Source organism: Streptococcus sp. 2154 (assembly GCF_013277255.1).
In the GTDB taxonomy this organism is placed as follows: domain Bacteria; phylum Bacillota; class Bacilli; order Lactobacillales; family Streptococcaceae; genus Streptococcus; species Streptococcus pseudopneumoniae.
The window spans coordinates 46,175-92,834 of record NZ_VMMK01000017.1; the positions used below are offsets into that span (position 1 = coordinate 46,175).

At 41.2% G+C, this 46,660-nt stretch carries 48 protein-coding genes; 3 read left to right on the forward strand and 45 right to left on the reverse strand.

From position 1 onward, the window contains the following. Nucleotides 1-47: 47 nt before the first annotated feature. The 13 genes from psr to HT693_RS01550 form a co-directional block, all read right to left on the reverse strand. On the reverse strand, nt 48-1,322 hold the full coding sequence (gene psr / locus HT693_RS01490) for a polyisoprenyl-teichoic acid--peptidoglycan teichoic acid transferase Psr (protein ID WP_000032344.1): 1,275 nt from the start codon (nt 1,320-1,322) through the stop codon (nt 48-50). Next, nucleotides 1,319-2,167, reverse strand: a complete 849-nt coding sequence (gene pheA, locus HT693_RS01495) for a prephenate dehydratase (RefSeq protein WP_172924689.1) — start codon at nt 2,165-2,167, stop codon at nt 1,319-1,321. Before pheA ends, psr begins: the two co-directional genes overlap by 4 nt. After that, nucleotides 2,164-2,640, reverse strand: coding sequence for a shikimate kinase (locus tag HT693_RS01500; protein ID WP_001151365.1), 477 nt, complete (start codon nt 2,638-2,640; stop codon nt 2,164-2,166). Before HT693_RS01500 ends, pheA begins: the two co-directional genes overlap by 4 nt. Next, nucleotides 2,633-3,916 carry a 3-phosphoshikimate 1-carboxyvinyltransferase gene (gene aroA, locus HT693_RS01505; protein WP_000769893.1) on the reverse strand — a complete coding sequence of 428 codons (1,284 nt, stop codon included), beginning with the start codon at nt 3,914-3,916 and terminating at the stop codon, nt 2,633-2,635. The genes HT693_RS01500 and aroA overlap by 8 nt, the downstream gene beginning before the upstream one ends. A 90-nt stretch (nt 3,917-4,006) precedes the next feature. After that, complete coding sequence (locus HT693_RS01510) at nt 4,007-4,345, reverse strand: YlbF/YmcA family competence regulator (protein ID WP_000065969.1); 339 nt, start codon at nt 4,343-4,345, stop codon at nt 4,007-4,009. A gap of 53 nt (nt 4,346-4,398) precedes the next feature. Then, on the reverse strand, nt 4,399-4,686 hold the full coding sequence (locus tag HT693_RS01515) for a hypothetical protein (RefSeq protein WP_000421417.1): 288 nt from the start codon (nt 4,684-4,686) through the stop codon (nt 4,399-4,401). A 156-nt stretch (nt 4,687-4,842) separates the two neighbouring features. Next, nucleotides 4,843-4,992 carry a hypothetical protein gene (locus HT693_RS01520; protein WP_001124152.1) on the reverse strand — a complete coding sequence of 50 codons (150 nt, stop codon included), beginning with the start codon at nt 4,990-4,992 and terminating at the stop codon, nt 4,843-4,845. Nucleotides 4,993-5,002: 10 nt separating this feature from the next. Then, nucleotides 5,003-6,106 (reverse strand): prephenate dehydrogenase, encoded by a 1,104-nt coding sequence (locus HT693_RS01525; protein ID WP_001140489.1) that lies wholly within the window; start codon nt 6,104-6,106, stop codon nt 5,003-5,005. A gap of 9 nt (nt 6,107-6,115) precedes the next feature. Further along, on the reverse strand, nt 6,116-7,282 hold the full coding sequence (aroC, locus tag HT693_RS01530) for a chorismate synthase (RefSeq protein ID WP_001269877.1): 1,167 nt from the start codon (nt 7,280-7,282) through the stop codon (nt 6,116-6,118). A gap of 9 nt (nt 7,283-7,291) precedes the next feature. Beyond that, on the reverse strand, nt 7,292-8,359 hold the full coding sequence (gene aroB, locus HT693_RS01535) for a 3-dehydroquinate synthase (RefSeq protein WP_172924691.1): 1,068 nt from the start codon (nt 8,357-8,359) through the stop codon (nt 7,292-7,294). 18 nt (nt 8,360-8,377) lie between these two features. Next, complete coding sequence (locus HT693_RS01540) at nt 8,378-9,232, reverse strand: shikimate dehydrogenase (RefSeq protein ID WP_023932792.1); 855 nt, start codon at nt 9,230-9,232, stop codon at nt 8,378-8,380. Beyond that, complete coding sequence (gene aroD, locus HT693_RS01545; protein ID WP_000767767.1) at nt 9,222-9,899, reverse strand: type I 3-dehydroquinate dehydratase; 678 nt, start codon at nt 9,897-9,899, stop codon at nt 9,222-9,224. The genes HT693_RS01540 and aroD overlap by 11 nt, the downstream gene beginning before the upstream one ends. Next, on the reverse strand, nt 9,896-11,059 hold the full coding sequence (locus tag HT693_RS01550) for a class I SAM-dependent rRNA methyltransferase (RefSeq protein WP_172924693.1): 1,164 nt from the start codon (nt 11,057-11,059) through the stop codon (nt 9,896-9,898). Before HT693_RS01550 ends, aroD begins: the two co-directional genes overlap by 4 nt. 149 nt (nt 11,060-11,208) lie before the next feature. Here HT693_RS01550 and HT693_RS01555 point away from each other — a divergent pair, with 149 nt between their 5' ends. Continuing rightward, on the forward strand, nt 11,209-13,326 hold the full coding sequence (locus HT693_RS01555; protein WP_172924714.1) for an LTA synthase family protein: 2,118 nt from the start codon (nt 11,209-11,211) through the stop codon (nt 13,324-13,326). Between the two features lie 369 nt (nt 13,327-13,695). Here HT693_RS01555 and HT693_RS12335 read toward each other — a convergent pair whose 3' ends face one another. The 3 genes from HT693_RS12335 to HT693_RS01570 form a co-directional block, all read right to left on the reverse strand. Further along, complete coding sequence (locus HT693_RS12335) at nt 13,696-13,956, reverse strand: hypothetical protein (RefSeq protein ID WP_172924695.1); 261 nt, start codon at nt 13,954-13,956, stop codon at nt 13,696-13,698. A gap of 71 nt (nt 13,957-14,027) precedes the next feature. Beyond that, the gene (locus HT693_RS01565) at nt 14,028-15,662 is read right to left on the reverse strand and encodes a hypothetical protein (protein WP_166731342.1); all 1,635 of its coding nucleotides are present in this window, start codon (nt 15,660-15,662) and stop codon (nt 14,028-14,030) included. Next, nucleotides 15,643-16,392 carry an ABC transporter ATP-binding protein gene (locus HT693_RS01570; RefSeq protein WP_172924697.1) on the reverse strand — a complete coding sequence of 250 codons (750 nt, stop codon included), beginning with the start codon at nt 16,390-16,392 and terminating at the stop codon, nt 15,643-15,645. The genes HT693_RS01565 and HT693_RS01570 overlap by 20 nt, the downstream gene beginning before the upstream one ends. 179 nt (nt 16,393-16,571) lie before the next feature. Here HT693_RS01570 and HT693_RS01575 point away from each other — a divergent pair, with 179 nt between their 5' ends. Continuing rightward, nucleotides 16,572-18,026, forward strand: coding sequence for an alpha-amylase (locus HT693_RS01575; protein WP_172924699.1), 1,455 nt, complete (start codon nt 16,572-16,574; stop codon nt 18,024-18,026). Nucleotides 18,027-18,188: 162 nt separating this feature from the next. Here HT693_RS01575 and HT693_RS11825 read toward each other — a convergent pair whose 3' ends face one another. The 13 genes from HT693_RS11825 to HT693_RS01640 all read right to left on the reverse strand — a co-directional run bounded on the left by HT693_RS11825 (nt 18,189) and on the right by HT693_RS01640 (nt 31,312). Next, a complete protein-coding gene (locus HT693_RS11825) occupies nt 18,189-19,460 on the reverse strand; it encodes an HNH endonuclease (RefSeq protein WP_055356678.1) in 1,272 nt (423 codons plus the stop codon). 70 nt (nt 19,461-19,530) lie between these two features. Then, on the reverse strand, nt 19,531-22,149 hold the full coding sequence (gene alaS / locus HT693_RS01585) for an alanine--tRNA ligase (RefSeq protein WP_023939052.1): 2,619 nt from the start codon (nt 22,147-22,149) through the stop codon (nt 19,531-19,533). Between the two features lie 21 nt (nt 22,150-22,170). Next, a complete protein-coding gene (locus HT693_RS01590) occupies nt 22,171-22,656 on the reverse strand; it encodes an LURP-one-related/scramblase family protein (RefSeq protein ID WP_023939051.1) in 486 nt (161 codons plus the stop codon). A gap of 511 nt (nt 22,657-23,167) precedes the next feature. Next, nucleotides 23,168-23,701, reverse strand: coding sequence for a DUF5626 family protein (locus tag HT693_RS01595; RefSeq protein WP_023939050.1), 534 nt, complete (start codon nt 23,699-23,701; stop codon nt 23,168-23,170). A 152-nt stretch (nt 23,702-23,853) separates the two neighbouring features. After that, on the reverse strand, nt 23,854-24,924 hold the full coding sequence (locus HT693_RS01600) for an ABC transporter substrate-binding protein (protein ID WP_023932772.1): 1,071 nt from the start codon (nt 24,922-24,924) through the stop codon (nt 23,854-23,856). After that, complete coding sequence (locus HT693_RS01605; RefSeq protein WP_172924701.1) at nt 24,921-25,694, reverse strand: ABC transporter permease; 774 nt, start codon at nt 25,692-25,694, stop codon at nt 24,921-24,923. The genes HT693_RS01600 and HT693_RS01605 overlap by 4 nt, the downstream gene beginning before the upstream one ends. Next, nucleotides 25,691-26,497, reverse strand: a complete 807-nt coding sequence (locus tag HT693_RS01610; RefSeq protein ID WP_000753801.1) for an ABC transporter permease — start codon at nt 26,495-26,497, stop codon at nt 25,691-25,693. The genes HT693_RS01605 and HT693_RS01610 overlap by 4 nt, the downstream gene beginning before the upstream one ends. Continuing rightward, nucleotides 26,478-27,635: an ABC transporter ATP-binding protein gene (locus HT693_RS01615; RefSeq protein ID WP_172924703.1), complete on the reverse strand. Its 1,158-nt coding sequence runs from the start codon at nt 27,633-27,635 to the stop codon at nt 26,478-26,480. The genes HT693_RS01610 and HT693_RS01615 overlap by 20 nt, the downstream gene beginning before the upstream one ends. A gap of 159 nt (nt 27,636-27,794) precedes the next feature. Next, nucleotides 27,795-28,700, reverse strand: a complete 906-nt coding sequence (gene murB / locus HT693_RS01620; RefSeq protein WP_055356681.1) for a UDP-N-acetylmuramate dehydrogenase — start codon at nt 28,698-28,700, stop codon at nt 27,795-27,797. 112 nt (nt 28,701-28,812) lie between these two features. Next, nucleotides 28,813-29,565, reverse strand: coding sequence for a YhfC family glutamic-type intramembrane protease (locus tag HT693_RS01625; protein WP_000152237.1), 753 nt, complete (start codon nt 29,563-29,565; stop codon nt 28,813-28,815). A 9-nt stretch (nt 29,566-29,574) separates the two neighbouring features. Next, complete coding sequence (budA, locus tag HT693_RS01630; RefSeq protein ID WP_172924706.1) at nt 29,575-30,306, reverse strand: acetolactate decarboxylase; 732 nt, start codon at nt 30,304-30,306, stop codon at nt 29,575-29,577. A gap of 484 nt (nt 30,307-30,790) precedes the next feature. Then, nucleotides 30,791-31,135: a hypothetical protein gene (locus tag HT693_RS01635; protein WP_080673557.1), complete on the reverse strand. Its 345-nt coding sequence runs from the start codon at nt 31,133-31,135 to the stop codon at nt 30,791-30,793. A 30-nt stretch (nt 31,136-31,165) separates the two neighbouring features. Next, nucleotides 31,166-31,312 carry a hypothetical protein gene (locus HT693_RS01640; protein WP_000669513.1) on the reverse strand — a complete coding sequence of 49 codons (147 nt, stop codon included), beginning with the start codon at nt 31,310-31,312 and terminating at the stop codon, nt 31,166-31,168. Between the two features lie 416 nt (nt 31,313-31,728). Between HT693_RS01640 and HT693_RS01645 the strand changes: the two genes are divergently transcribed. Further along, a complete protein-coding gene (locus HT693_RS01645; RefSeq protein WP_000744852.1) occupies nt 31,729-33,000 on the forward strand; it encodes a PLP-dependent aminotransferase family protein in 1,272 nt (423 codons plus the stop codon). Nucleotides 33,001-33,019: 19 nt separating this feature from the next. Here HT693_RS01645 and HT693_RS01650 read toward each other — a convergent pair whose 3' ends face one another. The 16 genes from HT693_RS01650 to hemW form a co-directional block, all read right to left on the reverse strand. Then, nucleotides 33,020-33,835, reverse strand: a complete 816-nt coding sequence (locus HT693_RS01650; RefSeq protein ID WP_023932778.1) for an ABC transporter substrate-binding protein — start codon at nt 33,833-33,835, stop codon at nt 33,020-33,022. 119 nt (nt 33,836-33,954) lie between these two features. After that, on the reverse strand, nt 33,955-34,428 hold the full coding sequence (locus HT693_RS01655) for an NUDIX domain-containing protein (RefSeq protein WP_249337221.1): 474 nt from the start codon (nt 34,426-34,428) through the stop codon (nt 33,955-33,957). 84 nt (nt 34,429-34,512) lie between these two features. Then, nucleotides 34,513-35,166, reverse strand: coding sequence for a phosphate signaling complex protein PhoU (gene phoU, locus HT693_RS01660; RefSeq protein WP_000946465.1), 654 nt, complete (start codon nt 35,164-35,166; stop codon nt 34,513-34,515). 11 nt (nt 35,167-35,177) lie between these two features. Then, nucleotides 35,178-35,936: a phosphate ABC transporter ATP-binding protein PstB gene (gene pstB, locus HT693_RS01665; RefSeq protein WP_000128635.1), complete on the reverse strand. Its 759-nt coding sequence runs from the start codon at nt 35,934-35,936 to the stop codon at nt 35,178-35,180. A 12-nt stretch (nt 35,937-35,948) separates the two neighbouring features. Next, entirely contained in the window at nt 35,949-36,752 is an 804-nt protein-coding gene (gene pstB, locus HT693_RS01670) for a phosphate ABC transporter ATP-binding protein PstB (RefSeq protein ID WP_000109215.1), read from the reverse strand. A 10-nt stretch (nt 36,753-36,762) separates the two neighbouring features. Next, nucleotides 36,763-37,647, reverse strand: a complete 885-nt coding sequence (gene pstA / locus HT693_RS01675) for a phosphate ABC transporter permease PstA (RefSeq protein WP_001201787.1) — start codon at nt 37,645-37,647, stop codon at nt 36,763-36,765. Continuing rightward, a complete protein-coding gene (gene pstC, locus HT693_RS01680) occupies nt 37,637-38,554 on the reverse strand; it encodes a phosphate ABC transporter permease subunit PstC (protein WP_001070908.1) in 918 nt (305 codons plus the stop codon). The genes pstA and pstC overlap by 11 nt, the downstream gene beginning before the upstream one ends. Further along, nucleotides 38,554-39,432 carry a phosphate ABC transporter substrate-binding protein PstS gene (gene pstS / locus HT693_RS01685; protein ID WP_000746334.1) on the reverse strand — a complete coding sequence of 293 codons (879 nt, stop codon included), beginning with the start codon at nt 39,430-39,432 and terminating at the stop codon, nt 38,554-38,556. Before pstS ends, pstC begins: the two co-directional genes overlap by 1 nt. A 685-nt stretch (nt 39,433-40,117) precedes the next feature. Continuing rightward, the gene (locus HT693_RS01690) at nt 40,118-41,422 is read right to left on the reverse strand and encodes an RsmF rRNA methyltransferase first C-terminal domain-containing protein (RefSeq protein WP_001160256.1); all 1,305 of its coding nucleotides are present in this window, start codon (nt 41,420-41,422) and stop codon (nt 40,118-40,120) included. Then, entirely contained in the window at nt 41,423-42,196 is a 774-nt protein-coding gene (locus tag HT693_RS01695; protein ID WP_172924708.1) for an inositol monophosphatase family protein, read from the reverse strand. Beyond that, on the reverse strand, nt 42,186-42,464 hold the full coding sequence (locus HT693_RS01700; protein WP_172924710.1) for a UPF0223 family protein: 279 nt from the start codon (nt 42,462-42,464) through the stop codon (nt 42,186-42,188). Before HT693_RS01700 ends, HT693_RS01695 begins: the two co-directional genes overlap by 11 nt. Then, a complete protein-coding gene (locus HT693_RS01705; protein WP_000631259.1) occupies nt 42,464-42,865 on the reverse strand; it encodes a Spx/MgsR family RNA polymerase-binding regulatory protein in 402 nt (133 codons plus the stop codon). Before HT693_RS01705 ends, HT693_RS01700 begins: the two co-directional genes overlap by 1 nt. 209 nt (nt 42,866-43,074) lie before the next feature. Then, complete coding sequence (locus HT693_RS01710) at nt 43,075-43,692, reverse strand: TIGR01906 family membrane protein (RefSeq protein ID WP_023932785.1); 618 nt, start codon at nt 43,690-43,692, stop codon at nt 43,075-43,077. Beyond that, nucleotides 43,682-44,455: a TIGR01457 family HAD-type hydrolase gene (locus HT693_RS01715; protein WP_138704971.1), complete on the reverse strand. Its 774-nt coding sequence runs from the start codon at nt 44,453-44,455 to the stop codon at nt 43,682-43,684. The genes HT693_RS01710 and HT693_RS01715 overlap by 11 nt, the downstream gene beginning before the upstream one ends. Before the next feature lie 10 nt (nt 44,456-44,465). Continuing rightward, complete coding sequence (locus HT693_RS01720; RefSeq protein WP_138704972.1) at nt 44,466-45,203, reverse strand: acyl-[acyl-carrier-protein] thioesterase; 738 nt, start codon at nt 45,201-45,203, stop codon at nt 44,466-44,468. Nucleotides 45,204-45,207: 4 nt separating this feature from the next. Next, nucleotides 45,208-46,338 carry a radical SAM family heme chaperone HemW gene (gene hemW / locus HT693_RS01725; RefSeq protein ID WP_138704973.1) on the reverse strand — a complete coding sequence of 377 codons (1,131 nt, stop codon included), beginning with the start codon at nt 46,336-46,338 and terminating at the stop codon, nt 45,208-45,210. Between the last annotated feature and the right edge of the window lie 322 nt (nt 46,339-46,660).

Here is a 46,660-nt window from a genome sequence, read left to right on the forward strand (position 1 = left end):
TGCGGCTAGCTTCCTAGTTTGCACTTTAATTTTCATTGAGTATTATCTTATCTCAAGCCCATTTGAGCGAGCTTGGTTTGATATTTGTTTTGATCAACCAGCAAGCCCAAGCCTCCATAAACATCATAGGCATCTACCCAGTCACCCAGTTCTGGAATCGTCAATTTTTCAATACCATTTTTTGCTCCATCCAAAACAGATAAACCGTTTGTTAGGAGGAAAGTATAGGGTACGTTGGTTGAGGTCATAGCAAAAACCTTTCCAAGAGCTTCAGAACCAGTGAAAAGTTTAGTGGGATCTTTAATTTGCTCTAAAATTGCTGTTAAAACTTGTTGCTGTCTTTTTGTACGGCCGTAATCCGCCTCATCATCATCACGGAAACGAGCATAATTGAGCAGGGTCGAGCCATTCATCTGCTGTTTTCCGACTTTAATGGTTTGGGTTGGAGACTCAGTCTCGGTAGCATATAAATCATCTCCGACTGTAGCTTCTGTTAGGGGACGCCCATTCAATGTTGAAAATTGAGCATCAATCGTCACCCCATCAGGGAAAAGCGTGTCAATCGCTGTGGCAAAGGCCTGGAAATCAACCAAGGCGTAGTACTTAATGTCCAAGTCAAAATTATCTTTCAAGACTTGGCGAACCATTTCTGCCCCTTTTTGCCCCTCTTGTTCTCCTAACTCGTAGGCTACGTTTAACTTGTTATCTGTCTGTTTTCTACCATTAATCACTTGACTATAACCATCTATATAGACCAAATTATCACGCATGAAACTGACTAGCTTCATTTTCTTATCTGAGCCCCCGACATTTAATACCATAATAGAGTCAGTTCGTGTCTCAACACTATTTTGACCGATTCGACCGTCTGTCCCCATGATCAAAATATTAACTCCATCTCTAGTGTCCTGACCATTAAAGACTTGAACCTGTGCTGCCTTAGCATCAGCAGTTTTCTTTGCGCTAGCATCTTGGTAACCACGCAAAAACATGAATACCATGGCCAAAGCCACACAGACCAAAAGTGAAAAAATCACCATAAAAATTCGTTTAAGACGGAGCTTCCGTCTTTTCTTTTTTGGAGGGAAAGAGAGTGCTTGTGATTTGGATTGTGAGCGACTCCGGTTCGCATAGCTTGGTAAGTCAACCTGCTCTTCTCTTTCTTGTTCCAAGCTAGAGCTACTATTTCCCCTAGCAAGAGTTAGCTTTTCTTGCAAATAGGCAAACTCATTTTTTTCTCTCTCATTGAGATAATGAATATTTTTTAGCAAATAATCATAACGCAACTGCTCATGATGACTTAAGGGATTTTCTTTACTCATCTTCTCTCCTTTCCATGGTCTGATATTGGATAAATAGGATAGGCACCCAGAATTTTATACTGGATTCCAATCGCTTCTAATTCTTTTTGGGCAAAGTGGACCAAGTCCTTATCGGTATAATCCACATCGATAATGAAAAAGTATTCACCCAGTGCTGTCTTGAGTGGACGACTTTCAATTTTTGTCAAGTCAATTCCTCGCCAAGCAAAGGTCGACAGGGCCTTATAAAGTGCACCTGGAAGGTTGTCAGGTAATGTCAAGGCCAAACTCATCTTTTCAGTTTGTGCTTGCAAGGGAATAGAAGGCTTTTCAGCTCCTAGAACCCAGAAACGTGTGAAATTGGCTTCCATTTCCTGAATATCCTCGGCAATCAGTTCCAATCCATATTCTTCAGCAGAACTTCTAGGTGCAACTGCTGCAAAGGGCTGGTCTGGATGTTCGGAAATAAAACGGGCCGCATAAGCTGTACTAGCTGTTACCTCGATTTGAGCCTCTGGATATTGTTCATCGATGAATTTCTTTCCTTGAGCCAAGGCCTGTGGATGTGAAAAAATCTTTTCAATCTTAGTATGGCCTGGAACCACCATCAACTGCTGATGAATAGGCTGAACGATTTCTGCTACTGCTTGGATGTGAGCCAGATGAAAAAGATAGTCCAAGGTTTCATGAACACTACCCTCAATAGAGTTTTCAACTGGCACCACAGAATAGTCCACTAATCCTTGCTCATAAGCCTTGATGACATCTGTAATGTTGGCAAAAGCCTGCAATTCCTCATTAGGAAAAGCTGTCTGCACAACATGGTGTGAAAATGATCCCTTGGGACCTAGATAAGCAATTTTCATCTTAGTTCCTCTATAATTTCCTCCGGACTTAGCTTGGTCACATCCAAAATCCGACTAGCCACTTCCTCATACCAAACCTGTCTTTCTTGGAAAATAGCTGCAAGTTCTTCCTTGCTATTATTTAGAAAAAGCGGGCGCTGATTATCCTTATCAGCTGCGATACGTTGGTAGAGGGTTTCAAAATCTGCTTTCAGGTAGATGTTATCTGTATTAGTCTTGAGTAAGTCACGATTTCTCTGAGAAATAACCACTCCTCCTCCAGTTGACACGACTTGGTCTGTTTGTAGTAAATTAGCTAGGACTTCTGACTCTACCTGACGAAAGGCCGCTTCGCCCTTTTCCGCGAAAAATTCCGCAATGGACATACCTAAACGCTTCTCTATCAGAGCATCCATATCAAGGTAGTCTGGGTCTAAACCTCTTGCAATAGTCGATTTGCCAGCACCCATAAAGCCTAGTAACACCTTAGCCATGAGTCAAGTTCTCCAAATCATCAAAGAAGCTAGGATAGCTGGTATTGATGGCTTCTGCCCGATCAAGTTCCACTTCTCCATCTGCAACCAAGAGAGCTGCGATGGCTGTCATCATGCCAATTCGGTGGTCTCCAAACGTATTGACTCTAGCACCGTAAAGAGCGGATTTTCCTTTGATAATCATTCCATCTGCTGTAGGTGTGATATCTGCTCCCATACTATTCAGGGCGTCTGCCACCACCTGAATGCGGTCTGTTTCCTTGACCTTAAGTTCCTCAGCATCCTTGATAACTGTTACACCTTGGGCTTGGGTCGCAAGTAGAGCGATAATGGGCAATTCATCAATCAAACGTGGAATCAAGGCACCGCCAATCTCTGTTCCTTTCAAGTCTGAAGACTCAACAGTCAAGGTAGCAGATTTAGCGACTGGGTCAATTTCAGTCATTTCCAATTTTCCACCCATGGCGCGAATGACATCAATAATACCGGTGCGCGTTTCGTTGATACCCACATTCTGCAGCACTAGACGAGAGTTTGGAACAATCAAACCTGCGACTAACCAAAAGGCTGCACTGGAAATATCTCCTGGTACGACCACCTTCTGTCCTGTCAATTTTTGTGGCCCTTGGACTGTGATTTTCTTGCCCTCCACACTTAAATGGCCACCAAATTGTTGCAACATATCTTCAGTATGATTACGGGTGCACTCTTTTTCGATAATCACTGACTCCCCCTGAGCCTGCAAGGCCGCAAAAATCAAGGCTGACTTGACTTGGGCAGAGGCAATTGGCAACTCATACTGAATAGGTCTTAGGGTTTTCGTCCCTTTTAAGTGAAGAGGAGGCAGGTCTCGCTCAGTTTGTCCCGAAATGCTAACGCCCATTTTTTTCAGAGGAATCGTCACACGATCCATAGGACGTTTGGAAAGACTGTCGTCTCCAAACATTTCTACTTCAAAATCTGCACCTGCAAGGACACCTGAAATCAGGCGAATCGAGGTACCAGAATTTCCCATATCAAGGGCATTTTGCGGAGCTTTTAAGCCTTCCATACCCACACCTTGAATGGTAATAACCCCATCTTTGTCCTCAATTTCAACACCAAGGTCACGAAAAACCTGCATGGTCGAAAGAACGTCTTCACCTCGCAGAATATCATAAACCTTGGTCTCACCCTCAGCCAAACTTCCAAAGATAATGGAACGGTGGCTGATAGACTTGTCACCTGGAACGCGGATACTGCCATGTAAGTGGCGAATGTTTGTTTTTAGTTTCATACTGGACCTCATACTTGCAATACTTTTACCTATTTTATCATAAAAAGCCAGAAATTCCTTAAAAATTCTGACTTTAGGATAGTTCTTTTCTTATTTTAGCAATTCTGAAACTGGTTCGAAAACAATTTTTTCAATGTCAGAAAGGTAAATGGCCAATTGTTGTTGCTTGGTAAAGAATTCTGACAAGAGGCTGTTCCCTTGAATCTGTTTACCAAAGCCTTCCATTTTCGCTTGGAAGGATGCGTCTGGCATTTGCCCTGTCTGGGCTAGTCTTTGAATTTCTTCTTGGAAGGCAACATATTCTGTAAAGATTTTACTTGCCTCAGCATCTGCTGCAATCGCATCTTTAGCTGCTTTAACAGCCTTGTATTCTGGTAATTCGCGTAGACCGCGACTGAGTTCGTTTGCACTATCGTAAATATTTGACATGATTTTCTCCTTATTCATTTCTTTTTAAATTACTAGTCACTCTGTGGTCTTTATTATTGTGCAATCACTTTTATATGACCTCTTGAATGTCCATTGCTTAATTCCTTATCTGGTATATACTCTATCTTCAAAGTTCCTAAATTAGAACCTGTTTTTATTTCATTTGACATAAGATTATCAAAATAGTTCTCTATCTCATCATCAGATAAGGATGATTCAATCGATTTAACAATATCATGAAATACTTCTTTCATTCCTGCAACACCAGATTCACTATTTTCATTTGTCTGATTTATTGTTACATTGATTTTATCAGTATCATTTGCATGTAAAAGCTCCAAGTAGTATCCGTAGCTTGATGCGAAATATTTACTTTTATATTTTATTTTTATATTTCCTTTTTTGATATTTTCTAATGGGCTATTAGAATTTTGATTATAGCTATTGATAAACTCATTAATAATTCTATCGTCTACATACTTTGAATTGGTTTTCTCTTAACTTATTTCCTTGTTGGATGGTTCATTTTTTGTCTCAACACTGGCTTCTGAAGTAGTTTTCACATCTTTTTTAACAGCGTAAGCTCTAAGTAAGATAAAAGAAATAAAGATAACACCAAATATGAATTTAAGCTCTATTTTAGGCATATTTTTCTCCTTATTTGATGACGACTGTGTGGTCGGTATTTTCTGTTATGAGATGCTCGGCTCTTTCCAAGTCTTGAGCATTTTTAAATGAAATTTGTAGGATTCCGTGAATATCTTCACGATTTTCCTCGTTGATGTGGATGTTAACCAAGGAAGTTCCACGTAGCAGTTCCAAAATCCGCAGGATGACATCTTCTTCATCAGGAACGTCAACATAGAGGTCGTAAGAGCTATCCACACCACCACGCTTATGGATTTCCATGGTCTGGCGTTGTTCACGCGCTTGGTTAAAAAAATTCCAAATTTGCTCTTCATCCCCCTTACTAATGGCCTGACCAATCGCTTCCAAACGTTCCTTAAAATCCTCAATTCGGTCTAGAATAGTCTCACGATTGGACAAGAGAATAGAGGTCCACATACCCGGCTCGCTTTCCGCAATTCGGGTCATATCTCGAAAACCACCGGCCGCAAAGCGCCTTACCATCTCATGTTCTTGAGCATAGACCGCAGTCTGCTCCATGAGACTAGAAGCCAGAATATGAGGGAAATGGCTAATCTGAGAAGTCACACAATCATGCTCCTGGGCATCAATCTCGATAAAACGAGCATGAAGACCTGAAAGCAGATCCTTCATTTCCTTAAGCGTGTCCTGACTTGTCAGCCTCGAAGGTGTGAAGATATAATAGGCGTTTTCAAAAAGATTGACATCCGCAGAAGCTGCCCCTGTCTTGTGACTACCAGCCATGGGATGGGCCCCGACAAAGCGAACAGACTTGCCAGCCAAATACTGCTCCGCCGCATCCACAATGGCTGACTTGGTCGAACCAGCATCTGAAATAATGACCCCTTCTTTCAAGTTCAAACCTGCCAACTCCTGTATAAAAGCAATGGTCTGCTTGATTGGCAAGGTCAAAATGATGACATCAGCCAGAGGAGCAAAACTGGCAAAATCATCCGTTGCTCGGTCAATCATGCCTTCTTTCAAGGCAATATCTCTCGAAGCTTGACTGCGATTATACCCTAAAATTTCATAATCTGGATGATCGCGTTTGATACCAAGTGCCATAGAGGCTCCAATCAAACCAAGACCTGCGATATAGATTGTTTTTGCCATAGGAACTCCTTAATAGTTCTTTGTATAATCTCGGTGTTGGGCTACCGCTTCTTTTAATTCCTCTAGATTGTCTGATGAGAATTTTTCAAGGATTTCTTGTGCCAGAACCGTTGCCACAACGGCTTCCATAACCACTCCTGCTGCTGGAAGAGCGGTCGGATCACTTCTTTCGACTGTTGCCTTGTAGGGTTCATGGGTTTCGATATCCACACTCATAAGTGGTTTGTAGAGAGTAGGGATGGGCTTCATCACGCCGCGAACAACGATGGGTTGCCCATTAGTCATACCACCTTCAAAGCCACCTAGATTATTGGTACGGCGGGTATAACCGTCTTCTTTAGACCAGAGAATTTCATCCATGACTTGGCTGCCTTTACGATAACCAGCTTCAAATCCAAGACCAAATTCCACCCCTTTAAAAGCATTGATAGAAACAATTGCTTGGGCCAATCTTGCATCCAATTTTCTGTCCCATTGGACATAGGAACCAAGACCAACTGGAACACCTCCAACGACTGTCTCCACAACCCCACCGATGGTATCACCGTCACGTTTGATTTGGTCAATGTAATCCTTGATTTCCTGTTCCCGTTCTTGGTTGACAATAGAAACGTCAGACTGGGCAGCTCGTTTCTTAATCTCAGCAACTGTGAGATTCTCAGGAACATCGATTTCCTTGCCACCAAAAACCACGACATGATTAGCAATCTCCATACCCAGCTCAGCCAAGAGGCGTTTGGCCACTGCCCCCACTGCTACCCGCATGGTGGTTTCACGAGCTGATGAACGCTCCAAAGAATTTCTTAAATCATCAAAACGGTACTTGATGCCCCCAACCAAGTCGGCGTGACCTGGACGAGGATGGGTGATTTTTCGTTTGCTTTTAAGGCGGTCTTCAATGTCCTCTGCAGACATGATGTCCAGCCATTTCTGGTGGTCCTTATTGACGACATCCATGGTAATAGGCGCCCCTGTCGTCTTCCCGTGGCGAACGCCCGAAGTAAAGATAACTTGGTCGCTCTCAATTTTCATACGACCACCGCGGCCGTAGCCACCCTGACGGCGTTTAAGGTCGCCATTGATATCCTCAGCTGTCAAAGGAAGCCCAGCTGGAATTCCCTCAATGATAGCTGTCAGACGGGGGCCGTGTGATTCTCCTGCAGTTAAATATCTCATACACTCTCCTTATTTTACCAAGTAGTCTTTCATCTCTTCCAGAGAAACTGGGTGAATGGTCGCTGAACCAAGCTCTGGCACCAAGACCAATTTCAAGATGTTGCCACGCGCTTTCTTGTCATGAGTCAAAGCCTGATAAAGCTTGTCAACATCCCAGTTTTCATAGTCAACAGGCAAGCCAAATTTCTGACACATAGCTGTAATGGACTGAGTTATTCCTTCTGGCATAAGGCCTTTTTCCTCAGCCACCTTGGAAATCTGCACCATTCCCATGGCAACAGCTTCACCATGCATGACTTTCCCATACCCAGCCGTCGCTTCAATGGCATGACCAATGGTGTGGCCAAAATTGAGGTAAAGGCGAACACCATTGTCCAACTCATCCTCAACTACCATCTTGCGCTTGACCTGACAAGAATGTTCAATCAAGGTCTCTGCATGTTCCAGAATGCTCTCAACAGAACCATCCAGCTCCGTCAAAAGAGCCCACAGTTCTGGATCCTCAATCAAGCCATACTTGATGACCTCCCCCATCCCTTCAATCAACTCTCTTTTTCCAAGCGTTTCAAGGACAAGCGGGTCAATCAGAACCCCATCTGGTTGGGCAAAGGTACCCACCATATTCTTAGCAAATGGAGTGTTAACGCCTGTCTTTCCACCGATAGACGAATCCACCTGGGCAGTTAAACTGGTCGGAATCTGAACAAAGTGAATACCCCGCATATAGGTAGAGGCTACAAAACCAGCCAGGTCCCCAACGACACCACCTCCGAGAGCCACGACTCCATCGCTACGAGTCAACCCCTGCTTAACTAGAAATTCATATACTTTCTGAACAGTAGTTAAATTCTTTCTTTCTTCCCCTTCTAAAAAGTCAAAAACAGCTACCTGAAAACCAGCATCTTCTAGGCTGAGTTTGACCTTCTCAGCATAAAGAGAAGCTACATGGTTGTCTGTTACGATGAGCACTTTTTGTGGTTGCCATAGTTCTCGCAACCATTGACCAGCCTGAGCCAGACAACCTTTTTCAATCTGAATATCATAAGGATGATGAGGAATATCGATTCTGATTTTCATAGGAGAGTCTCCCTTTCTTTATTGGTATTTTTCTGTTAAAGACTGCCAAATCTCTTCTGTCGGCATTTCCTTGCCTGTCCACAGTTGAAAAGCTTCTGCAGCTTGATAGAGCAACATTCCCAGACCATTGACTGCTGGATTGCCCTGACTTCTAGCCCATTTCAAAAATGGCGTTTCAAAGGGTTGGTAAATGATATCTGCGACCAAGAGAGTCTCTGTCAGATTGATGTTTTCTGGAACTGGGGATGATTGACCATCCATGCCCACACTAGTCGCATTGACCAGTAAGCCCGAATCGGCAATCCTTGCTTGCAGTTCCGAAACATCTTCTAAAGCATACAAGTCCACTTTAAAGCCTGTCTGCTCCTGTAACTTGTCTAGGTGAGGTCTTGTTTTTTCCATAGAAACGGAACGAACAAAGACCGAAATCTGACTGACACCATCCAAAATGGCTTGCGCTATAATGGACTTGGCCGCACCACCTGCACCCAGCAGGGTCATCTTCTTACCTGTAATTGTAAAAGAAGGCAAACTCTTAAAGAATCCCTTGCCATCTGTATTATATCCAATCAAATTCCCATTCTCATTGACAACCGTATTGACCGCACCAATCAAGCGCACCTCATCGCTCAGCCCGTCCAAATAAGGAATCACCTGCTCCTTATAGGGCATGGACAGATTGATGCCAAACATCTGGTAGCGACAAATATTGGCTACTGTTTCTGCCAAATCACCCGCTTCAATCTCCCAAGCAACATAAACACCATTGGTAGCTGTCGCCTCAAAGGCCCTATTGTGGATGAAGGGAGAAATAGAATGTTTAATAGGATTGGCAACAACTGCAGCTAAACGTGTATAGCCATCAAGCTTCATCCAAAATCTCCCTGATTTTTTTCATGCTAGCTAGAGAAATCTGACCAGGGGCACTAGCCTCATCCAGACTGGCAAAAGACCAACTCGAACCAGTCACATCCGCAGTGATACGAGAAACCTTGCCCACCTTACCCATAGAAATAGTTACATATTCCTGCTCAGGATTGAGAGTTTTAAAGCCCCGTGTATAGTTCATCAAGTCTAGCACATCCTGCTCCGTATGAGCCATCACCGCAACCTTGACAAGTTTTGGATTTAGGCTCGTCAACTCTGACAAGATTTCCATCATATTTTCAGGTGTTTCTTGGAAATTGTGGTAACTCAAAACGAGATTTGGGAAGTCCAGCATTTCCTCAAAAACATCCTTGTAGCTATAGTACTCAAAATCAATATAGTCTGGTTGATAGAGTTGCACCACTTCCTTGATTAAATGGATATATTCTTCTGAAGAAAGGTCAATTTCTCCCCCTTCAGAGCGAGTTCGTAGCGTGAAAACCAACTCACGACCTGCGAATTTTTCAAAAATAGCTGGAGCCACCTGCAAAATCGCTTCTTTAGGCAGATAGTCGGCACGCCATTCAATGATGTCGGCATCCAGGTACCTCGTGGCATCCAGAGCCTGGGCCTCCTCTAAACTTCTTGGCATTACTGAAACGATTAATTTCATTTACTAACCTTCATACTAATCACCTTGAGGTAATTACTACTTTCATCTTTTTTATTATAGGCGAAGTCTGCTGGAAGACCGTATTTATTTAAAATCTGGTAACTTCTTCCTGCAAAGCCTTTATCAATTTGTTCTGTAAATTTCTGACGGGAAACATTGGCAGCATTGGTACTGGCAATGATAATCCCTCCAGGATTTAAAATCTCAAGACTCTGGGAAATCAACTTGTGATAATCCTTGGCCACAGAGAAGGTTTGTTTTTTGTTCCGAGCAAAGCTAGGCGGATCTAGGACAATCACATCGTAGGTCAAGCCTTTTCGTTTGGCATACTTGAAATATTCAAAGACATCCATGACCACAAAACGATGGTCGTCTGTGCTGATTCCATTTGCCTGAAAATGCGCTTGAGACAATTCTCGTGAACGTTTGGCTAAATCAACCGAAGTTGTCTGGTTTGCTCCTCCCATGGCCGCAGCTACTGAAAAAGCTGCTGTATAAGAAAACATATTGAGCAAGGATTTACCCATAGCCAATCCATCCACCAAGCTACCACGAACCTCGTGCTGGTCTAGGAAAATCCCTGTCATCAAGCCATCATTCATAAAGACTTGATACAAGACACCATTTTCCAAAACAGTGAAAAAGTCAGGTGCTTCTTGACCATAAACATGGGTAGATTCATAGTCCAAACCCTTAAAGCGGATCTTCTCATAGGCCCCTAAAACCTCAGGAAAAACCTGTCTAAAGGCTTCTGAGATGGTCTGACGAATCTGATAAACATAAGAGTTATACCAAGAAAAGACAGCATAGTCGCCATAAAGGTCCACTGTCAGACCCCCAAAGCCATCTCCCTCTTGGTTGAAGAGACGAAAGGCAGTTGTCAAATCATCTTGATAGTAGGCGCTTCTCTTTTCTTTAGCTTGTCTAAACAGCATTTCAAAGAAAGCTTGATTGAAGGTGATCTTGTCCTTACTAACAAACCAGCCCAAGCCCTTGTTTTGCTGAGAAAGGTAGGCAGTCCCAAGAAAGGTTCCTTCTTGACCCTGCACTTCTACTTCCTGATCCTTAAGATTGACATTCTCAAGATCACTGGCTTCTAGTAAAACTAGCCCCTTAGCAAGCTTCTTTTCAACCCTTTTGCTAACTCTTATTCTATTCATAACTACCATTATATCAAACTTTTAGCCAATTCTCAAAAAAGAAACTACCCTTGCTTTTTTACTCTTCTTTTAAAAAATGGTATACTAATACTAATAAAAATTTAGGAAGTAAATGTGTGAGAATTAATTTTAACAAAATCCAAAAAGCCATGGGTACCAGACTGGGTTTTGTCCTAACCCTTTTAATCCTCTATTGGCTCAAAACCTTATTAGCCTATGCCGTTGACTTTAATTTAGATATTCAAGTGGGCAAGTTGCAGGGAAATTACCTTGCCTTTATCGCCTTTTTCAATCCCCTTCCCTTGGGATTACTCCTGCTAGCTCTAGCCCTCTATGCTCGGTCAACCAAAATCTTTTATGGTCTGAGTATAGCTATTTATAGCCTGTTATTCATTTGGCTTTATTCCAACGTCTTTTACTATCGAGAATTTAGTGACTTTATCACGGCTAATACCATGAAGGTGGTCAGCAAGGTGTCTGTTGGTACTGCAGAATTAGAGTTACTGCGCTTTTGGGATTTCATCTATTTTATGGATTTCCCACTGCTGGCTTTCCTTTTCTATAAAAAATTCATCCAGCTGGATAGGAGACCTTTCAAATTCCGCTCCAGTGTTGCCATCACTGCTCTCTCTGCCCTGCTCTTTTCAGCTAACCTTTTCTTGGCTGAAATTGAGCGTCCCGATCTCCTATCGCGAGGATTTTCGAATTATTATGTTGTCCGCGCCCTCAGTTTACCAGCTTTTTTAGGCTATAGTGCCAACCAATCCTATAGCGCTAATAAAGAACGGGCTAAGGCCTCTGAGACTGACCTTCAACCTATTACAGATTATATTCAAGAGCATTCGGCTAAGCCCAATCCAGACTATTTTGGCTTGGCCAAAGGAAAAAATGTGATTTATCTCCACTTGGAGAGCTTCCAGCAGTTCCTACTTGACTATAAACTCAACCTAGATGGAACTGAGCATGAAGTCACTCCCTTTCTTAATTCCCTCTACCATTCGCAAGCAACCCTATCCTTTTCGAATATCTTTAACCAAGTCAAGGCTGGTAAAACCTCAGATGCGGAAACCATGCTAGAGACCGGTTTGTTTGGACTTGACCAAGGTTCCTTTATGGTCAACTATGGAAGTACCAATACCCAGCAGGCAGCGCCTTTTATCCTAACAAAAAATGGCTATCAATCAAGTGCTGTCTTTCACGGTAATATTGGGACCTTCTGGAACCGAAATACGACCTACAAACAATGGGGCTATCAATACTTCTTTGATGCATCCTACTTCACCAAGCAAGACAGTAGCAATTCTTTCCAATATGGTTTAAATGATAAAATCATGATGAAAGATTCTATCCAATATCTGGAGCACTTGCAGCAGCCTTTTTATGCCAAGTATATCACGGTGTCCAATCACTATCCCTATGCTAGCAATCTGACAGGCGATGAGCTTGGTTTCCCACTGGCTAAAACCAAAGATGAAACAATCAACGGCTACTTCCAAACAGCTAACTATCTGGATAGTGCCATCAAGGCCTTCTTTGACTATCTCAAAGAAAGTGGCCTCTATGAAAAATCCATCATCGTCATTTACGGAGACCATTATGGTATTTCCAACTCCCGCAATCCTGAGCTGGCACCCTTGATTGGAAAGACTTCTGAGAACTGGTCGAATTACGACAATGCCATGTTGCAACGGGTGCCTTTTATGGTGGTCATGCCTGGCTATGAAAAAGGACAAATCATCAATACCTACGGTGGACAAATCGATATCTTACCGACTCTCGAACACCTCCTTGGTATTGAGTCCAATTCCTTCCTTCAAGTCGGCCAAGACCTTCTGTCTCCAGATCATCAAGAAATCGTTGCCTTTCGAACTGCCAATTCCTTCGTCACACCAAAATACACCAGCTACGACGGACGAACCTACTATACTGAGAGCGGTCTTGAAATCAGCAATCTTGATGAACAAGCTCAAACTGAACTAGAAAGCGTTCGGCAGGCAGCCAGCCAACAGCTAAAAATCAGCGACCAGATTCAAACTGGTGATTTGATACGTTTCTACCAAGCAGATTATCTTGGAAAAGTTGATACTGAAAGTATTTCTTACCTCAATTCCTTGCCAATTCTGCAAAAGATTGAACAGGAAAAAGGTAGTCAGTCAACCAGCCTCTTTAGCCAACGACAAGGCAAAACTAGTACTGACCTTTTCAAGGCACCAAGTTACCAAGAACTCCATCCCGAGTCTGCAGAAACTGAATCAAAATCACAATAAAAATGCTCTTCCATCGTGGAGGAGCATTTCTTTTTATCAACAAAAATCAAAGAGCAAACTAGGAAGCGATCTGCAGGCTGCTCAAAGCACTGCTTTGAGGTTGTAGATAAGACTGACTAAGTCAGCTCAAAACACTGTTTTGAGGTTGTGGATAGAACTGACGAAGTCAGTAACCATATCTACGGCAAGGCAAAGCTGACGTGGTTTGAAGAGATTTTCGAAGAGTATTAACTTTGAGATTATAGGTAGAGAGGGTTGTATCAGCAATATATGTCTGTCAAGTTTAGTGACAAAGGTAGAAGAAAGATGAAGAAATAAATCAGCTTCAGCAGGTATCTGGAAAATTTGATTTTATAGAAAAGCCTTTTGTTACAAACTAAATATACTATCAATAAATAATATTATAGAAGCAACAATAATTAAAATTTCACCTATCTGCATCATTCTATTTCTAACTTTAAATATATGTTCTATCAAAAATACTTGGATCACACACATTATAGGAATGAAAGTTTTTGAAATTGAAAAATATCCAAATAAATAAACTATAAACAACAATAATAGAACTATATTATATTTCTTATTCAAAACATTCCTCCCTATATTTTTTTGATTGCCAATCGTAATCATTTACAACTATATTCTAACAAACTATAAAAGCGTTTGTCGAATTGAATTTATCAAGCAAGCGACCAACTAGCTCATCTTTTTTCTATTTCTGCCAATATGCGTGACAGGTAGTAATGATAGCCAAAAATAGCAAGAGCAAGCAAGAGGATAAGAACTCCTACTCCCAAGCTGATGGCAAGGACAGGGGCGAGAGACCGAACCAAGAACAAACTTGCTATGACTAAAATCATTAAGATAACACTATAAATTAAGAGTAAAACTATTGCTACTATACGATTTGAACGGTTCACCAAGTCCGTAATGCTACTCCAATTGGTTGACAGATTTTTCACGTCCTTAAGGTAATGGTGGCAAGAAAGGATGACACTGGCAAGGATCCATGCCACAAGAAGGTAAATCATCGAAAGGATGGGCAAGCCTAGATATAGAGAAAGGCCAAGTAAAGTCAGAACTGGTAAAAAGGACTGGACAGCAAATATAATCCAAAATTTCACTTTCACATAACGAGCAAAGTCAAAGGGTAAACTCTTAAGAAAATCAACATTTTCTCTCTCCAAGGACAAGGCAATTGAATGCAGGCTGGTGATATTGTTATTGACAACTGCTATAAACACTCCTACAAAAAACAAGGGTAACCAGTATGGAGGATGAATGTCTGGAACTATCTGAGAATCTCGGATTTTGGAAATCAGACCGATCATCATGAGATAAGGAAGGAAAGCACTTGTAAAAAGCACTGTAATCACGCCAGTCCCCTGTCCCAAGAGGGTGAGGTGGTAGCGTAAAACCATACGGAAAAATCCCTTTTTAGTAGTTGAAATTCTCTCCTTACTGCGACGTTCTTTCTTGACCTTCTCCTCACTGTTAAGCAGAATCACGTCATAAAAACGAGGAAAAACCTTCTTTTTGCTCAAGTAAAGCAAGAAGAGAGTTAGTCCTATCCAAGCGAGCAGACCCAGGATGGCTTCTGTCGAAAAAGGCTCCACTGCTATTTTGTAAAAGAGATGAATAGGATAAAGGAGAAATGGAATGTCTCTAACTTTGTCAACAATACGTCCAGAAGTCGACTGTAGAAAGAAGACATATATTAAAGGTATGAGAACTCCTATCCCAATCATCACATTCGAAAAAATAGACTGATACTTTCTGAAGACCCTAGTCTGAGCCAAGAAATGTACTGCCACTACCATCACTAAAGTAACAGAGACAAATAATAAGGCCAAGGACAGTAGCATCAAAGGCAAGCCCAGCCAAAGAGAAGGTGCTAGCCTAATATAGAGGACTAGAAAATAAGCTAGGATTGGTACAATTCCAGTTAGAGCTGGCAAGAGAACAGACAGTCCTTTAGCAATTATAATCTCTGATTCTTTAAAGGCATAGGGTCTATACGATACCAAATCCTTACTCTCATAAAAGACATTATAAAAGGCCGTTAAAGAAGTTGAAAAGGCAACCACTAGTAAAATAGTAACCATGAAACTAAAATAAACAGGCATTTCTTCAAAAGGAAAATGAATGGCTATATTACTTAAAAAAAAGAGCATCAAGAGGCTAGAAAAAATGTAAGAACTTAGAACTCTAGCGGAAACATTTACTTTTTTCCCAGGATTCTTAGCCTGCTTCTTTCGTAGGTTAGCCAGATTAGCTTCTTGAGATGAATAAAGGATATTGATATCAACTAATTTTTTAATGACCTTGAAACGCATCTGAAACCTCCTCTTTTCTACCAGCAAGGCTAAGATAGATACTTTCTAAAGACTGGTCTGGATGGTCTTTTCTCAAGTCCTCTACGCTACCACAATAAATCAAATGTCCCTTTTTCAAAATGGCAATCCGATCACAAACTTGCTCAGCTACCTCTAGGACATGGGTTGAAAACAAGACTGTCTTGCCTTTTTGTGCATGTTCCTTCATCATTTGCTTCAAATCAAAGGCAGCCTGGGGATCCAAACCTGTCAAGGGTTCGTCCAAGACCCAAATATCGGGATCAGACAAGAGTGCCCCAATGACAAAGACTTTTTGACGCATTCCGTGAGAAAGGGTTTCAATAACCTGATAACGATTTTCAGCAAAATCAAAAACGTTCAATAGCCTAGCTAGATTAGCCTCCAAGTCAGAGCTAGTCAGATCATAGGATGAAGCAATCAATTCCCAAAATTCATTGGCCGTTAAACGTAAAAATAAGTCAGGCGAGTCTGCTACGTAGCCAATCTTTCGTTTAATAGCCAAGCGATTTTCCGATAACTCCTGACCATCTACCAAAATACGACCACTGCTGGGCGAAATGATACTGACTAGGGATTTTATGGTGGTCGATTTCCCAGCACCATTATGGCCAATCAAGCCCATAATCTCTCCATTTTCAATCTGCAGATTGAGATTGCTCAAGGCCTCTTTATCACCATACAACTTACTAACATTTTGAAATTCAATCATGGGACAACTCCTATCTTTATCTATATTACATACTATTATATTAGCACTTTAATACAAAAAAATCAACACTTTATTTTGAGTAGATACAATAGTTTCCTTCTATTCTTACGCAAACGTTTGCGCCGAGAGATACTTTATGATAGAATAAAGAACAAGATTGACAAGTAAGAGGAAACATCATGCAAAATCAAACACTCATGCAATACTTTGAATGGTATCTGCCCCACGACGGTCAGCACTGGACACGTCTGGCTGAAGATGCTCCACACCTAGCTGATCTCGGTATCAGTCATGTCTGGATGCCACCAGCTTTCAAGGCTACCAATGAAAAAGATGTAGGTTATGGTGTCTATGACTTATTCGACCTAGGAGAGTTTAACCAAAAAGGGACTGTCCGCACCAAGTATGGTTTCAAAGAAGACTATCTTCAAGCCATTCAAACTCTAAAAGCACAGGGAATTCAACCTATGGCTGATGTGGTTCTCAACCACAAGGCTGCTGCCGATCACAGGGAAGCCTTTCAGGTTATCGAAGTTGATCCTGTAGACCGTACAGTTGAACTTGGAGAACCCTTCACCATCAATGGCTGGACTAGTTTTACCTTCGATGGTCGCCAAAATACCTACAATGACTTCCACTGGCACTGGTACCACTTCACAGGTACAGACTATGATGCCAAACGTCGTAAGTCTGGGATTTATCTCATCCAAGGGGATAATAAGGGCTGGGCCAACGAGGAATTGGTCGATAATGAAAACGGTAACTACGACTACCTCATGTATGCTGATCTAGACTTTAAGCATCCTGAAGTCATCCAAAATATCTATGACTGGGCTGATTGGTTCATGGAAACGACTGGTGTAGCTGGTTTCCGCTTGGATGCCGTTAAACACATTGACTCTTTCTTTATGAGCAATTTCATCCGTGATATGAAGGAAAAATACGGTGAGGATTTCTATGTTTTTGGTGAATTTTGGAACCCAGACAAGGAAGCCAACCTAGACTATCTTGAAAAAACGGAAGAACGATTCGATCTTGTCGATGTTCGTCTCCACCAGAATCTCTTTGATGCTAGTCGAGCAGGTTCCAACTACGATCTTCGTAGCATTTTCACAGATAGCTTGGTTGAACTCAAACCTGACAAGGCTGTGACTTTTGTCGACAACCACGATACACAACGAGGTCAGGCTCTTGAGTCTACCGTTGAAGAATGGTTCAAACCAGCAGCCTATGCCCTCATTCTGTTACGCCAAAATGGCCTTCCATGTGTCTTTTACGGCGACTACTATGGGATTTCAGGGCAATATGCTCAACAAGATTTCAAAGAAGTCCTTGACCGTCTCCTAGCCATCCGAAAAGATTTGGCCTATGGAGAGCAAACAGACTACTTTGATGACGCAAACTGTATCGGTTGGGTACGTTCAGGTGCTGAACATCAATCCCCAATCGCAGTCCTTATCTCAAATAACCAAGAAAGCAGCAAGTCAATGTTTGTCGGCCAAGAATGGGCTAACCAAACTTTCATAGACTTACTTGGAAACCACCAAAGTCATGTTACAATCGATGAGGAAGGTTATGGACAATTCCCAGTCTCAGCTAGATCCGTAAGTGTCTGGGCAGCCAATACAATCTAATAACTCATAATAATCCAGCCAGGTCCAATCGGATTTGGCTTTTTTGCATTCACAAAAAGACCTACCCAAATGGATAGATCTTTAAACAACCTATATTTTTGTTAAAAATTATATCACTAATTGACACGTTCTGTTCTCAAACATTATAATTTTCATCTAAATCTATAAAATTTTATCTGATTTTGTTCTATTACATTTCCAACATAATGTTTGTAAATTACTTTCCGTAGACATTCCACCCTTTGAAACTGGAATAATATGATCCACTTCTAGCAATAATAAATCTTGTTGAGCAGTAGATGCTCCGCAATATTGGCAAGTATAACAGTCCCTTTCTTTGACATACTCACGTAATTTTTTAGTCATTAATGCACGTTGAGCTTTAGCACTTTTCTTATACTTAACTTGCTCATCCATATAAGTAATTAATAATTCAATTATTTCCTCATTTAGTGTAATTGAAGTAACTTGACTAGAATTACCACCTGCACTAACATATTGAAAAGTATAGGTAGGAAAATTAAAATTAATTTGGGGAACTTCAATGTTGATATAATATAAAAATTCTTCTTTATAATACTTTAAAATAAACTGTGGAGGATTTAAACTATTTAAAATTCTTGCCAATCTATTATCAAGATTCTCTTTAGCATTAAGAAATCGTGATACTTGTTCACCAATTTCTTGAATACGCTGTAGATTTTCTTCGTTAGGCTTAAAATCAAAATACTTACATAAATACTTAAAAGGTTCTAACTCTGCATTTCTAACAACTTGTAGTGAAGCATTATAAACATATTTAGATTGATAATCAATAACGTTCCTATCACGTTGAATATTATACAAACTTGTATTTTGTCCTTTAGCTACATGAGCATACTTATATTTATCAAAACTTGTAGATTGTAAGCTTACCTCATCAAACTTCTCAACATATTTAGCTATTTCATTATATTCTGTAACAAAAGAATCGATTTGTATTTTATTCCGAATAAATTCATCACTTAAAAAGTAATGTTTTTTCATATTATATCGAACAAGCCTATAAATTAAATAAATCCAACCAATCCAAGGAATAAAGAACGCAACAATAAACTTGAGAATTTCATTATTTTTTCTTTTGAATTTATTTAATTTAATTTTATTTCGCTCTTCTTCTATTACACTTATTGGTATTTCAATCGATGAGGTCGATGAGTATATTTCATCTATCGGTTTATTTATTGTATCTCTGTTACTATTAACAGCTATAGCTTTTTTACTATCTTTAATATACAACCAATAGAAAAGGAAAGTAAATACGGAACTAAAAATAATTTGAGATATAAATTGTTGGAAGCCTAGCTGGTCAATAATTTTTTTGGAATCAAATACAAATCCAATTGTTCCCATACCAAAAAATATACTTAAAGCAACATAAATTTTTCTTTTCATAAGAATACTCTCTTAACAATATCTTTTCAACTCTTAATTTTTAAAATTATCAAAGAATTAATAATCGAGTTTACAATTTACCTGCTACTGCATCCAACAATTCTTGGATCTTAGCTTGATTGCTTCCTCCTGCCATGGCCATGTCTGGTTTACCACCACCACGTCCATCGACGATTGGTGCTAATTCTTTGACAAGGTTTCCTGCATGAAGGTCTTTTGTCTTGCTTGCTACAAGGACATTGACTTTATCACCGATAGCGGCAACTAGGACAAGCAAGTCAGAGTAGTCTTTTTGTTTCCAGTTATCCGCAAAAGTACGAAGGGCACCAGCATCTGATACAGACACTTGGCTAGCAATGTAACGGTGACCATTGACTTCCTTAACATCCTTGAAGATATCGCCTGCGGCTGCAGCTGCGGCTTTTTCTTTCAACTCAGCATTTTCTTTTTGCAATTGACGAAGTTGTTCTTGAAGTCCTTCTACCTTGTGAGGGACTTCTTTAAGTTGAGGTGCTTTAAGAGTTGCTGCGACAGCTTTAAGAGCATCTTCTTGTTCACGGTAGGCTTCAAAGGCTTCCTTACCAGTCACTGCCAAGATACGGCGAGTTCCTGAACCAATCCCTTCTTCTTTGACAACCTTGAAGAGACCAATCTCAGAAGTGTTGCCAACGTGGGTACCCCCACAAAGCTCGATAGAGTAGTCCCCGATAGTAACAACACGGACTTCCTTACCGTATTTCTCACCAAAGAGAGCCATAGCTCCCATTTCTTTAGCAGTGTCAATATCCGTTTCAACTGTCTTCACTTCAAGAGCTTCCCAGATTTTCTCGTTAACTTGCTGTTCAATGGCACGCAATTCTTCAGCAGTTACAGCTTGGAAATGGGTAAAGTCAAAGCGAAGGAATTCCACTTCATTAAGTGACCCTGCTTGTGTCGCATGGTTTCCAAGGATATTGTGAAGGGCAGCGTGAAGCAAGTGAGTCGCAGTGTGGTTTTTCATAACACGGTGACGACGATTGGTATCAATTGCCAAGGTATATTCTTGGTTCAAGGCAAGCGGTGCAAGAACGTCAACAGTATGAAGAGCTTGTCCGTTTGGAGCTTTCTGAACATTGGTCACAGTAGCCACGACCTTACCTGACGCATTCAAGATTTGTCCATGGTCAGCTACCTGTCCGCCCATTTCAGCATAGAATGGCGTTTCCGCAAAGATAAGTGAGGCAGTTCCTTCTGATACAGCTTCTACTTCTGCATTGTCCGCCACGATAGCTACCAATTTAGAAGACAATTGGCTAGCATTGTAGTTGAAGACACTTTCTACAGTGATGTTTTGAAGAGTTTCATTTTGCATACCCATTGAGCTACCCTTGACAGCTGACGCACGCGCGCGTTCTTGCTGTTCTTTCATGGCTGCTTCAAAACCTTCACGGTCCACAGTCATACCAGCTTCTTCAGCGATTTCTTCAGTCAATTCAACTGGGAACCCATAAGTATCATAGAGTTTGAAGACATCTGAACCAGCGATAACAGATTGACCTTTTTCTTTCAAGTCTGCTACAATGCCTTGGGCAAAGTGTTGACCTGAGTGAAGGGTACGGGCAAATGATTCTTCTTCGCTCTTAACGATTTTCTCAATAAAGTCACGTTTCTCAAGCACTTCTGGGTAGTAGCTTTCCATGATTTTTCCAACAGTTGGGACCAGTTTGTAAAGGAAAGGCTCGTTGATACCCAATTTTTGACCATGCATAGAGGCACGACGGAGAAGACGACGAAGGACATAACCACGACCTTCATTTCCTGGAAGGGCGCCATCACCGATGGCAAATGACAAAGAACGAATGTGGTCAGCGATAACCTTAAAGCTCATGTTGTCGCCATCTTGGTCATAGACCTTACCAGACAATTTCTCCACTTCACGAATGATTGGCATGAAGAGATCCGTTTCAAAGTTGGTCTTAGCCCCTTGGATAACCGCCACCAAACGCTCCAAACCAGCGCCCGTATCAATGTTCTTGTGTGGCAATTCCTTGTATTCGCTACGAGGAACAGCAGGGTCTGCGTTAAATTGTGATAACACGATGTTCCAGATTTCGATATAACGGTCGTTTTCGATATCTTCTGCAAGTAAACGAAGACCGATATTTTCTGGGTCAAAGGCTTCTCCACGGTCAAAGAAAATCTCTGTATCAGGTCCAGAAGGTCCAGCACCGATTTCCCAGAAGTTATCCTCGATTGGAATCAAGTGACTTGGATCCACTCCCACTTCAATCCAGCGGTTATAAGAATCTTTATCGTCTGGGTAGTAAGTCATGTAAAGTTTTTCAGCTGGGAAGTCAAACCACTCAGGGCTTGTCAAAAGCTCATAAGCCCAAGTGATAGCCTCATCACGGAAGTAATCACCGATAGAGAAGTTCCCCAACATTTCAAACATGGTATGGTGACGTGCTGTCTTCCCTACGTTTTCAATATCGTTGGTACGGATAGCCTTTTGGGCATTGGTAATACGTGGATTTTCAGGGATGATGGTCCCGTCAAAGTATTTCTTAAGGGTTGCTACTCCAGAGTTGATCCACAAAAGAGTTGGGTCATTTACAGGAACCAAACTTACTGATGGTTCTACAGAATGACCTTTGGTCGCCCAGAAATCAAGCCACATTTGGCGTACTTGTGCACTAGATAGTTGTTTCATATTGTCTCCTTATTTACTTCTTTAATGTGATTGGCTTTCCAGCATTTCCACATAGTCAATGGCGACACAGAGGGAAATGACTAGATCTGAATAAGCGTCCTCCAGAACCGTTACGGTATAGGTAGAGGTCAAATGGAAGAGTTCCTTCTTAATTCCCGCAATCAACTGATCGCGATCATCCAGCAATTTGAAATTCAAATCCCAGATATTGCCCTCGATACGAAGACCTAGATTATCAAACTCATACTTATCTCGCCAGAAGGTCAACTTCTTGCGAATGACAAAACTCGAGCCATCCCGAAGCTGAATCTCAAAACGAGGAAGCAAGGTCAAGATTTCTTTACTAATCTGACTGACCTGTTCTCCATTAGCGTCATAAATAGTAAAAGTTTTAGGAACCTTAAAAAATGATCCCTCCACCTGATAGGCGATTTCTCCCCTGTCATCCTTGATAGCGAAGCGTTCGCCTCCAAGACGAAATTTTTGTTTGACAAGAAATGTTTTCATCAACACCTCCAAAAATCAAAAGACAAGCTCATATCACGAAGGGCGAAAAACCGCGGTACCACCTTCATTCAATGAACTTGTCATTCTCTTATTCTTATGCAATTGTATGATTGAGTAGCATGACTTCCTAACTTAGATGGCTCGCAGCACCGCCATTTCTCTGGACTAAGACTACTGAAAATCAATTCTCAACTTTCTTATTATAACGTTTTTTTAAACTTGCGTCAACTGGAAATGATTCCTATTTAAATAACCCTTTCCCTACATCTCAGATTACTTTTTCAGAATATATTTTTTCTTACTGCCATTTTTCTTTTTATCCCAACTTTTATCCCAAGTTTTCGAATGTTTCATAATAAAAGACACCAAATTATTTAGTTTTGGTGTCTTTTATCTGCTCTCTAAATATTTTAAAGTTATTTATTTCTTAATATTTTTTACTATTAAAAAAATGATGATTAGAAAGAGAGTTATAGTAAGAGCGACTGTCATCAAACCAAACATTCCCATTTTACTTCACCAGTGTAACTAGATAGTCTGCGTCGAGCTCTGCTCGAAGAGCTCCGTCCCAACTTGGGCCGTTAATCCAAGGAACACTGAGTTGAAATGTGAAATATGCTGTTGCTCTCCTATTACTTTCATGCACTAAATTTGCGGAGTTTGTGCCTACTAGATGGAAATACCATAAATCATATGCGCTGGTAATGTTACGAGTATCTATTGTGATATAGAAGCCACAGTTAAATATCCCGCGTCTGTAACTTATATGATAAGTTCCGTTACTAGCTTTTTCACTACCAACTTGTGCCCATCTAAAACTGGTTCGAGGTCTGTCAGCAACCTTTGTAACGGTAATTACATTTTCTTCCCCAGAATTATCTGTAAATACTTGTGTAGCAGAATCCCCAACTTTCATTACTAAAGATGTTCTTGTTTCATAACTACCGTTATTGTCAATATTTTCATCTGCCTTTGTAGTTGAAAATGTTGTTAAAAACAATAAACTAGCAACTGCTGTTAAGAAAATCATAAAATTCTTTTTCATGATTTATTCCTCCTATCTTTTTTAAAAGCATAGAATATTTAGAGAGTTTCTTGTGTTTGTGTTTACGCTTACATTATACCATAAAATATTGTTATTGCAAAGAAAAAGAGTTAAAAAAACGAACCAGCGTGACTGATCCGTTTTCATACATCCTACTTCCGATACATTTTAAACTGCAGGAAGAGGTCGCTATATTTTCCTGTCCATTTATGGTCAAATTTCTCATAAACTTCTAGGTGTTTCATAGTTTCAGCGTCTGGATAGAAGGCTTTATCTTCTTTTTTCTCCTCTGGGAGTAATTCCTTAGCTGGTAGGTTTGGTGTTGAATAGCCGACATACTCCGCATTTTTGAGAGCATTTTCGGGTTTCAACATAAAATTGATAAAGGCATAGGCTGCATCTTGGTTTTTGACGGTTTTGGGAATGACCATATTATCAAACCAAAGGTTGCTGGCCTCAGTCGGTACTACATAGCGTAGATTTTCATTTTTTTCTAGCATTTGGCTGGCTTCACCAGAGAAGGTCACGCCGATTGCAGCGTTGTTCTGAATCATGTAGCCCTTCATCTCGTCGGCCACAATAGCCTTGATATTTGGAGTCAGTTTATAGAGCTTATCCACCGTCTCTTCCAACTGCTGGGGATCCTTGGAGTTGAGGCTGTAGCCGAGGGAATTGAGCCCTAGACCCAGCACTTCACGCGCCCCATCAAAGAGCATGATAGAGTTCTTATACTCTGGCATCCAGAGGTCGTCCCAATGCTCAGGCGCTTCATCTACCATAGTTTCATTGTAGACAATTCCCAGTGTTCCCCAGAAGTAAGGGATGGAGAATTTATTGCCTGGGTCAAAGGACTGGTTGAGGAACTCTGGTCCGATATTTTCAAGCCCTTCAAGTTTTGAATAGTCAAGCGGTACCAAGAGGTCTTCGTCCTTCATCTTGTTGATCATGTATTCACTTGGGATGGCAATATCGTAGGTTGTTCCACCCTGCTTGATCTTGGTATACATGGCTTCGTTGGAGTCAAAGGTCTCATACTGGACTTGGATTCCGGTTTCTTCTGTAAATTGCTCCAAGAGTTCTGGATCGATATAGTCTCCCCAGTTATAGATAACCAGTTTTTGACTATCTCGGCTATTGATTTTACTGTCTAGATGCGTCGCAATTCCCCACAAGACCAGGATAATCGCTACAATTCCTGCTAAAAATGAATAGAGTTTTTTCATGTTTGCTCCTCCTTCTCACGTGAGATAAAGTAATAGCCAACAACTAGGATAATACTAAAGAGAAAGACAAGGGCAGACAGGGCATTGATTTCTAGCGAAATTCCCTTGCGAGCACGAGAGTAAATCTCGACTGATAGGGTTGAAAAGCCATTTCCCGTTACAAAGAAGGTCACAGCAAAGTCATCTAGCGAATAGGTGAAGGCCATGAAATAACCTGCAATGATAGACGGAGTCAGGTAAGGAAGCATGATTTCCTTGAACATCTGAAATTGACTAGCTCCCAAGTCATAGGCCGCATGAATCATGTCACCGTTCATTTCTTTAAGACGAGGCAAGACCATCAAGACCACGATAGGAATGGAGAAGGCTACGTGACTAGATAGAACAGTCAAAAAGCCAAGTGAAAACTTGAGTTGGGTAAAGAGAATCAAGAAGCTGGCACCAATCATAACGTCAGGCGCAACCATGAGGATATTATTGAGTGAAAGAAAGGCTTCTTGGTATTTCTTACGAGACTGGTAGATGTAAATAGCACCGAAAGTTCCGATAATAGTCGCAATCAAGGCTGATAGGAAGGCCAAGAAAAAGGTCTGGGTCACAATCAACATAAGGCGACCATCGCCAAACATGGTTTTAAAATGGCTCAAGCTAAAGCCTGTAAAGCTATTCATGTCGTTACCTGCATTAAAGGCATAACCAATCAGGTAAAAGATAGGCAGGTAGAGGACAAGAAAGACCAGTCCCAGATAAAGGTTGGCAAATTTTTTCATCGTTCTCTCCTTTCCTTGGTCACCCACATGGTGATGAACATGGTTAAGATGAGAATTACACCGATGGTTGAACCCATACCGTAGTTGTCATTGGTCAGGAAGTTCTGCTCAATTGCTGTCCCCAGCGTAATAACACGGTTCCCACCAATCAAACGAGTCAGCATGAAGAGACTCAAGCTGGGAATAAAGACCGACTGAACCCCACTTCGCACGCCGTTCATAGACAGAGGGAAGATGACATGACGGAAGGTTTCCCACTTGGTCGCACCTAGGTCATAGCTGGCATTTATGAGATTGTTATCCATATCGTCCAAGACATTGAAAATCGGCAGAATCATAAAGGGAAGCTCAATATAACTTGCAACAAAGATAAAGGAGAAATCGGTAAAGAGCAATTGCTGTGAACCGATTCCGATAAATTCCAAGAATTGGTTAATAGAGCCATTCTGACCAAAAATCCCGATAAAAGCATAGGCTTTAAGGAGCAAATTGATCCAAGTAGGCAGGATAATCAGCATAAGCCAGAGTTGACGGTGCTTGAGACGGGTCAAAAAGAGGGCTGTCGGATAGCTGATGAGCAGGGTTACAAAGGTCACAATTCCTGCATAGAGTACAGAGTTAAAGCTCATTTTTAGGTAGGTCAAGTTTTGTGACGCAAAGTAAGATTTATAGTTTTCTAAACTAAACTGGCCTTCAATGTTGAAAAAGGATTGTCCGAAAATCAAGACCAAGGGTGCGAGTACAAAGAGGGCAATCCAGAGCATGTAAGGCACTACAAAGAGTTTAGAGCTTGTTTTCTTCATCTCTTTCCTCCTCGATTGCATTGATCAGACCTGCTTCTTGCTCTTCAATTTCCACGTATTCTTCGATACGAGCATCGAACTCTTCTTCGGTTTCGTTGAGACGCATGATATGAATGTCTTCTGGTTCAAAGTCCAGACCGATTTCCTCACCAACAATGGCCTTACGAGTCGAGTGGATCATCCATTCATTCCCAAGTTCGTCATAGGCGATAATTTCATAGTGTACCCCACGGAAGAGCTGGGTATCGACCTTAACTTGGAGCTTGCCTTCTTCAGGAAGGGTAATCCGCAAGTCCTCTGGACGAATAACAACCTCAACAGGTTCATTTGGCTTCATCCCCCCATCGACCGCTTCGAAGCGTTTGCCGTTAAACTCAACCAAGTAGTCCTCAATCATGGTACCTGGCAAGATGTTTGACTCCCCGATAAAGGTGGCAACAAAGTGGTTAATCGGCTCGTCGTAGATGTCCACAGGAGTTCCTGACTGGACAATCTCTCCATCATTCATAACGAAAATCCAGTCACTCATGGCAAGGGCTTCTTCCTGATCGTGAGTGACAAAGACAAAGGTAATGCCCAATCGTTGTTGTAGTTCACGCAGTTCATACTGCATATCTGTTCTTAATTTCAAGTCCAGAGCTGATAAAGGCTCGTCCAACAAAACCACACGGGGTTGGTTGATGATGGCACGGGCAATAGCCACACGCTGACGTTGTCCTCCAGAAAGTTTGCGGATGGAACGTTTTTCATAACCTTCCAACTGAACCATCTTGAGAACTTCCGATACACGCTGCTCGATTTCTTTCTTGTCAATCTTACGCAAGCGAAGTGGAAAGGCAACATTTTCAAACACATTCATATGTGGAAACAAGGCATAGGATTGGAAGACGGTATGGACGTCACGCTTGTTGGTTGGGATGTCATTGATTCGGACACCGTCCAGTAAAATATCTCCTGTCGTCGCATCCAGTAAACCTGCAATGATGTTAAGGATAGTTGATTTCCCTGAACCAGACGCGCCTAGAAGAGTATAGAACTTCCCTTCTTCCAACTCAAAGTTGATATCTTTGAGAACCTTGGTGTTGCTGTCTTCAAAAACTTTAGAGACGTTTTTGAATTCAATATTTGGTTTTTTCAATTGTCATTTATTCCTTCTTTTTCATAGATTAACAGATCAGGGCTCTGTCAGGCCGCCACTACCTCGTGTAGGAGATTAAACTGCCTACATTCTTCTGCACTAACGATAGGCTTTCACCCCCTTTCCATGATATAGCAGCAGCTTCTCAACTACAGCTTCCTACTTGCTTTCACCTAAAATACGGACTTCTCTCTCAAGAGTAACGCCAGAGTGTTCCTTGACTTTTTCAATCACAGACTCAATCAAGTCTTCGTAGTCTTTGGCCGTTCCATCTGCGACATTGATCATAAATCCTGCGTGCTTTTCAGACACTTCAACACCACCGATACGATAGCCTTTCAAACCAGCTTCTGAAATTAATTGACCTGCAAAATGCCCGACTGGACGCTTAAAGACCGAGCCACAAGATGGGTATTCTAAAGGTTGCTTGAGTTCACGTAGGTGCGTCAAGCGGTCCATTTCCTGCTTGATAACCTGATGGGTTCCTGGAGCTAGGGCAAATTTAGCTGACAAGACAACTGCACCAGACTCCTGAATAGCTGAGTGGCGGTAACCAAAAGCCAAATCTTTGGCAGACAAGGTTTCAATTTCTCCATCTTTGGTCAAGACCTTACAAGACTGCAAGATGTGGGCAATCTCACCACCATAGGCACCTGCATTCATAAAGACAGCACCACCGACGCTTCCAGGAATGCCACAAGCAAACTCAAAGCCAGTCAAACTATGACGAAGGGCAATGCGAGTTGTCTCAATCAAGTTAGCACCAGCTTCAGCTTCGATGGTATAGCCATCAACGGAAACGTTATTGAGCTTGTCACACAAGATGACAAATCCACGAATCCCACCGTCACGAACAATGATGTTGCTGGCATTTCCAAGAACCATCCAAGGAATATTTTCTTGGTTGGCAAATTTAACAAGGCGAGCCAACTCAAAACGATTTCGTGGAAAGACCAAATAATCGGCCTCTCCACCTACTTTTGTATAACTATAGCTATGCAAGGGTTCTTTAAAACGGATATCAATTCCTTCTAAGATTTCAAGCATTTTTTCTCTTACAGACATGTCACTCTTCCTTTTACAAAATTCATTCCATTATACCATTTTTAGAGACATTTGACGACCCTAAAAAAATCTTGGGCTTATTTTAAACAAAAAAGAGGTTCCCCCCTTTTTCTTATGATTTTTTGCAAAAGATTGCCTTGGTTCCATAGGCAACCAGAACGAGCTCTAGTGCTAGGACAACTTCCGCCAAGACTGGATTGGTCAGCCAGCCAACTTGGACTAGAGATGGTGCCAGATCAAAGAAGGCATGTAGGCCATAGGCTGCTAGGAGATAAATCCATTTCTTCTGGCGAACAGCTTGGTAAACCCAAACTGTCAAGAGTAATTGAAAACCTAGCGCCAAGATTCGCTCAAAACCAAGCAAATAAATCTGCCAGACCGATAGCGACTGGATAGTCTTCAACATATTTTCAGACAGTAATTGCATAACCTGTGGATCCTGAGTTTGAACTGCTGAGAGAACGATGTAGAGATTAAACAAACTAGCAAGACCCAGGAAAATTAATTCCAAGCCACCATGCCCCAGTCCATAGGCCAAGGCGTCTGCCTTTTCCAAACTTCTCTTTTTCTCCAACCATTTGAAGAAAACAAGACGAGCCGTTTCCTCAAAAAATGCTGCCATGGCTAGGCCATAGATGATATAGACAAGCGGATGGTCTTGCAAGAGGGCAATACTACCGTCTTTTTGAGGATGCAAAACAAAGATATGCACCAGTTTTTCTAAAATCTGTGAAGAGACAAAGAAAGCAACAGCCCCCAAGCCCAAAACAGCTAGATTAATCTGGTATTTCTTTCTGGCATACCAAATGCTCCCTATCAAGAAAGCCAGTAACAGCAACATGGTAATGATAATATGAATGGTCATTTTCTTCTCCTATTCCGCCTTTTCAATATCTTTTTTCATCTCGTCAACATTAAACTTAGCAAACAAGTATTGACGATCTTGGACTGGGAAACGTTGATCCAACTGGTCAACTGCTCCCACCTCGATAATGCCTTCCTTGATGACAAAGTCCATGACATGCCCACCGAAGGTCAAGTCATCTGAAATGAAGTGTAGATGATAGCCTGCCACACTGACCCCATGGAAAATCTCAGGCGTCCAGAAACCAACGATGGTTCCCGCCACATTGTCACGACTATATCCAGGTTGATGGGTTGCGACATCAGCAAACTTGGTATCTGGTGTCGACTTGGGAATCATGCGCACATGCATATGCGAAAATTCCCCCCGAATCTTGATAGAGCGGAAAAGATTTTCCCCATCATAATAAGACTCGATTCGTTCTTCCAATTCCTTGTCTGTCATCTCAAAGCGCTGGCGGAAAATGACCTCTGCCTGATGTGGTACTACTGCTGCGTAAGGAATAAGGGCATCTGGTGATACTTCTACAATTTCCGGTTGCTCTCCTGAGCCTTTGGCTTGATAAGCCTTGCCATCCAAGACAATCAATTCCCCATCAATGGAATCCAAGGTTCCCAAACCAAGGTCTCCATGCTCTAGCAATTCTCCTACTGTCATGGTGCCACCATAAAGGCCAGCCATCAAGGCTCCAAGGGTATTGTATTGAAATAATTTCACTGGTTCCTGCACGTTCTTATCCATTCTCTTTCTTGTTTGTTATTCTATAAATCTTACTCCTAAGTATACCACATTTGCCCCTAGATGTGAACGAGGGAAACACCCTAGACATTGCCAAGAAGGAAAAAAAAGGGTACAATGTAACAAAATCAAGGGAGGTATAGAATGAAGAAACAAAGCAAGTACCAAGAGGTCGTAGCTTATCTGAAAAATGGCATCGAGTCTGGACGCTTTCCGACGGGTAGCCTGAGATTTTGACAGAAACAAAACTTGAACTAGCACAACAACCCCTAAGGAACACACTTCCCTAGGGGCCTTTTTTTATTTAACTAAATCATTATTTATTTTTTGTTCCTAGCAAACATAAATATTGTATTAATAATTGCAAAAATAAATGCAAACAAAAGGATTTTCCAAAGGATAAATTTTTGTAACAGTAAATATGCATATACAAATCCAATCAAAAAGCTAATAATCGCATCTTTTATTAAAAAGTTTTTATCACGCATTATTCCAGACCACACTGAACTGCCCAAATAGCCAACTGACCAGCAATGATATAAATATTTGTTTTAAGTCCATTAGCTTTAACAAATCTTAGTACCACTTTAGCTAATTCTGACCAAGCCTTTTTCTGCGCATACTTAACAATTAGCGAAACATTGGTCATAGCAAAAAATTCTTCTCGTATTTTTCTCGCTATACATCCTCCCATCTCATCCCAAGGGACTCTGTCATAGAGATTATTAATATTAGTTTCTAATTTATTTTCCGCAAGAGCAATATCTTTTTGAGAAAAGTTTTTATAAACATATTCAGTAAAATTTTTTTCATTAACTCCATTTCTAAACATTTGATCAAGAACATTAGCTACATCATCTATTTATTTTTGTTCTTGGGTACTAATTTCAGAAACTTCCGTAGTAGTTACATCATCAGCAAATACTCTAACAGAAACTATAGAAGGAGACATAATAGAAAATAGTGATAATACAACAAGAGCTGAAGTTACAGTTTTTTTAAATTTCATAAAAAACACTCCTTCAAGTCACAAATATATATTACTGATAAAATAACTTGATTTTCTGATTTAAAACTCCTTTCTAACAAGTCATTCGTATACTTTTATTTTTCAATTCTATTATACCACAACTAGAAAACGGTTTCAAGTTTTTTCCTAAAAATATGTGCAAGTAATACGGGGAAATTAGCATGAAAACTTTTTAAAACAAACCAACCCCAGATAAAAATACATATTTTGTTTTAAAGAGAAAAAAGTTCCGAAAAACTGTCACATCTGCATTTGGTTGCTCTTTGATTTCAAAAAAAGTATTAAAGATGGGAATATACCACATTTGCTCTTAGATGTGAACGAGAGAAACACCCTAGACATTGCCAAGAAGGAAAAAAAAGGGTACAATGTAACAAAATCAAGGGAGGTCTGGAATGAAGAAACAAAGCAAGTACCAAGAGGTCGTTTCCTATCTGAAAAATGGTATCGAGTCTGGACGCTTTCCGACGGGAAGTCGCCTGCCTTCTATCCGTCAACTAAGCCTTGACTTTCACTGTAGCAAGGACACCGTTCAGCGCGCCCTGCTGGAATTACGGCACGAACAATACCTCTATGCCAAGCCCCAGAGTGGCTACTATGTCCTAGAACAAGGGCAACACCAAGACCTCGAAATCGAGGTTACGGATGAACACGCCAGCGCCTATGACGATTTCCGACTCTGTGTCAATGAAACTTTGATTGGCCGGGAAAACTACCTCTTCAACTACTATGAAAATCAAGAAGGTTTAGAAGACTTAAGACAATCCATTCACCAACTCCTCTTTGACCAAGCCCTCTACTGCAAGGCTGACCAACTGGTACTGACTTCTGGAACCCAACAAGCCTTGTTTATCCTTTCTCAAATTTCCTTCCCTAGCCAAGCCAAGGAAATCTTGGTGGAACAACCGACCTACCATCGAATGAATCGCCTCTTGATTGCTCAGGGTCTGGACTATCAAACGATTGAACGAGGCATTGATGGGATTGACTTGAAGGAACTGGAAGGCCACTTCAAAACAGGAAAAATTAAGTTTTTCTATACCATTCCTCGATTTCACTATCCTCTAGGCCATTCCTATTCTGAGCAGGACAAACGAGCTATTCTTGACTTAGCAGCCAAGTATGATGTCTATATCGTAGAGGACGATTATCTGGGTGATTTGGACTCCAAGAAGGGCCAAACCTTCCACTATCTTGATACAGAGGAGCGTGTCATTTATATCAAGTCCTTCTCGACCAGCCTCTTTCCAGCCCTTCGTATTACAGCACTCATTCTTCCAAATGCTATCAAAGAAGCATTTGTGGCCTACAAAAATATCCTAGACTACGACAGCAACCTCATCATGCAAAAGGCCTTATCACTCTATATCGATAGTCAATTGTTTGAGAAAAATCGTCTGACTCGCTTGAATAATCAAGAAACTTACCAAAAACAAATCAAGGAAAGACTAGCTTACAGCCCCTGTCCTCTTCCTCATTTTCCTCTTCACGATGGTTTATTGCTAGACCTGAGACAGTATCCTAAAATCGCCAATCTCAAACACAGTCAACTAGGCTTGGACTTCTTTGAAGAGGCCTATTTAAGCACCTGTCCTTATCAATTTGCCAAGGTGTCCCTAGACAATCTGGAAAAGGTTTTAAACTATTTAAAAGCAGAATTGGAATGACATCCAACTCTGCTTTTTCTTATTCTTCAACTTCAGTTAGACTTGCTGCTTTTTCAAGATAGCTTTGGTAAATTCCTTCATCCTTGAGTTTTTGGATGACCTTGTCTACCACTTCTCTCAAATCATCACTATTTTTTCTAAGAGCAACGGCATTGGCGTCGCCGTCCTTCATCTTCAAGCTGACAATTGCGACAGCTAAGTCAGCGTTTTTAGCAGCATAACTAAGTGCAACAGGCTCATCCATATGAACAGCATCTACTTTTCCAACCTGCAATTCATTGACTGCTTCACCCATATTAGTTAGGGAAGTTAATTGAGCTTTTGGCAATTGTTCCTTGACCATTGATTCTGGAACAGTCCCTTTTTGAGCCGCAATATTAGCACTTTCAAGGCTAGTTAAATCCTTGTATTTTTCTACATCAGCCTTACGAACCAAGAAACTAATCTTGTTTTCATAGTAAGGGATTGAAAAATCAAAGACTTCTTTTCTCTCGTCAGTAGCGCTAATTCCCGCAACTGCCAGGTCAGCCTTACCTGTTTGAAGACTGGTCAAAACATTGTCAAAACTCATGCTTGAGATTTCCAACTTAACCCCAAGTTCATCAGCGATAGCCTGAGCCATGTCGATGTCTGCACCGACTACCTGATTTTTCCCGTCAACTAAAGACTGAAATTCAAAAGGTGCATAGTCAGGACTTGTCGCCACAACCAATTTCCCCTTTTGCTTAATCGCCTCAACAGCTGACTGAGAACCATTCGAACCTGACTGGCAAGCTACTAAGAAGAAACTTGCAAGAAAACTACATAAAACAAATATCCATTTTTTTGATTTCATAAATAAACAACCCCTCTGTTAATTTTGTATAATTATAACGATATCTAAGTTACTTGTCAAGTGTTTTCTTGCATTTTCATAAAATATATTTACTAAAAAATAGAAATACAGTGGTTAGTTTATCTATCTATTGGGAACTTATTTTCAAAAAAATCATTTATCATATCTTGATGCTGCTGGTTTACAATTGCAATATTTTGTATGTCACTATGATCAAAAAATCCTAATTCTAAAGTTTCATCACTTGTAAAAAAATTTGTAGAGATAGAAGTTTCAGATGAAACTAAATACAAGATTGTAAGAACTTGAGCCTCATCACCATTCGGATAACTGTCTGAATATTTTGTATAAACATTTAAGAGTTTTTCCACCCTCACTTCGACTCCTGTTTCTTCATAAAACTCTCGTACTAAAGCTTCTAAAGCCGATTCTCCTAATTCAAGAGCACCACCTGGTAATCCCCACGTTCCTTTATCTGCTCGTTTTTGTAATAAAATTTTTCCTAATTGACTTAATATTCCACAGGTAAAATTTAAAATAATCTTATCTTTTCCAACTTTTTTCTGATATTCTGTATGTAGTTCATTATTCACCTCTGACAAAGCAAACTATCTATACAATGAAAGCTTACTGTATTAAAAAGTAAGCTTTCACAATAATTTTATCCTTTGAATACTTTATAATTCGACAATCTTACCTGTTTCAAAGTAAACAACCCATTCACAGATATTTTTAGCATAGTCACCGATACGCTCCAAGTAGGAAATAACTTGGAAATAATCACGACCCGTAACAATGGCTTCTGGATTTTTCTTAATCTCTTCAGTCGCAAGGTCACGGATAGTTTCAAAATAGTGGTTAATTTGCTCATCCATGGAGGCTACCCGGTATGCGTCGTCAACAGAACCATTAAGATAAAGATCAAGTGCTGCTTCAACAACGCTTTTAACTTCACGTCCCATTTTTTGAATTTCTTCCTCTACAGCTGGGATGCGTTCTTCCCCCTTCATACGGATGGTTGCCTGGGCAATGGCTACAGCGTGATCCCCCATACGCTCCACATCTGATACAGCCTTAAGGACAGTCAAGACTGTACGCAAATCTTGAGAGACTGGTTGTTGGAGTGCAATCATTTCAAATGATTTCTTTTCCAGTTTCACTTCGTATTCATTTACTTCTGCGTCATCTTCGATGACCTCTTTTGCCAGGTCACGGTCATGCGTGACAAAGGCACGCACCGTACGATTGATTTGTGAGAGCACTTCTTGTCCCATAGCGTAGAACTGGTTATGTAATTTCTCTAAATCTTCTTCAAATTGAGATCGTAACATCTTTCATCTCCTTATCCAAATTTTCCTGTAATATAGTCTTCCGTTTCCTTGTGTTGGGGATCAAGGAACATCTGCTTGGTATCATTAAATTCAATCAAATCTCCATCTAGGAAAAATCCTGTCTTATCAGAGATACGTGAAGCTTGTTGCATGGAACGGGTTACCAGAAGCATGGTGTACTTGTCTTTTAGACCATACAAGGTTTCCTCAATTTTACCAGCTGAAATCGGATCCAAAGCCGAAGTTGGCTCATCCAAGAGGATGATTTTAGGACTGGTTGCCAAGACACGGGCCACGCAGACACGCTGCTGTTGACCACCTGACAATCCAATAGCTGAATCATGTAGACGATCCTTGACCTCATCCCAGATAGAGGCACCTTGCAAGGCTTTTTCTACGGCTTCATCCAGAACCAGCTTATCCTTAATTCCATTGATACGAAGCCCGTAGACAACATTCTCATAGATAGTCATAGGGAAAGGATTAGGTTGTTGGAAAACCATTCCGATTTCCTTACGTAATTCAACCGTATCTGTACGCGGACTGTAGATGTTGTGACCATTGTACACCACGGATCCAGTTGTTGTCACCTCTGGATTGAGATCTCCCATGCGGTTGAGAGACTTGAGGAGGGTTGACTTCCCTGATCCAGATGGACCAATCAAGGCTGTAATTTCCTTAGGTTGGAAAGATAGGGAAACACTATTCAAAGCCTTCTTTTTATTATAATAAACGGACAGGTCTGATACCTGTAAAATCGCATCTGTCATACGGTTTCCTTTCTAACCAAAGTGACCAGATACATAGTCATTGGTGGACTGTAGCTTGGCATTTTGGAAAATAGTTGCAGTTTTGTCATACTCAATCAAATCACCCAAGTAAAAGAAGCCTGTATAGTCACTTGCACGAGCAGCCTGCTGCATATTATGCGTTACAATGATGATGGTAAAGTCTTTCTTGAGCTCAAACATGGTCTCTTCTAGTTGCATGGTCGCAATCGGATCCAAGGCTGAGGCTGGCTCATCCATTAAGAGGATATCTGGCTTAACAGAGATGGCACGAGCAATACAGAGACGTTGTTGCTGACCACCTGATAAGGTCAAGGCTGACTTGTGGAGATCGTCTTTAACCTGATCCCAGAGGGCAGCCTGACGAAGGGAGGTTTCTACGATTTCATCTAGGACTTGCTTATCCTTAACTCCAGCACGTTCATGCGCAAAGGTAATATTACGGTAAATTGACTTAGCAAATGGATTAGGGCGTTGAAAAACCATTCCAATGTGTTTACGCATTTCATAAACGTTGATTTCTGGACGGTTGACATCAATTCCACGATAGAGAATCTGCCCAGTTACTTTAGCAATATCAATAGTATCATTCATGCGATTGAGACTGCGTAAGTAGGTAGATTTCCCCGATCCCGACGGACCAATCAAAGCTGTAATTTTATTTCTTTCAAATTGCATATCAATCCCCTTAATGGATTCATTTTTACCATAGTAAACATGGACATCCTTAGTAGAAAGGGCTACTTTTTCTTCAGGAAAGGTAAGGATATGCTTCTCATCCCAGTTATATGTTGACATGGCTTCTCCTTTAGACAGCGGTTAATTTCTTGTGTAGATAGTTTCCGAACTTACGAGCTCCAAAGTTAAAAATCAGGATAAAGATTAGGAGCACAGCGGCAGAACCTGCTGATACAATAGTTCCATCTGGAATAGTGCCTTCACTATTGACTTTCCAGATATGGACAGCCAAGGTTTCTGCTTGACGGAAGATAGAGATGGGGCTAGTCACACTGAGGATATTCCAGTTAGACCAGTCAAGAGCTGGCGCCGATTGCCCTGCTGTATAAATCAGAGCTGCAGCTTCGCCAAAGATACGACCAGATGCCAAGACGACACCCGTTACAATACCTGGAAGCGCTTCTGGAATAACAACATGAACCACTGTCTCCCAACGAGAAATCCCAAGAGCCAGACCAGCCTCACGTTGGGTATGGTGAACATGTTTCAAACTATCCTCTACATTACGCGTCATCTGAGGCAAGTTAAAGACTGTCAAGGCCAAGGCACCTGAAATGATTGAAAATCCATACTCAAACTGGACTACAAAGATCAAGTAACCAAAGAGACCCACCACCACTGATGGTAAAGAGGACAAAATTTCAATACAAGTCCGCACAAAGTTGGTAACAGGACCTTTTTTAGCATATTCAGCCAAGTAAATCCCAGCTCCCATAGAAAGAGGTACAGAAATAATCAAGGTAATGACCAATAGGAAAAAGGAATTGTAAAGCTGAATGCCAATCCCACCACCTGCTTGAAAAGCAGAAGACCTTCCAGTCAAGAAAGACCAAGAGATATGGGGCAAGCCCCGAACCAAGATATAGAGAATCAAGGAAGCCAAGATTGTCACAATGATGCTAGCAATCGTATAGAGGACAGCTGTTGCAAGTTTATCTAATTTCTTAGCGCGCATAATTTTTCTTTCCTCTTTCTTTCGTAATCAATTTAATCACACTGTTAAAAACTAAACTCATCAAGAGCAGTACCAAGGCCAGTGACCAGAGAACATTATTATTTACAGTTCCCATGACAGTGTTCCCAATTCCCATAGTTAATATAGAAGTTAAAGTTGCAGCTGGTGTGGTCAAGGAAGTTGGAATAACAGCTGAGTTTCCGACAACCATCTGGATAGCTAAAGCCTCACCAAAGGCACGCGCCATCCCAAAGACCACTGCAGTGAAAATACCAGAACGGGCCGCCTTCAAGATCACACGCCAGATAGTCTGCCAGCGAGTGGCTCCCATAGCGAAACTGGCTTCACGATAATAACGAGGAACCGCACGCAAGCTATCCGTTGTCATAAAGGTTACGGTCGGCAAAATCATGACAAAGAGGACGGAAATCCCTGACAAAATCCCAAAACCAGTCCCACCAAAGACACTGCGAACAAAGGGAACGACGACTTGCAAGCCAATAAATCCGTACACTACTGAAGGAATCCCAACCAGGAGTTCAATAGCTGGTTGCAAAATCTTCGCCCCTTTTGGTGATACTTCGGTCATAAAAACTGCTGCACCAATAGCAAAGGGTGTTGCGATAAGGGCTGAGAGAATGGTAACGATAAAGGAACCCAAAATCATAGGAAGGGCACCAAATTCTTTACTAGAAGGATTCCAAGTTCCTCCCAAAAGAAAGTCAAAGATATTCACACCATTGACAAAGAAGGTCGACAAGCCTTTTTGCGCTACGAAAACCAAAATCATGGCCACAAGGATGACTATCAAAGAAAGACAGGCAAAGGTCAAACCTTTTCCTAATTTCTCCAGACGAGAATTCTTTGATGGAAGCAACATTTTCTTAGCTAATTCTTCTTGATTCATTATTGTCTCCCTTCCAACACTGTCACAGTTCCGGCAGCATCTTTTTCAACCTTCATTTCCTTAATCGGAATATACTTCAATCCTTTGACAATCCCTTCTTGGGTCTCATCCGAGAGAACAAAATTGAGAAATTCTGCAGCCAACTCATTGGGCTGCCCCAATGTATACATATGCTCATAAGACCACAAGGGCCAATTATTGCTACTTATATTTTCTGGACTTAAGTCATAGCCATTCAACTTCATGCTTTTGACCGAATCATCTATATAGGTAAGAGATAAATAAGAGATAGCTCCTGGACTTTTTGATACGATTGATTTTACCGCTCCATTTGAATCCTGCTCCTGACTTTGCATGGCGGACTGACCTTCCATAATGACAGTATCAAAGGTAGCACGAGAGCCAGAGCCGGCTGCCCGATTGATAACAGAGATGGGTAAGTCCTTACCACCAACCTCTTTCCAATTGGTTACCTCACCTATGAAGATTTGACGAAGTTGCTCTGTCGTTAGGTTATCAACATCAACCTCCTTATTGGCAATCAGAGCCAAGCCAGCTACCGCGACCTTGTGGTCAACAAGAGCAGAAGCATCAATTCCGTCTTTTTCCTCAGCAAATACATCTGAGTTTCCTATATCAACTGCCCCAGACTGAACCTGGGACAAGCCTGTACCAGAACCTCCCCCTTGGACATTGACCGTTTTTCCAACATGGATCGTGCCAAATTCATCTGCCGCTACTTCAACCAAGGGTTGCAAGGCAGTTGAGCCAACAGCCGTTATGGATTCTCCACGATCAATCCAGCTAGCACAGCCTACTAAACAAGCCGTCAGCCAAAAAGCGATAAGAGACAGAGCAAGCTTTTTTCTTTTTTTCACTGTTTTTCTCCTCGAAAATAATTATGAATACTGTGAATTTTTTAAGTAGTTCTTTATGAGTTGACGCATGAATTCTTACCAAATTTCTGCGCAATTGATTATTTATATAATATAGGCTATATTACTCTTTTCTAACCTCCTTTTTTCATATGTGGATAAAATCTCTTGTCTATCCCTTCCCCCATTGTCACCCATTATAGTCATTTCGTGTCTCTTTTTCCCCTTTTTAATGCAAGGAAAAGGTTACTCTCCTTAGATGATAATCCAAAAGCTAGAAAGGTATCTCAAACCTCTCTACTCTCCCAGACTAGTTTACAACTAAAAGGAAAAGATTCTATTTTATGGGAAATCTAGTTTACAAGCGGTAAGAACGCTAATAACTAAACTTCTTGTACTCTTTGAAAATCTCTTCAAACCAGGTCAGCCTTGCCTTGTTATAGGTATGTACCTATTTGGTCAGTCCTATCTACAACTTTAAAGCAATGCTTTGTAACTGACTCCGTCAGTCCTATTTGCAACCTCAAAACAGTATTTTGAGCTATCTATGGCTAGCTTCCTAGTTTGCTCTTTGATTTTCATTGAGTAGTAAAACTACATGTGATGGCAATCAAGATATCAAGAATCATCCTACTAAAAAAATCCATACTTTCACTATAACATAGAATAAGATATTTGACTAGCATTTTCACTTGAATCTGAGGCCTTTTGGAAAATAATTTTTCAAAACATTTCCAGTAACCTTTGCAAAGCCCAAGCCATTGCCTTTAACCAAAACTTGGTACCAACCATTTGGCAGACTTTCTGCCAGCTGAACAGTTTCTCCAGCCACATACTTGACAAACGCTTCTTGGCCAATTTCAACCGATTGTTCGACCTGACTCGGTTTCAAGGCTAGACCAAGAGCAAAACTGGGCTCAAAGCGTTTCTTCTTAAAAGTGCCCAGATGTAGTCCATTGCGAGCAATCTTGAGCTTACCTAAATCTGGCAAGAGTTCTGGTAAGAGATAGAGTTGGTCCCCAAAAGTCTGCAAGATTCCCGGTAGATTGACCTTCAAATGGTTTTGGGCAAATTCTTGCCACAAGGCAACTTGTTCTCGACCAAGATTGCTCTTACTTGCCTTACATTTAGGAGTTGGATTGTTACCCTTAAACTGTAGATGGGCTACAAACTGACCCTCTCCCTTAAACTGATGAGGGTACATCCGAGCCGTTTCTGGCAGGTCAATACCAGCTACCATTCCATTGATATGCTCTACTGGCAACAAATCAAAATCATACTCTTCCAGCAACCACTTAACAATCTCTTCGTTTTCCTCGGGTGCCCAGGTACAGGTTGAATAAACCAGACGACCACCTTCAGCTAGCATGGTTACTGCATCTGCTAAAATTTCTCTTTGCAAGCTAGCACATTGACTCGGATACTCTAAGCTCCAATAGTTCATAGCATCTGGTTGCTTACGAAACATTCCTTCACCAGAGCAAGGGGCATCAAGGACAATGAGGTCAAAATAGCCTTTAAAGACCTTGGCCAAGCGGTCAGCAGATTCATTGGTCACCACAACATTTGTCGCTCCAAAGCGCTCCATGTTTTCTACTAAAATCTTAGCCCGTTTGCTTGAAATTTCATTGGAGACGAGAAGGCCCTCTCCAGCTAGATAGGCTGCTAGTTGAGTTGATTTACCTCCCGGTGCAGCTGCCAAGTCCAAGACCTTCATACCAGGACTGGGCTGGGCTACCTGAGCAACCATCTGAGCAGCAGGTTCTTGCGAATAAACTAAACCAGTAGCATGCTCAGGCGATTTCCCTGAAACCTTCCCATAATGTCCCCAAGGAGTTTGAGGAATGGTATCAGAAAAGGAAAGTTGCGCTTCTTTTAAAGGATTGACCCGAAAGGCCGAAACCGCTTCCTCCTCAAAAGAGGCAAGAAAATCTCTTGCCTCATCTCCTAGTATCTCTTCATATTTTTCAACAAATCCTTCTGGAAATTGCATTTAAGTTCTTTTCCTTTCGTAAATATAGGACTGAATTTCCTCCTGCATCTCAAGAGGTAGCATCATGACCGGTTGTCTGGTTTGAAAATCAAGCGGTTGACCAGATAGGGTCACCACCCGATAGCCCAGACTTTCCCCTAAAATACTAGCCGCAGCATAATCCCATGGTTGCAGATAAGTGACATAGGTCAACAAACGCCCTGACAAAATCTTGGCAAAACTAATGGCCGCACTCCCATAGACACGAACACCGAGGACGGCTCGACTCAAATCAGCTAGTCCCCATTCATTGGTTTCTAGCATACCACTATTTCCTGCAATGAGAAAATCTCCAAGTGGTTTTGGTTTAAAGGGAGCTAGGGGCTTATTATTTCGACAAACTGGAAAGACCCCACCACCGTGGTAACAATCCCCTTTGACCACATCATAAATTAGGCCAAACTGTCCCTGACCATTTTCAAAATAAGCCATCATAACAGCAAAATCTTCCTGCTGGGCTACAAAGTTATTGGTACCATCAATGGGATCAATGACCCAAACCTTGCCCTCTTGAACCGAAGCTCGCAGACACCCTTCTTCAGCACAAATCTTATCCTCAGGATAACGGGACAAAATCTCACCAACCAAGAGTTCCTGAACTTCCTTGTCCAGTCTGGTCACCAAATCTGTTGGAGAGGACTTGGTCTCAACACGCAAGTCTTCCTGCATGTGGTCAAGGATGTACTGACCCGCTTTCTTAATTAGCTCTTTAGCAAATTCAAATTTACCTTCCAAGAGAAATCTTTCCTTCCCCTTTTTCCTTAGCCGCCTGAACTGCTCGGTAAAGCGAATAGCCACTGACTGTTTCAAATTCTCGTCCCAAACGTTTTTCTTCACTCTTTCTTGGCACAACCGCCTTGAATCGCTTATAGGAGTCCAGTAACTTTTTAGCCTCTACCTTGCCTTCATAGGCAGCTTCAACATCATTAAAAAAAGAAAGCACTGAAGCAAGTTCTTCAGTGCTCCACGACAAATCTAGTGGGTAACTATACTGTTTGTTCATTAACTAATACCAGCTCTCATTCTTGCTTCTTTTAGTTCTTGCTTACGGTAACTACGAGGGAGAAAAGCACGAATCTCATCTTCATTAAAACCGATTTGCATGCGCTTGGCATCAATAATAATTGGACGACGCAAAAGACTAGGATACTGCTCAATCAAATGAAGCAATTCCGATACCGAAATACTCTCTACATCAATATTCAATTTTTGAAAAATTTTTGAACGAGTTGAAATGATGTCATCAGTACCATTTTCGGTCAAGGAAAGGATGTGTTGCAATTCTTTTCTTGTTAAAGGACTGGTCATAATATTGTGTTCCACAAAGGGAACCTTATGTTTTTCTAACCAGGCCTTAGCCTTACGACATGATGTACAGCTCGGTGATAGAAATAGTGTAATCATGCTTTTCTCTTCTTATCTATACTTTGCTACTTCTATTATACAAAAAAATAAAGCGCTTGACTAGAGATTTTTAGAAAAAAAGCCTATTTTTTCAAGAAAAATAGACTGTTCGCGAACGATTGACACAATTAGATTTGCTTAATTCACTCTTAAGGATAGCTTTAATTTGTATACATTTTTATATATACAAATTAAAAACAGCTTTCGGTTCACTTTCTCCGACTTTTCAGATAAAGATAGCCAAAGAAGCTTTCATAGAGGGCAAAAAAGAGAAGGAAGGCATGAAGGAAGAAGGTCTCTGGCAAAATCAGTATAACAGGATCCTTGGCTGGATCAAAAAGCCAGGTATCATCTCCCACAAAGAGAATTTGATGGAACAGAGTAAAGAATTGGTCAAAACCAATCAAAACTCCCCCAAGCCCAATCAGTAAGGGCAAAACCACTAGAGCCAAAAGCACTTTACTAAATAGAGACAAGAAGCCCTTTTTCACAATCCCTTTGACAAAGACATAGAAACTTGGTAGTGTCACTAGAGCTACTAGCTGAACCAAATGAAAGAGATTCTTGACCACTGCGAAATGGTGCAGACCAGCTGCTGACGAACGAAAATCTGGCATCTCTAGGACCTGACTAAAAGGATTAGTCAGATAATTCATCAAGATATGAAAATTGTATTGAATGGTTTCTGGTTTTAGATAGACTCGATCCGTTAAGTTTAGCCACTTGATTTCCAGCGGATAAAAAATCCAAGCCAAATAAATAGTCAAAAGGATTGAGAGGGAGAGTAGAAAGAGCATAGAGCTCCAAAAGGTCAGTTTAGTTTTCATCAAAATTCCACTCCGCAAGGCTAGAAACTACATGAGTCGGTGCGATTGGTAGGTCTGCTACTTCTTCTGCCTTGGTGAAACCTGTCGTCACCAAGAGCGTTGGAATGCCATTGTCAATTCCTGCTCGAATATCTGTTAAGTAGTTGTCCCCAACCATAATCAACTCTTCACGTTCCAAATCTAAGTGTTCAACTGCCTTGTCCATAATAATGGCATTTGGTTTCCCAATATAAACAGGCTTCACTCGTGTTGCTACTTCAAGCAGGGTAATCAGCGAACCAGCCCCCGGCAAAAGCCCTCGTTCTGTCGGGATGTTGAGGTCAGGGTTGGTTCCGATAAAGTGAGCACCCTTTTGAATAGCTAGAGTTGCTGTCGCAAATTTTTCATAGTCAACTTGCCAGTCCAGACCTACTACTACATAGGCAGGATTTTCCTTGTCTTCGACATAACCAGCCGCCTTGATGGCTTCCTTAAGCCCTGCTTCTCCGATGACATAGACGGTCTTTTCAAGCCCCAAGTCGTTCATATAGTCGATAGTCGCCAAAGTCGCTGTGTAGACAGTCGATAGAGGCGTATCGATATTAAAATTCTGAGCCAACATCTCCTTAACACTCTCTGGAGTACGGGTTGTATTGTTGGTTACAAAGAGATAGGGGATGTCTCGCTTTTGCAATTCGTGAACAAAAGCCTCTCCTGCTGGAATTCTGTCTTTGCCTTTATAAATGGTTCCGTCTAAATCAATTAAATAGCCTTTATATTTCATCTATTTTTCCCTAATCCTTTTTTATTTCTTGCCAAGTGATGATAGCTTGAGCATTGGTCGCACCGTCGCTTGTAATCTCATGCTTACTTTCCAGTCCAGTCCGTTCAACAGACGATGTGATCACCCCACCTGGTCGAACTTCCTTGACATACTTGAGATTGATTTTCTTGGGAATATAGTGGGTCAAAAATTCCGCTCCCATAACCTCAAAAATCCAGTCCAAGTATTTACTGTTATTGACATGGCCATTCATATCCAAGTCGTAAAAACGAACATGGTAATCCTTGCTGACTGGCTCGTCCAAGGATTCATACTTTGGTCCGCGGATGAGCTTTTTATCAAAATCAGACTGGTAAGGAGCCACAATCTCAGGTTCGACAGCATGGACTTTTCGACTGTCTCGGTCCATGAGAACAAAGGTAGCCATCATGTGGATGAGTTCCTGCCCCGCTTCATCATAAATGGTAAAGCGACGGTAGCAAAAAAGTCGATTGTAGCTCAAAGCTTCCGTTTCGATGGTAATTTCTTCCGCAAAACGAGGCAAACGAACCACCTCAATATCATAGTCTGTGATAATCCAGACCAGATTATGCTCTTCTAAAATAGCCTTATCACTAACTCCCAGCTCAATCGACTGCATCCCTGAAACTTGCAGAGACAGCAAAATCACATCTGGAAGTTTGATATGACCGTTCATGTCAGCCATATCAAAAGGAATTTTCATTTTCATTTGATAAGTTAAGCCCATCATCCTACTCCAAAATAAATCGTTCTGCTACGGTGTCTCCTAAGAAGAGACCTCTTTTTGTCATGCGAACTCGGTCACCCTCTATTTGCATGAGACCCTGTTGAACCAAGCCTCTGACAATTTCTCCATAAAGTCCATCAAAAGACCGTCCAAATTTTTCCTCAAATCGCGCCATGGAGACTCCTGATTTCTTGCGGAGTCCCAGGAACATTTCTTCTTCCATTTGCTCTTTTTGACTCAGGTACTCCTCTGTGATACGAGCATTGCCTTCCTCAACCGCATTAAGATAATGGCGAATGGGACCATGATTTTTATATCGAATACCATTGACATAACCAGATGCTCCAGCACCGATGCCATAGTATTCAGCATTGTCCCAGTACATAAGATTGTGGCGACTTTCAAAACCAGGTTTGGAGAAATTAGAAATCTCATAATGCTCAAAGCCTGCTCGCTCAAGCTCAGTGATGATGTACTCAAACATCTCAGCTTCCAGCTCCTCCTTAGGCAGAGGCAATTTTCCTCGCCGCATGCGGTTCATAAAGACCGTGTGGTTTTCTAAAATCAAGCTATACAAACTCATGTGGGGAATATCCAGTCCAATGGCCTTAGCCACATTTTCCTGGACCTGCTCCATGGTCTGACCAGGCAGTGCATAAATCAAATCAATAGAGATATTGTCAAAACCAGCCAGTTTCAGACGGTCGATATTTTCATAAATATCCTTCTCCAAATGACTGCGCCCAATCTTTTTCAACATCTTATCATCAAAGGTCTGGACACCTAGCGAAACACGATTGACAGCCGAATTTTTCAAAACAGCTATCTTATCCGCATCCAAATCGCCTGGATTGGCTTCAATAGTCAACTCTTCCAAGACAGACAAGTCCAAGTTTTTAGTCAAGCCATTCAGTAACACCTCCAGTTGCGGAGCCGACAGGGCTGTCGGTGTTCCACCACCGATGTAGATGGTCCGCAACTTTTGAATATCATAAGAACGAAACTCTTCTAACAGATGCTCTAAATAACTGTTGACTGGCTGATTCTTAATAAAAACTTTTGAAAAATCACAATAATAACAAATCTGGGTACAAAATGGGATGTGCACATAGGCTGACGTTGGTTTTTTCTGCATAGTACTTATTATACCACAAAAGCGAACAATACTTAGAATTCCCTTTAACAAAATCCTAGCATTGTTCGCTTTCTTTATCTAAACATTCTTTGTATTTTATGACGAACACGATTCCCAGAACCAATCTAGTTTGTCTTTACAATACAAAAGAATGAATGTTCATTTGACTAAATTTTTAGTCTTCTTTTTTCTTTCTAAGAGCAAATCCGAGTCCACTTAGCATACCAAGAAGTCCTAGAGAAGCAAGAGTCGCATTTGATTCTGTTCCTGTATTTGGCAATACATTATGTGATTTACTTGGTTGTTCCGTAGAGACTGTTAG

Bases quoted from the DNA above. Each gene is read 5' to 3' on its own strand.
- HT693_RS01600 (WP_023932772.1), bottom strand. From the start codon at position 24,924: ATGAAAAAACTCTATTCATTTTTAGCAGGAATTGTAGCGATTATCCTG.
- pstC (WP_001070908.1), bottom strand. From the start codon at position 38,554: ATGAATCAAGAAGAATTAGCTAAGAAAATGTTGCTTCCATCAAAGAAT.
- HT693_RS01510 (WP_000065969.1), bottom strand. From the start codon at position 4,345: ATGTCAAATATTTACGATAGTGCAAACGAACTCAGTCGCGGTCTACGC.
- HT693_RS01650 (WP_023932778.1), bottom strand. From the start codon at position 33,835: ATGAAATCAAAAAAATGGATATTTGTTTTATGTAGTTTTCTTGCAAGT.
- HT693_RS01625 (WP_000152237.1), bottom strand. From the start codon at position 29,565: ATGACCATTCATATTATCATTACCATGTTGCTGTTACTGGCTTTCTTG.
- phoU (WP_000946465.1), bottom strand. From the start codon at position 35,166: ATGTTACGATCTCAATTTGAAGAAGATTTAGAGAAATTACATAACCAG.
- HT693_RS01520 (WP_001124152.1), bottom strand. From the start codon at position 4,992: ATGCCTAAAATAGAGCTTAAATTCATATTTGGTGTTATCTTTATTTCT.
- HT693_RS01565 (WP_166731342.1), bottom strand. From the start codon at position 15,662: ATGCGTTTCAAGGTCATTAAAAAATTAGTTGATATCAATATCCTTTAT.
- pstA (WP_001201787.1), bottom strand. From the start codon at position 37,647: ATGCGCGCTAAGAAATTAGATAAACTTGCAACAGCTGTCCTCTATACG.
- HT693_RS12335 (WP_172924695.1), bottom strand. From the start codon at position 13,956: ATGATTACGATTGGCAATCAAAAAAATATAGGGAGGAATGTTTTGAAT.
- hemW (WP_138704973.1), bottom strand. From the start codon at position 46,338: ATGCAGAAAAAACCAACGTCAGCCTATGTGCACATCCCATTTTGTACC.
- alaS (WP_023939052.1), bottom strand. From the start codon at position 22,149: ATGAAACAACTATCTAGTGCACAAGTACGCCAAATGTGGCTTGATTTC.
- HT693_RS01590 (WP_023939051.1), bottom strand. From the start codon at position 22,656: ATGAAAACATTTCTTGTCAAACAAAAATTTCGTCTTGGAGGCGAACGC.
- HT693_RS01540 (WP_023932792.1), bottom strand. From the start codon at position 9,232: ATGAAGCTTGATGGCTATACACGTTTAGCTGCAGTTGTTGCCAATCCT.
- HT693_RS01550 (WP_172924693.1), bottom strand. From the start codon at position 11,059: ATGAATAGAATAAGAGTTAGCAAAAGGGTTGAAAAGAAGCTTGCTAAG.
- HT693_RS01690 (WP_001160256.1), bottom strand. From the start codon at position 41,422: ATGCAATTTCCAGAAGGATTTGTTGAAAAATATGAAGAGATACTAGGA.
- HT693_RS11825 (WP_055356678.1), bottom strand. From the start codon at position 19,460: ATGAAAAGAAAAATTTATGTTGCTTTAAGTATATTTTTTGGTATGGGA.
- aroD (WP_000767767.1), bottom strand. From the start codon at position 9,899: ATGAAATTAATCGTTTCAGTAATGCCAAGAAGTTTAGAGGAGGCCCAG.
- murB (WP_055356681.1), bottom strand. From the start codon at position 28,700: ATGTCTGTAAGAGAAAAAATGCTTGAAATCTTAGAAGGAATTGATATC.
- HT693_RS01570 (WP_172924697.1), bottom strand. From the start codon at position 16,392: ATGATTGAATTTCAAAATGTTAGTAAGTTGTATGGTGATAAAGAGGCC.
- pheA (WP_172924689.1), bottom strand. From the start codon at position 2,167: ATGAAAATTGCTTATCTAGGTCCCAAGGGATCATTTTCACACCATGTT.
- pstB (WP_000109215.1), bottom strand. From the start codon at position 36,752: ATGTCAACATATAACTGGGATGAGAAGCATATCCTTACCTTTCCTGAA.
- HT693_RS01715 (WP_138704971.1), bottom strand. From the start codon at position 44,455: ATGAAATATAAAGGCTATTTAATTGATTTAGACGGAACCATTTATAAA.
- HT693_RS01710 (WP_023932785.1), bottom strand. From the start codon at position 43,692: ATGAAAACTAAACTGACCTTTTGGAGCTCTATGCTCTTTCTACTCTCC.
- HT693_RS01555 (WP_172924714.1), top strand. From the start codon at position 11,209: ATGGGTACCAGACTGGGTTTTGTCCTAACCCTTTTAATCCTCTATTGG.
- HT693_RS01500 (WP_001151365.1), bottom strand. From the start codon at position 2,640: ATGGCTAAGGTGTTACTAGGCTTTATGGGTGCTGGCAAATCGACTATT.
- HT693_RS01610 (WP_000753801.1), bottom strand. From the start codon at position 26,497: ATGAAGAAAACAAGCTCTAAACTCTTTGTAGTGCCTTACATGCTCTGG.
- HT693_RS01605 (WP_172924701.1), bottom strand. From the start codon at position 25,694: ATGAAAAAATTTGCCAACCTTTATCTGGGACTGGTCTTTCTTGTCCTC.
- aroB (WP_172924691.1), bottom strand. From the start codon at position 8,359: ATGAAAATCAGAATCGATATTCCTCATCATCCTTATGATATTCAGATT.
- HT693_RS01720 (WP_138704972.1), bottom strand. From the start codon at position 45,203: ATGGGCTTAACTTATCAAATGAAAATGAAAATTCCTTTTGATATGGCT.
- HT693_RS01705 (WP_000631259.1), bottom strand. From the start codon at position 42,865: ATGATTACACTATTTCTATCACCGAGCTGTACATCATGTCGTAAGGCT.
- HT693_RS01640 (WP_000669513.1), bottom strand. From the start codon at position 31,312: ATGAAATTTAAAAAAACTGTAACTTCAGCTCTTGTTGTATTATCACTA.
- aroC (WP_001269877.1), bottom strand. From the start codon at position 7,282: ATGAGATATTTAACTGCAGGAGAATCACACGGCCCCCGTCTGACAGCT.
- HT693_RS01525 (WP_001140489.1), bottom strand. From the start codon at position 6,106: ATGGCAAAAACAATCTATATCGCAGGTCTTGGTTTGATTGGAGCCTCT.
- budA (WP_172924706.1), bottom strand. From the start codon at position 30,306: ATGGATAAGAACGTGCAGGAACCAGTGAAATTATTTCAATACAATACC.
- HT693_RS01635 (WP_080673557.1), bottom strand. From the start codon at position 31,135: ATGTTTAGAAATGGAGTTAATGAAAAAAATTTTACTGAATATGTTTAT.
- HT693_RS01700 (WP_172924710.1), bottom strand. From the start codon at position 42,464: ATGAACAAACAGTATAGTTACCCACTAGATTTGTCGTGGAGCACTGAA.
- aroA (WP_000769893.1), bottom strand. From the start codon at position 3,916: ATGAAACTAAAAACAAACATTCGCCACTTACATGGCAGTATCCGCGTT.
- HT693_RS01645 (WP_000744852.1), top strand. From the start codon at position 31,729: ATGAAGAAACAAAGCAAGTACCAAGAGGTCGTTTCCTATCTGAAAAAT.
- HT693_RS01595 (WP_023939050.1), bottom strand. From the start codon at position 23,701: ATGAAAAAGAATTTTATGATTTTCTTAACAGCAGTTGCTAGTTTATTG.
- pstB (WP_000128635.1), bottom strand. From the start codon at position 35,936: ATGACAGATGCGATTTTACAGGTATCAGACCTGTCCGTTTATTATAAT.
- psr (WP_000032344.1), bottom strand. From the start codon at position 1,322: ATGAGTAAAGAAAATCCCTTAAGTCATCATGAGCAGTTGCGTTATGAT.
- HT693_RS01575 (WP_172924699.1), top strand. From the start codon at position 16,572: ATGCAAAATCAAACACTCATGCAATACTTTGAATGGTATCTGCCCCAC.